The organism is Halomicrococcus pelagicus (genome assembly GCF_051917725.1).
Classification (GTDB): Archaea; Halobacteriota; Halobacteria; order Halobacteriales; family Haladaptataceae; genus Halomicrococcus.
Genome location: NZ_JBQBLX010000006.1, coordinates 286,302 through 343,972 on the forward strand (window position 1 = coordinate 286,302; position 57,671 = coordinate 343,972).

49 protein-coding genes and 7 pseudogenes (1 of these 56 only partly in view) are annotated in these 57,671 nt (G+C 56.5%); 32 read left to right on the forward strand and 24 right to left on the reverse strand.

Annotated elements, in window-relative coordinates; translation table 11 throughout:
* Nucleotides 1–193: 193 nt before the first annotated feature.
* The gene (locus ACTF4R_RS17365) at nucleotides 194–1,582 is read left to right on the forward strand and encodes a hemolysin family protein (protein ID WP_440009149.1); all 1,389 of its coding nucleotides are present in this window, start codon (nucleotides 194–196) and stop codon (nucleotides 1,580–1,582) included.
* 382 nt (nucleotides 1,583–1,964) lie between these two features.
* Nucleotides 1,965–2,834 carry a universal stress protein gene (locus tag ACTF4R_RS17370; RefSeq protein ID WP_440009150.1) on the forward strand — a complete coding sequence of 290 codons (870 nt, stop codon included), beginning with the start codon at nucleotides 1,965–1,967 and terminating at the stop codon, nucleotides 2,832–2,834.
* A gap of 73 nt (nucleotides 2,835–2,907) precedes the next feature.
* On the opposite strand, the gene ACTF4R_RS17375 is transcribed toward ACTF4R_RS17370, so the two are convergent.
* From ACTF4R_RS17375 to ACTF4R_RS17395, 5 genes are all read right to left on the reverse strand, one after another.
* Entirely contained in the window at nucleotides 2,908–3,399 is a 492-nt protein-coding gene (locus ACTF4R_RS17375; RefSeq protein WP_440009151.1) for a universal stress protein, read from the reverse strand.
* A 116-nt stretch (nucleotides 3,400–3,515) separates the two neighbouring features.
* Entirely contained in the window at nucleotides 3,516–3,803 is a 288-nt protein-coding gene (locus tag ACTF4R_RS17380) for an amphi-Trp domain-containing protein (protein ID WP_440009153.1), read from the reverse strand.
* A gap of 542 nt (nucleotides 3,804–4,345) precedes the next feature.
* Entirely contained in the window at nucleotides 4,346–5,884 is a 1,539-nt protein-coding gene (locus ACTF4R_RS17385; RefSeq protein ID WP_440009154.1) for a pyridoxal phosphate-dependent decarboxylase family protein, read from the reverse strand.
* Nucleotides 5,885–6,370: 486 nt separating this feature from the next.
* On the reverse strand, nucleotides 6,371–7,228 hold the full coding sequence (locus tag ACTF4R_RS17390; protein WP_440009156.1) for a hypothetical protein: 858 nt from the start codon (nucleotides 7,226–7,228) through the stop codon (nucleotides 6,371–6,373).
* Nucleotides 7,229–7,492: 264 nt separating this feature from the next.
* A complete protein-coding gene (locus ACTF4R_RS17395; RefSeq protein ID WP_440009157.1) occupies nucleotides 7,493–8,176 on the reverse strand; it encodes an MBL fold metallo-hydrolase in 684 nt (227 codons plus the stop codon).
* Nucleotides 8,177–8,399: 223 nt separating this feature from the next.
* Between ACTF4R_RS17395 and ACTF4R_RS17400 the strand changes: the two genes are divergently transcribed.
* Entirely contained in the window at nucleotides 8,400–8,540 is a 141-nt protein-coding gene (locus ACTF4R_RS17400; protein WP_440009158.1) for a hypothetical protein, read from the forward strand.
* Nucleotides 8,541–8,797: 257 nt separating this feature from the next.
* Here ACTF4R_RS17400 and ACTF4R_RS17405 read toward each other — a convergent pair whose 3' ends face one another.
* Nucleotides 8,798–9,664: a universal stress protein gene (locus ACTF4R_RS17405; RefSeq protein WP_440009160.1), complete on the reverse strand. Its 867-nt coding sequence runs from the start codon at nucleotides 9,662–9,664 to the stop codon at nucleotides 8,798–8,800.
* A gap of 303 nt (nucleotides 9,665–9,967) precedes the next feature.
* Nucleotides 9,968–12,415, reverse strand: coding sequence for an amino acid permease (locus ACTF4R_RS17410; RefSeq protein WP_440009162.1), 2,448 nt, complete (start codon nucleotides 12,413–12,415; stop codon nucleotides 9,968–9,970).
* Between the two features lie 1,719 nt (nucleotides 12,416–14,134).
* On the opposite strand from ACTF4R_RS17410, the gene ACTF4R_RS17415 reads away from it, so the two are divergent.
* Nucleotides 14,135–14,293, forward strand: coding sequence for a hypothetical protein (locus ACTF4R_RS17415; protein WP_440009163.1), 159 nt, complete (start codon nucleotides 14,135–14,137; stop codon nucleotides 14,291–14,293).
* A gap of 32 nt (nucleotides 14,294–14,325) precedes the next feature.
* Here ACTF4R_RS17415 and ACTF4R_RS17420 read toward each other — a convergent pair whose 3' ends face one another.
* Complete coding sequence (locus tag ACTF4R_RS17420; protein WP_440009164.1) at nucleotides 14,326–15,306, reverse strand: hypothetical protein; 981 nt, start codon at nucleotides 15,304–15,306, stop codon at nucleotides 14,326–14,328.
* Nucleotides 15,307–15,672: 366 nt separating this feature from the next.
* Nucleotides 15,673–16,938: a hypothetical protein gene (locus tag ACTF4R_RS17425; RefSeq protein ID WP_440009165.1), complete on the reverse strand. Its 1,266-nt coding sequence runs from the start codon at nucleotides 16,936–16,938 to the stop codon at nucleotides 15,673–15,675.
* A gap of 301 nt (nucleotides 16,939–17,239) precedes the next feature.
* Here ACTF4R_RS17425 and ACTF4R_RS17430 point away from each other — a divergent pair, with 301 nt between their 5' ends.
* Both ACTF4R_RS17430 and ACTF4R_RS17435 read left to right on the forward strand, forming a co-directional pair.
* Nucleotides 17,240–18,136, forward strand: a complete 897-nt coding sequence (locus ACTF4R_RS17430; RefSeq protein ID WP_440009166.1) for a hypothetical protein — start codon at nucleotides 17,240–17,242, stop codon at nucleotides 18,134–18,136.
* Complete coding sequence (locus tag ACTF4R_RS17435) at nucleotides 18,133–20,001, forward strand: MBL fold metallo-hydrolase (protein WP_440009167.1); 1,869 nt, start codon at nucleotides 18,133–18,135, stop codon at nucleotides 19,999–20,001. Before ACTF4R_RS17430 ends, ACTF4R_RS17435 begins: the two co-directional genes overlap by 4 nt.
* A gap of 15 nt (nucleotides 20,002–20,016) precedes the next feature.
* Here the strand turns inward: ACTF4R_RS17435 and ACTF4R_RS17440 are convergent, their stop codons facing one another.
* Nucleotides 20,017–21,183 carry a competence protein CoiA family protein gene (locus tag ACTF4R_RS17440; RefSeq protein ID WP_440009168.1) on the reverse strand — a complete coding sequence of 389 codons (1,167 nt, stop codon included), beginning with the start codon at nucleotides 21,181–21,183 and terminating at the stop codon, nucleotides 20,017–20,019.
* Between the two features lie 269 nt (nucleotides 21,184–21,452).
* Here ACTF4R_RS17440 and ACTF4R_RS17445 point away from each other — a divergent pair, with 269 nt between their 5' ends.
* From ACTF4R_RS17445 to ACTF4R_RS17465, 5 genes are all read left to right on the forward strand, one after another.
* Nucleotides 21,453–21,803 carry a DUF8216 family protein gene (locus ACTF4R_RS17445; RefSeq protein ID WP_440009169.1) on the forward strand — a complete coding sequence of 117 codons (351 nt, stop codon included), beginning with the start codon at nucleotides 21,453–21,455 and terminating at the stop codon, nucleotides 21,801–21,803.
* 210 nt (nucleotides 21,804–22,013) lie between these two features.
* Nucleotides 22,014–22,523, forward strand: a complete 510-nt coding sequence (locus tag ACTF4R_RS17450; protein ID WP_440009171.1) for a DUF4065 domain-containing protein — start codon at nucleotides 22,014–22,016, stop codon at nucleotides 22,521–22,523.
* Nucleotides 22,523–23,014 (forward strand): hypothetical protein, encoded by a 492-nt coding sequence (locus ACTF4R_RS17455; protein ID WP_440009173.1) that lies wholly within the window; start codon nucleotides 22,523–22,525, stop codon nucleotides 23,012–23,014. The genes ACTF4R_RS17450 and ACTF4R_RS17455 overlap by 1 nt, the downstream gene beginning before the upstream one ends.
* Nucleotides 22,977–24,269: a hypothetical protein gene (locus ACTF4R_RS17460; protein ID WP_440009175.1), complete on the forward strand. Its 1,293-nt coding sequence runs from the start codon at nucleotides 22,977–22,979 to the stop codon at nucleotides 24,267–24,269. Before ACTF4R_RS17455 ends, ACTF4R_RS17460 begins: the two co-directional genes overlap by 38 nt.
* 777 nt (nucleotides 24,270–25,046) lie before the next feature.
* Complete coding sequence (locus ACTF4R_RS17465; RefSeq protein ID WP_440009177.1) at nucleotides 25,047–26,090, forward strand: zinc metalloprotease; 1,044 nt, start codon at nucleotides 25,047–25,049, stop codon at nucleotides 26,088–26,090.
* A 1,167-nt stretch (nucleotides 26,091–27,257) separates the two neighbouring features.
* Here the strand turns inward: ACTF4R_RS17465 and ACTF4R_RS17470 are convergent.
* Nucleotides 27,258–29,021, reverse strand: a complete 1,764-nt coding sequence (locus tag ACTF4R_RS17470; RefSeq protein ID WP_440009179.1) for a thermonuclease family protein — start codon at nucleotides 29,019–29,021, stop codon at nucleotides 27,258–27,260.
* Nucleotides 29,022–29,213: 192 nt separating this feature from the next.
* Here ACTF4R_RS17470 and ACTF4R_RS17475 point away from each other — a divergent pair, with 192 nt between their 5' ends.
* Nucleotides 29,214–29,417: a hypothetical protein gene (locus ACTF4R_RS17475; RefSeq protein ID WP_440009180.1), complete on the forward strand. Its 204-nt coding sequence runs from the start codon at nucleotides 29,214–29,216 to the stop codon at nucleotides 29,415–29,417.
* Between the two features lie 399 nt (nucleotides 29,418–29,816).
* The gene (locus ACTF4R_RS17480) at nucleotides 29,817–30,131 is read left to right on the forward strand and encodes a hypothetical protein (RefSeq protein WP_440009181.1); all 315 of its coding nucleotides are present in this window, start codon (nucleotides 29,817–29,819) and stop codon (nucleotides 30,129–30,131) included.
* A 783-nt stretch (nucleotides 30,132–30,914) separates the two neighbouring features.
* Here the strand turns inward: ACTF4R_RS17480 and ACTF4R_RS21220 are convergent.
* Both ACTF4R_RS21220 and ACTF4R_RS17485 read right to left on the reverse strand, forming a co-directional pair.
* Nucleotides 30,915–31,142 (reverse strand): DUF8066 domain-containing protein, encoded by a 228-nt coding sequence (locus tag ACTF4R_RS21220; protein WP_473965270.1) that lies wholly within the window; start codon nucleotides 31,140–31,142, stop codon nucleotides 30,915–30,917.
* An 869-nt stretch (nucleotides 31,143–32,011) separates the two neighbouring features.
* The gene (locus ACTF4R_RS17485; RefSeq protein ID WP_440009183.1) at nucleotides 32,012–32,260 is read right to left on the reverse strand and encodes a hypothetical protein; all 249 of its coding nucleotides are present in this window, start codon (nucleotides 32,258–32,260) and stop codon (nucleotides 32,012–32,014) included.
* A gap of 65 nt (nucleotides 32,261–32,325) precedes the next feature.
* Here ACTF4R_RS17485 and ACTF4R_RS17490 point away from each other — a divergent pair, with 65 nt between their 5' ends.
* From ACTF4R_RS17490 to ACTF4R_RS17500, 3 genes and pseudogenes are all read left to right on the forward strand, one after another.
* Nucleotides 32,326–33,729: a selenium-binding protein SBP56-related protein gene (locus ACTF4R_RS17490; protein ID WP_440009184.1), complete on the forward strand. Its 1,404-nt coding sequence runs from the start codon at nucleotides 32,326–32,328 to the stop codon at nucleotides 33,727–33,729.
* Entirely contained in the window at nucleotides 33,730–34,050 is a 321-nt protein-coding gene (locus tag ACTF4R_RS17495) for a 2Fe-2S iron-sulfur cluster-binding protein (protein WP_440009186.1), read from the forward strand.
* Nucleotides 34,051–34,249: 199 nt separating this feature from the next.
* A pseudogene (locus tag ACTF4R_RS17500) lies at nucleotides 34,250–34,651 on the forward strand (DUF2267 domain-containing protein); the annotation flags it as partial.
* 226 nt (nucleotides 34,652–34,877) lie between these two features.
* Here ACTF4R_RS17500 and ACTF4R_RS17505 read toward each other — a convergent pair.
* From ACTF4R_RS17505 to ACTF4R_RS17530, 6 genes and pseudogenes are all read right to left on the reverse strand, one after another.
* Complete coding sequence (locus tag ACTF4R_RS17505; RefSeq protein ID WP_440009188.1) at nucleotides 34,878–35,066, reverse strand: hypothetical protein; 189 nt, start codon at nucleotides 35,064–35,066, stop codon at nucleotides 34,878–34,880.
* A gap of 176 nt (nucleotides 35,067–35,242) precedes the next feature.
* Nucleotides 35,243–36,265 (reverse strand): AI-2E family transporter, encoded by a 1,023-nt coding sequence (locus ACTF4R_RS17510; RefSeq protein ID WP_440009316.1) that lies wholly within the window; start codon nucleotides 36,263–36,265, stop codon nucleotides 35,243–35,245.
* A gap of 93 nt (nucleotides 36,266–36,358) precedes the next feature.
* A pseudogene (locus ACTF4R_RS17515) lies at nucleotides 36,359–36,457 on the reverse strand (helix-turn-helix domain-containing protein); the annotation flags it as partial.
* 69 nt (nucleotides 36,458–36,526) lie between these two features.
* Nucleotides 36,527–36,967 (reverse strand): annotated as a pseudogene (locus ACTF4R_RS17520) (RNA-guided endonuclease InsQ/TnpB family protein); the annotation flags it as partial.
* A gap of 177 nt (nucleotides 36,968–37,144) precedes the next feature.
* The gene (locus ACTF4R_RS17525; RefSeq protein ID WP_440009190.1) at nucleotides 37,145–39,865 is read right to left on the reverse strand and encodes a cation-translocating P-type ATPase; all 2,721 of its coding nucleotides are present in this window, start codon (nucleotides 39,863–39,865) and stop codon (nucleotides 37,145–37,147) included.
* A 173-nt stretch (nucleotides 39,866–40,038) separates the two neighbouring features.
* Nucleotides 40,039–40,914 (reverse strand): universal stress protein, encoded by an 876-nt coding sequence (locus ACTF4R_RS17530; RefSeq protein WP_440009192.1) that lies wholly within the window; start codon nucleotides 40,912–40,914, stop codon nucleotides 40,039–40,041.
* Nucleotides 40,915–41,256: 342 nt separating this feature from the next.
* Here ACTF4R_RS17530 and ACTF4R_RS17535 point away from each other — a divergent pair, with 342 nt between their 5' ends.
* Nucleotides 41,257–41,544, forward strand: coding sequence for a hypothetical protein (locus ACTF4R_RS17535; RefSeq protein ID WP_440009194.1), 288 nt, complete (start codon nucleotides 41,257–41,259; stop codon nucleotides 41,542–41,544).
* A gap of 172 nt (nucleotides 41,545–41,716) precedes the next feature.
* Here the strand turns inward: ACTF4R_RS17535 and ACTF4R_RS17540 are convergent, their stop codons facing one another.
* From ACTF4R_RS17540 to ACTF4R_RS17550, 3 genes are all read right to left on the reverse strand, one after another.
* Complete coding sequence (locus ACTF4R_RS17540; protein WP_440009195.1) at nucleotides 41,717–42,865, reverse strand: M50 family metallopeptidase; 1,149 nt, start codon at nucleotides 42,863–42,865, stop codon at nucleotides 41,717–41,719.
* 138 nt (nucleotides 42,866–43,003) lie between these two features.
* A complete protein-coding gene (locus tag ACTF4R_RS17545; protein ID WP_440009197.1) occupies nucleotides 43,004–43,201 on the reverse strand; it encodes a hypothetical protein in 198 nt (65 codons plus the stop codon).
* Nucleotides 43,202–43,209: 8 nt separating this feature from the next.
* Complete coding sequence (locus ACTF4R_RS17550; RefSeq protein WP_440009198.1) at nucleotides 43,210–43,557, reverse strand: amphi-Trp domain-containing protein; 348 nt, start codon at nucleotides 43,555–43,557, stop codon at nucleotides 43,210–43,212.
* A gap of 668 nt (nucleotides 43,558–44,225) precedes the next feature.
* Here ACTF4R_RS17550 and ACTF4R_RS17555 point away from each other — a divergent pair.
* The 12 genes and pseudogenes from ACTF4R_RS17555 to ACTF4R_RS17610 all read left to right on the forward strand — a co-directional run bounded on the left by ACTF4R_RS17555 (nucleotide 44,226) and on the right by ACTF4R_RS17610 (nucleotide 52,141).
* Nucleotides 44,226–44,513, forward strand: a complete 288-nt coding sequence (locus ACTF4R_RS17555; protein ID WP_440009200.1) for a DdfA family disk-determining factor — start codon at nucleotides 44,226–44,228, stop codon at nucleotides 44,511–44,513.
* A gap of 96 nt (nucleotides 44,514–44,609) precedes the next feature.
* Nucleotides 44,610–45,062 carry a universal stress protein gene (locus ACTF4R_RS17560; protein WP_440009201.1) on the forward strand — a complete coding sequence of 151 codons (453 nt, stop codon included), beginning with the start codon at nucleotides 44,610–44,612 and terminating at the stop codon, nucleotides 45,060–45,062.
* A 311-nt stretch (nucleotides 45,063–45,373) separates the two neighbouring features.
* On the forward strand, nucleotides 45,374–45,505 hold the full coding sequence (locus ACTF4R_RS17565; protein WP_440009203.1) for a hypothetical protein: 132 nt from the start codon (nucleotides 45,374–45,376) through the stop codon (nucleotides 45,503–45,505).
* Nucleotides 45,487–45,680, forward strand: a pseudogene (locus ACTF4R_RS17570) (hypothetical protein); the annotation flags it as partial. The gene ACTF4R_RS17565 and the pseudogene ACTF4R_RS17570, both read left to right, overlap by 19 nt.
* Nucleotides 45,601–46,064, forward strand: a pseudogene (locus tag ACTF4R_RS17575) (GNAT family N-acetyltransferase). The pseudogenes ACTF4R_RS17570 and ACTF4R_RS17575, both read left to right, overlap by 80 nt.
* 242 nt (nucleotides 46,065–46,306) lie before the next feature.
* Nucleotides 46,307–47,737 (forward strand): FAD-binding oxidoreductase, encoded by a 1,431-nt coding sequence (locus ACTF4R_RS17580; protein ID WP_440009204.1) that lies wholly within the window; start codon nucleotides 46,307–46,309, stop codon nucleotides 47,735–47,737.
* Between the two features lie 658 nt (nucleotides 47,738–48,395).
* Complete coding sequence (locus tag ACTF4R_RS17585; protein ID WP_440009205.1) at nucleotides 48,396–48,554, forward strand: hypothetical protein; 159 nt, start codon at nucleotides 48,396–48,398, stop codon at nucleotides 48,552–48,554.
* A gap of 120 nt (nucleotides 48,555–48,674) precedes the next feature.
* Complete coding sequence (locus ACTF4R_RS17590) at nucleotides 48,675–49,559, forward strand: aldo/keto reductase (RefSeq protein ID WP_440009206.1); 885 nt, start codon at nucleotides 48,675–48,677, stop codon at nucleotides 49,557–49,559.
* A gap of 14 nt (nucleotides 49,560–49,573) precedes the next feature.
* Nucleotides 49,574–49,672 (forward strand): annotated as a pseudogene (locus ACTF4R_RS17595) (class I SAM-dependent methyltransferase); the annotation flags it as partial.
* A 329-nt stretch (nucleotides 49,673–50,001) separates the two neighbouring features.
* A complete protein-coding gene (locus ACTF4R_RS17600; RefSeq protein ID WP_440009207.1) occupies nucleotides 50,002–50,523 on the forward strand; it encodes an AMP-binding protein in 522 nt (173 codons plus the stop codon).
* Entirely contained in the window at nucleotides 50,520–51,719 is a 1,200-nt protein-coding gene (locus ACTF4R_RS17605; protein WP_440009209.1) for a thiolase family protein, read from the forward strand. Before ACTF4R_RS17600 ends, ACTF4R_RS17605 begins: the two co-directional genes overlap by 4 nt.
* On the forward strand, nucleotides 51,716–52,141 hold the full coding sequence (locus ACTF4R_RS17610; RefSeq protein ID WP_440009210.1) for a Zn-ribbon domain-containing OB-fold protein: 426 nt from the start codon (nucleotides 51,716–51,718) through the stop codon (nucleotides 52,139–52,141). The genes ACTF4R_RS17605 and ACTF4R_RS17610 overlap by 4 nt, the downstream gene beginning before the upstream one ends.
* 161 nt (nucleotides 52,142–52,302) lie before the next feature.
* Here the strand turns inward: ACTF4R_RS17610 and ACTF4R_RS17615 are convergent, their stop codons facing one another.
* Nucleotides 52,303–52,509, reverse strand: coding sequence for a hypothetical protein (locus ACTF4R_RS17615; protein WP_440009211.1), 207 nt, complete (start codon nucleotides 52,507–52,509; stop codon nucleotides 52,303–52,305).
* 285 nt (nucleotides 52,510–52,794) lie between these two features.
* The gene (locus tag ACTF4R_RS17620; RefSeq protein WP_440009212.1) at nucleotides 52,795–53,856 is read right to left on the reverse strand and encodes a succinylglutamate desuccinylase/aspartoacylase family protein; all 1,062 of its coding nucleotides are present in this window, start codon (nucleotides 53,854–53,856) and stop codon (nucleotides 52,795–52,797) included.
* A gap of 249 nt (nucleotides 53,857–54,105) precedes the next feature.
* Between ACTF4R_RS17620 and ACTF4R_RS17625 the strand changes: the two genes are divergently transcribed.
* From ACTF4R_RS17625 to ACTF4R_RS17635, 3 genes and pseudogenes are all read left to right on the forward strand, one after another.
* Nucleotides 54,106–54,663, forward strand: coding sequence for an NAD(P)/FAD-dependent oxidoreductase (locus ACTF4R_RS17625; RefSeq protein WP_440009213.1), 558 nt, complete (start codon nucleotides 54,106–54,108; stop codon nucleotides 54,661–54,663).
* Between the two features lie 315 nt (nucleotides 54,664–54,978).
* Nucleotides 54,979–55,095 (forward strand): annotated as a pseudogene (locus ACTF4R_RS17630) (ZIP family metal transporter); the annotation flags it as partial.
* A gap of 498 nt (nucleotides 55,096–55,593) precedes the next feature.
* Nucleotides 55,594–57,671, forward strand: partial view of an APC family permease gene (locus ACTF4R_RS17635; RefSeq protein WP_440009215.1) — the 5' portion only. 40 nt of this gene lie beyond the right edge of the window; only the first 2,078 of its 2,118 coding nucleotides appear in the window; it begins with the start codon at nucleotides 55,594–55,596; its stop codon lies off the right edge, out of view.

Here is a 57,671-nt window from a genome sequence, read left to right on the forward strand (position 1 = left end):
CTGAAACAAGCGAATGAGCAAGAGTAGCAGTTAACATTCAGAGCATTTCTGCCCCAGAATTCCAAACTGGGGAATTCAAGGCACAATAGAAAGACAAATGCACACCAGCAATATGCTATGCATGAGTGTTCGTCGTAAAACCTTGCTCCGTTCCACAAGAGTTAATTTTCTGGTCACGTAATAGGCGGTATTGATGGGGTCATCTGTGCTCACAGCAGCAGCTGAGGCCAGTATCATACTGTACACTGTGCCGGTCGTCGGTGTTGAACTGGGGCAGACGGGAGTCACCGCGATCGGTATCCTCATGATTCTGATGCTTCTCATGGGGTCTGGATTCTTTTCATCGTCTGAAATTGCATTATTTTCCCTGCCGACCCACCAGATCGACGCGATGGTCGAAGAGGGCAAGCGTGGCGCGCGGGCGGTCAAGTCCCTCAAAGAGGACCCCCATCGCTTGCTTGTGACGATCCTCGTGGGAAACAACATGGTCAACATCACAATGTCCTCTATTTCGACGACCATCGTCGGCTTCTACTTCGACGCGGGCACGGCAGTACTCGTATCGTCGTTCGGTATCACGTCGATGGTCCTGCTGTTCGGCGAGAGCGCACCCAAGTCCTACGCCGTCGAGAACACCGACTCGTGGGCACGAACCGTCGCTCCCCCCTTAAAAATCGTCGGGAAAGTGCTCTGGCCGCTCATCACCCTGTTCTACTATTTGACAACCATCGTAAACAAGATCACCGGCGGCAGTTCGTCCATCGAGTCGTCGTACGTCACTCGCGACGAAATTAGGAACATAATCAAGACAGGCGAGCGCGAGGGCATCCTCGACGAGGAAGAACGCCAGATGCTCCAGCGCACCCTGCGATTCACCGACGCCACCGCCAAGGAGGTGATGACCCCCCGCCTCGACATGGCGGCCATCTCCAAAGACGCGACCGTCGAGGAAGCCATCAAGCAATGTATCCTGTCGGGACACGCCCGCCTACCGGCTTACCAGAACTCGCTGGACAACGTGATCGGCGTCTTCGACATCCGTGACCTGGACGATTCCAACTACGACGCCTTCGCCGACCTCGAAGTGGAGGATGTGGTCGCCCCGACGCTCCACATCCCCGAGTCAAAGAACGTCGACGAACTCCTCTCGGAGATGCGCGAGAACCGGCTGCACATGGTCATGGTCATCGACGAGTTCGGTACCACCGAGGGCCTCATCACGATGGAGGACGTGCTCGAGGAGATCGTCGGCGAGATACTAGTGGGTGGCGAGGAACACCCGATCGAGTTCGTCAACGACACGGAAGTACTGGTCCGCGGTGATGTCAATATCGACGAAATCAACGAGGCCCTCGACATCGACCTCCCCGAGGGCGAAGAGTTCGAAACAATCGCGGGCTTTATCTTCAACCGCGCGGGTCGCCTCGTCGAACAAGGCGAGGAGTTCGACTACGAGAACGTGACGCTGCGGGCCGAACAGGTGGAAAACACTCGCATTCAGAAGGTCCGAGTGACCGTCGACCGCGACGCCGTCGATTCGGTCGAAACGGAGTCGTCGGCTGGCGAGAGCGACTCCGATTGATCGGCAGTGTCTCAGCGGCTGAGACTCCGATCAGGCTACTCAACGCGTATGAAAATCCCGCGCTGATATATCATGGTTTTCAGATACTGCTCGTTCGGGTGAGTTGCCGGTTCACCCGAACGCAACTGAAGAATCACCAGGCAGTGGAGACATACTGAACGTGCATTCCTGGCAGTCGAGCGGCCTCCCCTGATGCCGCTTTCTAGGCACGCAGGCCGATCAGCGCCACGCGTTCTGAGACGCGGTTGCGGCTCACTTTCGATACATGGAGACGCAAAACCGTGCGATTGGTAGTGCGATCTTCTGCAATTGAAAGTCACTATCTCGAAATATAGGTGAAAAACCATTAGGTGTCGGCAAACGTATTCTGTCTTATCGAGTTATGTACGAGAACATTCTCATCCCGTACGACGGTAGCGAGGGAGCAGCCGAGGTGCTCCATCACGCCAGCGAATTCGCCCACTGGGCCGACGCGACCATCCACGTGCTCTACGTTGCCGACACGACGCGCGACAGCGTCACCGTCGTCGAGGGCCACACTGTCGATGCGCTCGTGCAACAGGGTGAGAACGTCGTTGACGAGGCCGCAAAAACACTGGACACACTCGGGGTTTCATATGACACTGACGTCGTCCAGGGCAATCCGGCCCCGACGATCGTTGAGTACGCCGAACAGTACAACCAGGATCTGGTCGTGATGCCAACTCACGGCCGCGAGGGGGCCTCACGATACCTCGTTGGAAGTGTATCCGAGAAGGTCGTCCGGCTCTCCTCGGTTCCCGTGCTCACAGTCCGCATGCAGCCCGATGAGACGCTGGTGTTCCCCTACGAGAACCTCCTCATCCCGACGGATGGGAGTACCGCTGCGACGCACGCTGCCAATCATCTCGTTGAGCTTGCGGCGTCGCTTGATGCAACTGTACACGTCTTGTCTGTCGTGGACGACACTACACTGGGGATGGATGTCCGGTCGACGATTTCCGGGAAAGAAAGTGAAGAGGCCGCGACCGACGCTGTCGAGACCGTCGTCTCGGAGGCCGAAACACGTGGGGTTACAAACACTGTCCGCCACATCGAACACGGAACACCCGCTGAGGTAATTCTTGACTGCATCGAATCGAACGACATACACGCCGTTGGGATGGGGACGACAGGGAGACGTGGCACGGATCGTATCCTCCTCGGTAGCGTCGCTGAAAAGACCGTACGCTCCGCACCAGTCCCCGTCCTGACTGTCGCGGAACCAGAGTAAATCCTGTCGGTAGGAATGGTTTTCGACGCCTATGTTGATGGAATCTCTGACGAGGTATCGTGTGTCATCTCGATCACGAACGTGCTATGAAGACAGACGTGTCGACTGACCTCGTCACACGGTCCGTTGTGCTCTCCAGCAGACACTCCGTGATTCCCGAGCGACCACTCAGACCCATAACGATGAGACCGGTTTCGTGTTCAGTACTATATTCTACAATCGCTTCGTATGGGACCCCTCGAGTATCGTTCGTACAGAGTCCCTGCGTTTTCGGCCCGCGTTGTCGCCGAATCGAGGGTGTCGGTGGCCATCGTCGCGAGAGTCTTCGAGAGTTCATCGGCGATGTTCCCGACACCGGACGCAGACATTTCGGTTCCGACATCCACGACGTACAGGAAGTGGACGCTCGCGTCAGCGTGAACTCGATGGCGACCAAAATCTGTTGGTCAAGATTAGGAAGATCCCAGCTATGAGGCGGATTCAGAGCTCGAGTGCGTTCATCAGCGGGCAGGTTGATATCCGAGAGACAAATGGTTGATGGGCCTAGCTGACTGTAAACTACCATTGAATTTCTCAAATGAAACTAGTAGAACGGATGAGGGTGTCACAGAACTCTTGCCACGGTCGCTATTTTTCACGGAGGTCAGGGGGATTGGCCGATACGTAGGCCCTGCGAATTGATCACTCGATTTCTAACTGGCCGCTCCCGCCGTCCCCCTCACTGCCGTTCTCGTTCCATTCGAGTTCGAACTCGATACTCAATTCACCCGGGCCATCCGTCGGCCCCTCGCGTTCGGCTTTGACCTCGAACGTCGGGCGGGCGGGCGGCTCCATCGTCACGGACTCGGCACCGGATTTGAGCGTGATCGGCTCCCCTTGTTCGAGCTTATCAACGACACTGCGAAGATACGCTGCGATTTCTTCTCGGCTCTGGTCGCTCTCTGATTTGAACAGGACTTCTTCGGGCATACAGAGATGATACACCGCCTGCGCCAATAAATGCTCCCACGGCCAGTCGAAGAAGCATCCAGACGGTGAGAATCCGTAGGGATGCTCGTGGTCTCGGGCGGATGGGACTGCTGGGAGTGCCAAGCCCCCGGTACTCCTCTCCTCGACCACGTTCGACCCTCGTGGTTGTTTGTGCCCGGCAAGGGTTGAGTGGGCGTCAACGGACTCGGAGCTACTTTCCTCGGGCGTACAGCAGTCAACTCCGCAACCGATTCTGTGAGAATCGGGCGGTCATCAACTGGTTCCGATTACTGTCTTATTGCTTGGGGTGGACAGGCCGCCATCGTAGGACTAGCGGGAATCACTCTGTTCCCAGCCTGATTCCTCGTCTTTTGTAGGATCGCCTGCCAGTTCAAAGTATGGATTAGAAATCTCGTCGGGCTGTTGAACGTGGATTGGGGAGGAGTTGTCGGATTCATTCTGCGGCTTTAGCCGCAGGTATTCTCCTCGAATTTCTATAACGGTGTAGGCGGGAAAGTAGAGAGCCACCTCGTGGATTGCGGTCAAACTGGAAGGCTTGCCTTCTCTCGCCACTCCTCATCTATCCGCGCACCTGTTTCCGCCAGGCTATCGAACACCGTTTCGATGTCCTCGATGGTCGTCCTATGACTGCAAATCGACATCCGGAGGGTGCGCCTGTCGTGGATGGACGTGGTTGTGAGAAATGCGAGTCCACTCTGCACGACTTCGTCTACGATGCGCTGGTTGAGTTCATCGAGGTACTGGTGGACCCGTGCGAGCGGGACCGCCGGTGGGTCGGCCAGCGCCGCCTGGAGGTCTCCGGGGACGTAGCGGAACGAGTAGATGAACAGATTTGGTTCTTGTACCGTCACAAAGTCGTCGTGGTTGCGGGCGAGAGTATCGAGATGCTCAGCACAGTCAACGCTCTTGCGCAGCAGCGCCCGATATCCCTCCAGCCCGTAGTGCTTCAGGGTCATCCAGAGCTTCAACGCACGGAATCCGCGGGACATTTGCGGTCCAAACTCGTAGTAGTCGAATTCCTCTGGTGTCTCACCGATCGACCCCCGAAGATACGACGCGTCCATCGCGAATGCCTTTGCGAGTAGGTCCTGATTGCGGATGAGGACCGCCCCACACTCGTAGGGGATGAATAGCCATTTGTGCGGGTCGAGTGTCACAGAGTTAGCACGCTCCATTCCGTCATAACGCGACTTGAACTCGGGAACCATCGCCCCTACCGCCCCGCAGGCGCCATCGACGTGGAACCAGAGGTCACGCTCCGCGCAGACGTCGGCGAGTGCGTCAAGGGGGTCGATCGCGCTCACATTAATCGAGCCGGCCTGCCCAATGACACAGAAGGGTTCATCTCCGTTTGCTTGGTCGGCATCAAGCATCTGTTCGAGAGCGGCCACGTCTATCGTAAAGTCGTCGTGACTCGGCACTCGTTGGACGGCGTTCCTGCCGAGATTCAGCATGTCCGCGACCCGGACGACGCTGGAGTGCCCCTCGTGATCGGCCACATACAGTGTATACCGCGGTCGGTCAGTCTCCTGCAACCCTGGACCAGTCGTTTCGAAATCAGTACGCTCGCGAAATGCGGTCAGAAGTGCGGTGAAGTTGGCCATTGTCCCGCCGCTGGTTAGCAGACCGCCAGTATCAGATGGGTACCCGACCGCCTCTGCCAGCCACTGGGTGCAACGGCGCTCAATCTCCGTTCCTGAGGGTGCCGGGTGCCAACCGCCGGTGTTCATGTTCACCGTTGCTGCGATGGCGTCGGCTAGCGGCGCAAGCGGGGTGCCTGACCCCATTACGAAGCCAAAGTACCGTGCCGAGGGGTTGTGGGTCGCATACGGGATAACGAACTCTTCAACAGCGTCGAGGATCAGTTCCGGATCTGTCCCCTCCTCGGGAAGAGACTCGTCGAACGCTGCGACGATGTCTTCGGGATTGGCTTGGACGTAGACCGAGCGGTCATCGATACCCTCGTAATAGTCTGCAATCAGGTCTATGGTCCGGTAGCCTAACTCCCGGAACTGGTCGGAATCAAAATCGTTGTCTGACGGCTTTCCATGGGTGGCCATGGAGACAGTACATTATGTGTGACGATAACAATTCCCATACATAGGTTGGTTGAGCAGTCGCGCTAGCCAGTCGGTTCCGCCTAGAAGGTAGTGTACACCGTCCACACGCGCTTCGTGACTGTTCCATGCTATCACCGCACCCCTCGACCACCAGGTCGGTGTCGAGCTGGACGGTGTTCACGATGGTGTCCACCAGCGGTGAGGTGGCTTCGACTTGTTCCCGGAAGTCGGCGAGTTCCACCCCGGAGGCTTAGCATCGATTTCCTCGGCTGTAGCCTCCTGGTTCCAGTGATATCACAACCCCGGGTGTTCTCGTCGTCCAACTCACGCCGGCACCACCCTGGGTGGGGGATGGAACGTCCCGCTGACCACGGTCATCTCTGGTAACACTGGTTGAAACTGTGAGGCCGTGCTGAATAGAGGGCGCGTATTCCTCATCGAATTTTTGCTTAAGTAGTAATTTATGGCAGATTTCAAGAACGGAAATTAGACCTGGTATTCTCTCGGAACCTTCTCGTCCGCGTCGTTGACGAAGAGACGTTCCATCCCGACCACGATGATCAATGCGACGAGAGCCGTTACCAGCAGTGGTGGTAGTGGTTGTTGATATAAGCCGATCTGACCCGCTTCGCTGAGCGACGAGACGATGCCGATCAGGGCCATGAAATTGTGGAAGGCCAGAGCCCCATAGAACGCGTGGCCAACAAAGTAAATGAGGCCCGTTCCCACACTCACGACCGACAGAAGACCGACCATTTCGACCGTGTTGAAGGGAGGGCTGTGAGCGAAGTGATATACGCCGAATAGAAGACTTGAGATTACTAAGGCACCCCCGTTAGCGATATACCGGTTCAAACCCCGATGGTGCAGGAGCGCCGCAACGCTCCCTCCGACGACGACCCAGCACACGACAACCTCTGCGATCGAAACGGGGAGTACTTGCGCAAACACGTTCATCACTACGACGGGATCGGTCGTAGGTGGCTGTTGGAGAGCGTAGAAAGTGAATCCGAGAGTTCCGCCTATCAGAGCAGCGACGACGGCGCGGGGGGTAGATCGAAATCCGAGATGTGAACGGGAGACGAAATCAGACGCGACGAATTCCCGAACGAGTAACAGGGCGACAATTGTACCCACGAGTATGTTCACGACGCCCGTGTACACCAATCTGTCAGTCACAGCTTCTGGGCGGGGCAACGTATGGATTCGACCTTCAAGCAGCCACGTAAGCGCCGTCCACGTGGCGTACGTGCCAACCGCTATGAGCGTCTTCCAGAGCGGCGAAAGGCCCCTGAGGATTGGAAATTCTAATGCCTCTCTTGTCGACTGAACGATCGATCCCATCCAAGTAGGTTCGTTCCCCAGAAGAATAACGATTTAGTACGCTTCACTCCGCTCCAGATAGACCTTCGAGATTCGTAAGGAGAACTCTCTATCGTCGAACTGCTGAACTCAGCCTCTCTATTCAGCACGCCGATTGTGACAGCAGCTCGGTAAGTCGGTGAACAGATGCAAGATACAGGGCGCGTCTCGGTCAAGGCCGTAGTGACAGTATTTGACCGCCTGCTCTACTCCGTGCTGAACGTATGAATACTGGGCATCTCACTATTACTCGACGAGATGAGTCAGGTGATAAGAGCCGTTCGTCAGTGATGGGCCATGCCCCGGACAGACGTACTCGAACTCCGGAATCTGCGCCAGAAGCCGACGAATGCTCTCGGGAATCTGCCTCCGGTCGTAACTGCTGAACCGGCCTGATGGCCGGAGGCTCTCGCCTATGGCGAATGCGAGATCACCAAGGAAGGTAGCGTCGGTCTCCTCGTGATAGAACACGGTGTGCCCAGGCGTGTGGCCTGGCGTGTGAACTGCGTCGAACCCACCGATCTGGTCACCATCCTGAAGCGGGCGAATCGGGAGGTTGGGGAGGGTCATCCGCCTGTAATATAGCCGGTGGAGGGTTTCGAGCCCGTTTCGAGCGGTCCACGGCGGCAGTCGCTCGCCGGTGAGATAGGGGGCTTCTGCGTGATGGATATACACCGGTGCATCCAGGGCCGGCGTGAGCCGAGCGAGCGTTCCGACGTGGTCGGCATCGTAGTGCGTTAACAGTACTCGGTCGATAGTCTCGGGCCTAATTCCCGCCTCGGTGAGGCCATCCCGGACAGTCCGTTCGTCACCCGGCCAACCCGCATCCACGAGCGTCCAGTCGCCGTCCTTGCCGACGAGGTAGACGTTGGGACGGTCCCGTGTCTGACAATCGATTTGCCAGAGCCCCTGGGTGAGCTGGGTTGCCATCAGTAGCGATTCAAGGCTCCCGAAAATAATACACTCGCTTGCTTGCTGAACGGAGCCTCTCTATTCAGCACGGTATTTGTGACAGCAGCACGGTAACTCGCCGAGTCGCTGCAAGATACAGGGCGCATCTGAGGCACGTCAGGAAGTCACAGACACGGAATAGTTGTGGCTGGTGTCGACAATATTATCCAATAGTAGAGTAGAGTAGAGTCTACGGTACGGCATGACGGTCCTCCAGATGTTCGGAATCAATCCACTAGGTGGTTTAGTACTGGCGCTCGTGGTCCCGCTCGTAATCGTTGTCTTCGGGACGTATCTGGGAGTTCTCGGGGCGCTTCAGACGTTCTTCGGTGAGTCGTCGTGACAGGACGTATCGACCGTCGAGGAGGAGTGAGATGTTCGCCCGCCAACCTTCCCCAATGCAGTGAGGAGGTCATAAGACTCCGGTAGTTGGTGGGAGAGATACGCTCTGTATCCAGCACGGCACTTCTGACAGCGACTGGGGAAGTCATCGCGCCCGTGCTGAATAGAGAGCGCGAATGTAGCACAAGGGGAGTCGTATTCGGTTCGCTCAAGTCCGTAGGGATCTCTGAATGAGTCGGCGCGTCAAGTGGCTGTTCCTCAGAGCCAGCGAGCGATTATCGATTCGGTCGTGTTCCGATGGACGGTCAGAACGGGCCCTGCCACACCATTCTCTTTGACCGTGTCGGGGGTAGATCCGAAGAGAAATCGCCGGAGGGTGCCTTTCTGCGGAGCGCCGAGGATGGTGAGGTCGTGGTAGTTGGCGTGTTCGATGATCGCATCTGCGGGGTCTGGTGCGCTGGTGATCAGGTGGTCAACGTCGACCGCGTCGTCCAGCCGGGATTCATAGGCTTCGAGGAGCTTTTCAGCGTCGTTCTTTGTCTCGTCGCTGGCGTCGTCAGGGATGACGTGGAAGAGTTCCAGCCAGCAATCGTATGCTTTTGCGATTGCCTCGGCAACCCGGATTGCGAGTCCCGAATGTGGGCCTGCGGCGACCGCAACGAGGATGCTCGCCGGTGCGTCGAACTGGTCCATCCTGGTTGCGACGACACTGTGGCACTCCGTAGTGACTGGATGGGGAGAATGTCCACTCGGAAGGAGGCTCGTTTCGGCACTGTCGATGACGGTCGTCGTAATCGAGTGGGTGTCAATGAATGACTCAAGAAGTTTCGGGGAACGGATTTCTTCTGTCTGACTCAGGGGCACGGAAAATTGATCTTTGATGGCCTTCTTCACCTCGGCATCGTGGCGGATTACGTCTGTCTTGTCGATTTCGTCATCTATGGCGTGCAAGGGATAGAGCTCACCGTCAGTCCCGAAGGCGATGCTCGCCCCAAGCAGGCTCGTTTCATGCAAATGCACAGCCTCATGGAATGGGACGAGAATGCGTTGGTCCGTCGTCGGCCAGTCGAGATCCTTATGAGCGAGTGTCTGAGGCCACGGTCTGTCCCCCGAATTGATGCTCATAAGTGAAAGGTTCTAGACGTAGGATAATAAAGCTCGTTTACTAACACAGTCACTATAGCGGGGGGACTCCTCAGCCCCTATCACCCCCAACCGGGTCAATGGCAGTTCTACAAGATAGCGCAGTTGGGCCGAGTGTGATTGGACCCATTGGATCCGCTATGATGGCTAGATCCTCTGAGTCGGTCACGCCCTTCCTGACAGAACCCGAGGAGGTCCGACGACCCGTGCTGCATATAGGGCGCATATTCATCAAATTGGTAGTGCGATTTGAGATGACGCTCTAGATAGAGGAGTTAGGCCGGATTACGAGCGGCGATTTTTAAACCACCGAGTCACACGTGACGTGACTCCGAGGTCCCGTTTCGCCATGATGACCGTACTTTGCGCTCGCCGGCCGACGTCTTCAGGGATGGCCCCGAACACGACTTGCTGGAGGAGTCCTTCCCGGGACGCCCCGATGATCGTGAGGTCATGGTCGGCTGATTCCTCGACGATAGCATCCGTGATATCTGTACCGTCGATGATCTCCGTGGTCGCCTCGATGTTCTCAAGTTCAGCTCCGGTCGAATCGAGAATCGATTGCGCATCGTTGTCACGGTCTGATTCGTTCGATCGGACGTATATCACCTTGATGTAGGCACCGTTGCGCCTGGCAATGGCACGGGCGATTTCGGTTGCGAATTCGGCGTGCGGACCGCCAGCAGTCGGCACGAGGATCGAGTCCACGCTCCCGATGGACTCGCTGTCGGCGGCAGGGCCGACACGCTCAACCAGGACGTCACAGCGGGACTTGGTTACCACCTCGTCAACGTTACTACCCAAGACGAAGTCACGACGGCGGGGACGGCTCCGCCAGCCCATCAGCACGAGGTCTATGTCGTCCTGTTCGATCGTATTTAGGATTGCCTGGGACACGTCGTGTCCAATACGGATTTTGCCACTCACCGGGACGTCCGGGCGCTCTTCGTCGGCAAATTCGATTGCTTGGTCGATGACAGCACGTTGCTCATCGACGAACTGGCGCCCCTCTGAAAGCGGCGTCTGTTGCGGAACTGTACCAACGCTTACCACTTCTATCTCGGCATCTCGCTCTTCGGCAAGGTCGAGTGCCGTACGCATCAACTGCTCGACGGTCGCCGGATTTGCCACTGGGACGAGAATCCGTTGCTCGCGTTCCCGCCGTTCTCCGGCGGGCGCTTGCTCGGTTGTGACAGTCGGCGTTTCCTCCTCGATCTTTTCCTCCTCCTTCCGCTGAGAGTATCCGTAGTAGAGGAGGAGCCCCAGGCCCATCCAGATAGCGGTCGTCACGAGGGCGATGAACCCGTGCGAGTCCGGCCCCAGTCCGATTTCCATGCCCAGCGCCGAGAGGAGGAACGGCGTCAACATGAACTGAAGGACGATCCCGATGAGCGGGGGCCACGGCATATACGGGACTTCGTACGTGCGTGGCAGGTCGGGGTGGGTCTTGCGCATCTTGATGACCGTCCAGTTGACCTGCACGAACAGGAGGATGAACATAATGTCCGCTGACGCCGCGACCGTCTCGATCGGCAGTACGACCGCCATCAGTGCGATGAGCACCGCTGAGAGAAAAATTGCCAAGTGGGGCGTTCGCTTCTCGGGGTGAACCTTACTGAAGAGTTCGGGGAGGGCTCTGTCGCGCCCCATTGCAAACGAAACGCGTGACGAGGAGTAGACGGTCGCATTCAAGGCACTCATCGTCGCCGTTAGTCCAGCGACCAAGAGTAACGGGACGCCGTAGGGAACGAACTGGCCGGCCGCCTCAATAATACCGAGTTCGCCCAGATTGCCAAGCAATTGCCACGTGGGCGCACTAGCGGGGACCCCCGCCCGTGCCGCTAGTTCGGGAATCGTCTCGATCCCACCAATCGCGGCGAACGCGACGAGAATATAGATCGGCACGACGATAGCCAGTGAGTAGAAGACAGCCTTCGGGACGTTCTTCCCCGGCTCAACGACTTCCTCGCCTGACTGGACGATGATCTCGTAGCCCTCGAAGGCGATGTACGTAAAGCCCATCGCACCAATAATCCCAACGATACCGTTGGGCGCAAACCGGGGACTATTGAGGAACTTCGCGGGCCAGTTCGGGGTCTGAATCGTCGCCAGAATGCCGAACGCGACGAAGATTCCGAGGATGACGACCTTGATGAACGTCACGATAACGCCCGCCTTGCCTGTTTCCTCAGCGCCGCGATAGTTGATGTACGCGAACAGAGAAACCATGAGGACTGCGAGGATTTTATCCAGCAGTCCACGGCCGATGACCCCCAAGAGCTGGAATCCGTCAGCGAGAACACCACCGTAGACCAGAAACTCGGTGAGGAACACGCCAAACGTCACCGCGTACAGGGAACAGGCGACCGCGTGCGCGAACCAGGACATCCAGCCCGCGTAGAAGCCATTCGGATCGACGAGCGCTTCTTTCACCCAGAGATAGCCCCCACCTGCCTCCGGGAACGCGGCCCCGAGTTCGGCATAGGAGACAGCTGTGAACAGCGCAACAAAGCCATTCAGCGCGAACGCAAGAATCAATGCGGGCCCAGCGAGACCCGCAGCGAACCCCGTGAGGGCGAAAACACCGGCGCCGATCATCGCACCAACGCCGATGAACGTGATGTCGAAGAGACTCATGTCCCGCGAGAGTTCCGTCTCAACATCGCCGGATCCCCCCTGAGTAGCATCACCCGCCGTCTCTTGGGTCACACGATCCGGAGACTCATCATCCATATCCAATCCAATCAGACGCAATATCAAAAAGGGGAGGGAGCGTTTGGGAGGTGATTCACTCCGACTCCTCAGCTGCGACTGACCCGAGGTACTCCCAGTGAATGTCGTCTGATCCATCAGATCTCGGTTCATGTTGAATCCGATAGAGACCCCCTCGAATCACCATGCTTCGTTGTTTCCGTGATCTCGACGAGAACGTATTCTGGAATGAACGGAGCCTCTGTATTCAGCACCCAATTTGTGTCAGCCAGGGACGTTTCAACAGGGACGGCTAAGCCTATTTCTCCGACTTTTTCCTCTCTACTATCGTGGTGGTGTGCTCTTGACCTGGCATCGCACGCGCTCTCGTTAGTATTCCCTACTAACCACGATCAACCTGGAATTCGCTCCGGGCGTCCCATTTCTCGGCGACAGCTCTCCAGTTCCAGTGATATCACATCCCCGGGTGTTCTCGTTGTCCAACTCACGCCGACACCATCCCTACCCCGCGGGTGTAACGCACCGCTGACCACGGTTGTTCGCGGTAACGTCGGTCAAAATCCCGTGCTGATTCCTGTGTATAGAAATTTAATACAATTGTCTATACGAGCAACCTTTATACTGCTCGTGACTCTAGACGTCCGTACGACAGCCATTGGAGTGACGGACGACCACGGGGAGTCCGGAACGGCACTCGATTTCTGCTCTACGTGGTGTTTCTCGTTCTGCGTGCAAGCAACGGCTAGCTGGCGTGAGCGTCCCGTGTTGTTTCCACCGGCCCCATGGATGGTCGCAGAGTGTGGACGAGAACAACAGCACCGATTGTGATATCACTCGCGACCGGGGGGTCTCGGGGAGGTGAGCGTGGGTTTCATTCGACAGCTGGTGTCCCGGCCGCTACTGACCCCCGGCGAGTGATATCATTCACGTCGGCCTGCCGTCACGTCCGAGCCAGTACTGAGCGTTCCATTACGAAGTGCGTCACTGACCGACAGCGACCGACACCGCCGAATCAAGACAAGACTCCGTCTCCGCGGTGAGACTACTGCTCACGCCATTGAGCCAGTCGACGGCTCTGCCTTGACGTTTCGTTTGCCACTGTTACTGGACGCAACGGTCTGGGTGACGTCGACGATCTCGATCGTGACGTGGTAACTGTGTGCTCTCTCGCGGAAGAAGATGGGCTGCTATCAGTCCGAGCCAAGAGTATCGCAACGGGGTCAGTACTCTCCGTATCGAAGCGCAGCACCGTGCTTCTCGGTTGTCGTGCGTCGCAGCAGGCGTCTCGCTACTCCGCTCCTATCGTCTGTTGCTCTTTGGATCGCTGACGCCGATACAGAAACACGAGCAGACCGAATCCGATGAGTACGGCAAGTACTCCCGGAACAAGATAGACGATGTTCGGCGCGCAGTGATCCGGACCGCCGGCAACCATAGTGCACATCTGTCGCTGGAACGCATACCAGACCCCGATACTACCGCCAACGATACCGAGAACGCCGAATCCCTGGCCCAGACGGCGCCACTCCATACTCTCTCGGTCACTGTGAGCCAGTATAGGTCTTCGTAAGGAACAAACAGTCGTTTGACCGAGCGACACATCGTCCGTCTCGGCTACTGGTCGTGAGACTACAGTACTCTGGCCGGCGCTGTCGCTACTGGCTCTGGGGCGACCATCGCTGGCGGTGGTCGGCGACTATTCGTTCGTGATGACGGCCACGTACTCGTCGTCGAGCCGGCGTGAAACAACTCATCGAGGCGCTGGAAGCCGACCGGCAGACCGTAGAGGAAACGAACATTGAGGACTTGGAAGCGGAGATTGACGAAGCCGTGTACGACTTGTTTGACCTCACTGAAGACGAAAGAGAAGTTATCGAAGACTACCTTGAGGTGTTCTAAGAGGCCCGTACTGCGCCAAGTGTGTTAACGTCTTATCTTCCATTACAAGGGTTTGACTCCTCTTGGGATTCCTTCTTCCCACCAAACACTCCCGAAACGACGTCTTCGGCTTGGTCTTTCGCTTCTTTCCCTGCCTTTTCGGGATCGTCGGAAACGTTTGAGAGACAATCTTGGGCCTTCTTACCGACATTGCCACTAATCTGTTTACCTTCATCGAACCACTTCTCGCCCACTTGAGTGATAGCCTTCGAATTGATGCCCTGCATCTCAGCAACTCGTCGATAGTCTTCTCTGGTTATGTTCAGATCAGATGTCGCGGCGTACTGAGCCAGCTCGTGGAGTCTCACTAGCATCTCACCACGCAATGCCCAATGGACCTCACTCCATGCTAAGGCCCAACAGCGGTTCCCACAGACGTATCGGAGTCGATAGAGCCCAAATTTACTGGCAGTATTCATGACGTACCTGGTTCCGGTGAAAGCTGGCTTATAGAATCCACCACTTGCAACCAACAGAGTATCAACACCGAACATGATCGCTGCAACTTGGAAACGTCGGAGGGATTGGTCTGTGCGTTTCTCCGAAGCGGCACATGAAGCGTTGGTCAGACGATTGTAGCTCCCGACGATAGGAACGTACTTTGTAGCGTCATCAACACCATTACGTAGCCGCCTGAACCTCGAGACTGGCACGTCGTTCGTGAATCGCTCATTTATAACCTGAGAGGCATAAGAGAGTCGTCTGGCGGCCATTTTCGAATCTTTTCTTCCTCTCTCAATCCGATTGGGTTGGAGTGATCGCTCGTACTGACTACTGTTTTTACAGATACTACCTGCTGTCTCTAAGAGATACACCCGCCTTTCTGTCTTGTTCTCGGGGACCTCCTCCGTGAAGTTTGCAACCAGCTTTTGCGCCTGACGTCTTTCTCCCTCAGTTAGTCCGGCTGAATTGACTCCTTTTTGCTCTGCAAATGCCGGAAGAGACTGTTTCCCTGAGGACATCTCGTCTGGCACGGGCGTATCTTTCTAGGGGATCACTTTGACCTCTCCTCTGGCCTCTTCATCGTGACCTGGGAAAGACGATGTACAACCTGAAAGCAGTATTAGAAGAGCAAGAATAATACCGTGAAGATTCACTTCATGAGAATCCGTACTGGACACACCCAAGATACACTATTCCTTACATATATCATTTGGTGTGATGCCTTCTTCAACTAATTTACATAAAGGGGGATGATATACATTAATCTACAGTCTCCGTCTGTGACAACCGCGCTGAGGTTCGACAATAGACTCGGACAAACCCCGACTTTGATCGCCTATCACAGCTATCTACGAAATCCTCTTTAAGACAGAAGACTACCTCAACCAGAGCTGGGCTTAGGTGAATGATCGGAGTGTGGTTTCGATCTCGGTTTCGACGTAGTCGACACTGTTGTCGTAGGCGGTTGTGATGTCACCGTACCAGCGGGCTGTTTCGCCGGCGATATCGAGGCTGCCGACGTCTGTGTAGGACTCGAGCAGGGAGCCCTCAACAGCCTGGTTGATGATGGTTCGGCGTTCGCCCTCGATAAGTCGCAGCAAGACTGTTTGCATGACTGGGTCCGGGACGTCGTAGGCACGTTCGTCGGGAAGAAGAGTCTCAAAGAGTCCGCCGTTGAGATGCGGCGGCTGTCCAAACGTCGCCTCTCCGTCGGTATCCCGTACTCCAACCGGCGTCCCGAGAATATCATAGAAGAGCGGACTGAGGTATTGGCTGTAGAAACTGCCTTGAAACCGGTTCAGGCCGGTTGTGTGTTCGTCCCAGTACGTTTGCAGGGAGCGAAGCGCCAGTACTTCACGGTCCAATAGCAACTGCACGAACGCCAGCCGGTCAATCAACAATCCGGCGAAAGCCAGTCGGTCTCCGCGGTCGGCATCCGATGGTGCGTCGATGGCTGCAACGAGATTCTCTTCGAAGTCGTTGTACTCGCCTTCTCCGTCAATGAGTTCGATATACTTGTCGTAGAATCGTGACAAGCCACCGATTTCGCGTCGAATCGTTTCGTGGGAGAATGTCCGATAGAAGTCGCCAAGCTGACCGTCGACTGACTGCTCGGACTGCAACTGATCCGTATAGTTGATGAGGTCGTTCTGGCGTGCAAGCTGCTGGAAGACTGGCTGGAGATCATGCTCGTCGACGACCGCCTGACACTCAACATGCTTCCCGTCAGTTGCAACAATCTCGTAGACACCCCACGTCAGGCCATCCGTGGCAATGCCATAGTCGTACCGCTGCGAATCGAGATACAGTTCGATATCGCTCGCCGCATCACCGTACGCGTGGAGTGCCTTGTTCTCGCCAATCACGTCGTCGCTTAGATTGTCAATGCGGAAGTCAGGACACTCACCGTCGTCGCCAGCCGGATAGTATGGTCGTGGCGTGTATTGATACCCAAGCGTCTCCAGCATCGGCCAAATCAGCGTATCTTCGACGAACCGCTCTCGCATCTGCCCGAGTACGTCACTCTGAAGCGACTCGTCCTCTTCCACGATTGCTTCGAGCGTCTGGTCGTCTACTTGCGCTGACAGTTGTTCTAAGAACGTGGTGAAATGGCCGCGCAGATCGTCGATAGCAGCATCAACCGTCGCTGATTCCATTAGCATACTCAGCATTCCAATAGTCGGAAATAAAACATTCGCTTACGGAAACGATTTAATCGGCGATGGAACAGAACTAGAAAGGGTAGTTCGGTTCTTCACTCCCTTCAGGCTTGCCTATCTCATCAAGATATCTATTGGTATTGATCTTCTGTAATTAGGGCCGTAAACCACTATTTACGCCCTAGATTTTTACTGTACTCTTACAAATAGCGCTACAGAAGCTCGAAGTAGAGAATCCGGCGCTTGCCTATAGCGAATTCGGGGCGTCGGAATCGATACTGTGAGCTGAAACTGGAGGGCCAACATGAGCGACTCAAGCAATATGACTTCCAACCGGAGTTCAGAACAAGAAGAAGTGGTCGTTTTTGATGAATCGGATCCAATAGCCGCAATTGAATCTCTCCCCCCGACCGTTCTTCCGGTCTCGATGAAGCTGGAGCTGGGGAAAACAACTGCTGGCGATAAGGTGCATGAAACGCTTTCAACGCCAGAGTATCCAGTTGACGTTCGTGTGCCGAAGGGAAGGTACATTCCTGCATCGACGATTCACTTCGATAACCCTGCTGAACGACCGCCGAGAAACACGAAGGCATGGCGTCCGGAGCGATTTTGTGAGAAACTCTCCGAACTCCTCGAAGAGCTTGAAGACTTCTCTCACATCGATACAAGCCGGATTTATCTGAATGGCATCAGCGTCGTCGAACTCCCGCCTCGATATACGACAACCGATAGAGAAACAGGACAAACGGTCTCCACGCCTCGCTTGTACAAAGACGAAGGGGAGATGACACTTGCGTATTTCAGGCGGGAAGGTGGGTTGACTGCCACACGGGTGAGGGATGACTTGGATACGGCAATGCCTGGCCAGAGTCTTTCGCCGCCCCAATTGGTGCAGATCAAGGAAGTTTCGGCAAAGCCAGCTCGTTCTAGTCGGGACACGCAACAGCCTGCTGGTCGTCACAAATACTATACAGAAGAAGAAGCAGCCCGTACGAACAAATCAGACTCCATTCCAGCAGTCTGGAAACTCCGTCGGGTCGCTTCCCCAGGCGAGTCCATTCGACCCTTGACACCAGTTCTTGACGAAATAGACGAATTCGTGCCCGCTTTGAGTGAGAGCGAACTCTTCCAGCCAACTGAATTCAAGGGCCAAACCAAGCAACGAGAGCAATTCTACGCTGAGGAGGTGCTCTCCCGATGAGCGAAGCTAGCATCGAAAAAGAAGACAGCCCGCTCGTGAAAACAGGAAATGCAGAGTTAGAGTACGAATTAGGCGAAGACACTCCGTTCGTCGTAATCCCCAGGGGTGGAGCACAGGAAGTTGGCCGGAGCTGCTACCAGATTGAAACGACCCATGGCACATATCTGGTCGACGCTGGACTGAACCAGGGTGATGGCGGTCTCTTCCCTGACTTCCGTGGAATTGAAGACGGAGATATCGACGCGGTCTTTCTCACTCACGCCCACATTGACCATATCGGTGCACTCCCGGTCTTAGAAAGCCACAATCTCTTGGCTAAACAGGCTCGTATCATCACTACTCGGCCAACGGAAGCATTGGCTGACACCCTCCTCCATGACTCTCTGAAAATCCACAAAGAAAAGGCTCAGGAGCCAGGCTACAACCAATTATACGACGCAAAAGACGTCCGAGCAGTTCTCGACCGATTCGTCCCTCGCGGCTACATCCAAGACGATATCCAGAACTACGTCCCTCACGTCGGTCAGCAGGAACCTCTCTCCTTCCAGTTCGGAAATGCATCCCACCTCTTGGGGAGTGCGTGGTTAGCACTCTCGCATAGCGGTACCCGAGTGGTGTTTTCCGGTGATCTCGGAGGCCGATCGAACCACTTACCGTCAATAGACCAGCCACCGACAGCAGAGAAACTCTTCCTGGAATCCACATACGGCGACACGCACAGTCACCGGTCTGCCTCCGACACCCGAACAGCAATCTATAACGCGGCCGTAGAAGCCGCCTTGGACGGCCGCCCTGTTCTCATACCTAGCTTTGGCGTCGGCCGCTCGCAAGAGCTACTCTACATGTTCAAACACCGTCTTCACCAACTGGCCGACGACAAGCTAGCCCAACTTCGTGTCTACTACGATGGCATGGCAGTTGGAGCGACGGACACGTACAACCAACATGCCGATGGCGAATTTGCTGCCGAGTCAATCCGCAGATACAGAGTAAATTCCGGTGATAACCAACCGTTCCTATTTGGCCAAGCATTCGCTGGTTACGATATCGACCGGGAAAATATCTTCACCAGGGACCAAACCCCAATCATCATTGCTCCGTCAGGGATGTTGTCGGGCGGCTTTGCTCCGTCATATCTCGTAGAGTTTGCAGAGCGGTATGATGAGGCGGAGGTGTTTTTGTGCGGTTATCAAGCAGAAGGAACACCTGGACACGTAATCGAAGAAGGGCTTACAAGCGATGCCGAGGAGGTAACCGTTACTCTTCCAGCTAACGGAATTGGCAAAGGTATTCCCGACGACGAAGGAACAACGGTAACTCTCCCAACCGAGTGGATAACCCGCTATCATGGCCTCTCAGCCCACGCTGCTCGAAACAAACTTCTCGAGTTCGCCCGGAACGTATCCCCGGACGAAATCACCCTGATCCATGGAGAATCCGAGCAGCAAAAGAAACTCGCAGAACACCTTGCCGAAAACGTCTCCTCGGTGAGCGGCGTCAGGCTTGCAGGTATGATGCATCCTACCCCGATTCGGCCAGCAGCCAACCTCGAGGACCTTCGTTTCCAAGATCGGCCAGCTACCAAGATTCTCGACGAGTCCGGCGTCGAGATCGACGTTTCCTCTGAGAATGAGGCTCGGGATGTCAACGACCTCCATGGAGATCTCTCCGATGTCGTTGAACGAATAGAAGAACTGGAGTCAGCTTTCCGGACGCTAGATGCTCAGGTCGCACTGTCACGCCAAGAAGATGAGTTTAGTGAGCAAGATATTCGCGGTATCGTCCGTGACGAAGTGGGAGAAATTCTCCAAGAGGAAGCCCGCTCGATAGTTGAAGAAGAGTTTGACAATCTCCCATCTTCTTAGCATTCCACTGGCTTACTAAGGGTTTGAGACACCGCAATCAGGGCAGCATTCGTACCAGTATCCTTCTTCGTGGCTTCGGTTCTGGCATTGTCTTGGGTCGGCTTCAAGGGAGAGTAGGTCCCACTCCGGGTCTGGCTGTTCGCTCAAGAAAAGGTTGGTTCGCTCATCCTCATATCCACGCAGATCGGAGAGTAAGTGTACTGAACAGTGCTGGCAGGCACACAGTTGCACCGTGGCGGCGCCATCCCAGAGAGATTCCGGTGATTCCCACTCATGGAACCCTTTGGGTCCAGGGCACTGGTCGATTTCCGGCCGATCTGCGAGTGCTTTCTCCAATACTGCTTGACGATAGCATTGCATCAGCGATTCTTCGATGCCACATGGAAACTGTCCCACCAATGTTTCTCGAAGGACTCGGAGCGGCAAGTCAGGAATCGTGATCGACTCAGGATTGTAGATATATTTGGAGGCCTCTTCGGCGTATTGGCGGCGAAGTGTACAGGAGCTGCTGGTACAGATCTCGTAGTCGTCCTCGCAAGTAAGAATGTATCCTGGTACAGTTCCCCAGTTGTGTTCACCGATGTGGCGGTAGCTTTCACAATCGATGAACTGCTGTGGAGAATCATTGCAGACGCTGTATCCATCTCCGTCCGCTGTGGCGAAGGCTTCGTCGACGACTGAATACGCTAGCTGTTCGTCGGCAAAGTCCTCAGTGGAAAGCCAGGCTACGGAATATCCTGCTGAGAGGTAGTCGTGCGTCGTCGTTCGGATGCTCTTCGCGTGATGTTTGTGCTGTACTTCGATGATAAGACCGTTACCGAACAATGGATTCTCATCCTGGAACTCGACGAGGGCGTCAGCCCGTCGGGTACGGTTTCCGCTGCCGCTTTCGGTGACGTTGATTTCGATTTCAGCAGCGCATCGAGCAGCTTGTGAGCGGAATATTTCTCGGAGTGCGGCGACGGCGAGCGCAACGCACCGAGCGTGGGTAGCCGACTCTCCGGTGGAGGGTCCGGGACAGGCGTCACCGGTGGCAGCGTCGACGTGATAGAAGTGTCGAGCTTGCTTCTCACCGTCGCGGGCATACATCCTGCCCTTGCATTCCGGGCAGGCAACCGGTTCCTGATTCGTGACCATCGCCGGCGTGACGATTTCTTCGCCACGAATCGCTCGGAAAGGCACTGCTAGACACCAAATGCTTCGCCTATATCATGAGTGTGTCGTTTTCCATAATCGGAACGTAGCAAACGCATGAAACTCATGGAAATGGTAGAGGGAAAAATGAATGAAAGAGGTGGTGTGAGTGCAGATTTCTCCCGCTACAAGGTATCGAACCCCGTCTGGTAGAACGTCCTCATATCTCCGAGAGTGGTGGTTCCATATGCCGACGAGGATCATGAGCGCAACCAATAAAGTGAATTACTTATTACATTCTATGTATATATCATCGTATGGCTGCGCCCTCTCTTACCGATGGAATATCGAGAGCGATTGAGGTTATTGCGGTTCCCTCCGCTATTGTTCTGGTGCTGGTTGGCGGGACGAGAGTCGCTTACGATGCACAGACTGCGGGCGTCGTCTATCTTGGAATGACGGGACTGGTTCTCCTTGGCATCTATACTTCTGCCAAGTACTGGAACACCCGATACACGATCGGGTTCGTAGGTAGCGGAGCACTAATCTGGTTTGAGGTTCCTGGGATTCTACCGGAGTTGATTCCGCCGCTGTTTGCTAATCTCGGCAGACTATTAGTTCTATTATTCCTCGTATTAGTGGGGATGATGATAGGTGATAAGTGGTGAGGGACGAGTGCCGTCAAAACAGACTGCCGTTATGAAGGGAAGCCAGCGAGCAAGATGAATCCCAGACGGGCAGTGAAGCCTCTCCTATTGATGTTCGGAGTATCGCACTCCATTAGACAATCACTGAGTTCTTAGCACAGTTCACCCTCAATTTCGATAGTCTTCTCTCAGACGCAAGAAACTAGTACTCCACTGAGGAAGCTAAATCAGATGCCCCGAATCGATGAGATTGACAGGCGGACCGACGTGGTGTTTATCCTGTTCTACTTCGGCGAGCAGATTCGGGGAGTAACGAAGGTCCAAAAGCTTCTCTTCCTTGTAGAACAGGAAACCGAGTTCTTCGAAGAGTACGAGTCAGATGTCGCCTTCAATTTCGCCCCGTACAAGATGGGCCCGTTTTCGGAGCACGTCTACGAAGAGCTTCACTTCCTCCTACAACTTGATGCTATCGAAGCCGAGAAGATATCCGCACACGGCTCTGAAGAAAACGAGGATACAGATCTATCAAATAAGAAGTTCGAGATCACCCCGAAGGGCCAGAAGATCGCTACAGAACTCGTAGACATCTTAGATGAAGAATATCAAGAAGAGATTCGGAAACTTGTCGCTCAATACAACGAGCAGCCGCTCCGCGAACTACTTCAATACGTCTATACGGAGTATCCAGAGTACGCCACAGAGTCGAAAATCAAGGAAGAGGTCTTCCAGGAGGTTAGCTGATGTCCAAGTCGAACCACGTCGCAGACGAATATACTCAGCGATGGGTAGAGACGCTTAAAGACCAGGATACTCAATACGTCCCAGAAAAGTACCAGCTCGGAATCCTCGCCGATTATCTGCGCAACGAAGGCTACGAGTATGCAACAGAGAAACGCGTCTTTAGCTATCCTATCGATATTCTGGCGATTAAGGATGAAGAGACGGTCGCTATCGAGATGAAGTCCAAGAACGTGGGCCGAGGTGTAGAACAGGCACACCGAGATGCGAGTCTTGTTGACCACGCTTACTTAGCCGTCTGGGACGAGCAGATTTCAGATTCACTTATCGAGTCCGTCGAAGAGCTCCCTATCGGACTTATATCCGTGGGAGAGCGGGCCGAGATCGTCGTTGAGTCCGGCGATAACCCCCAACAGTTATGTGAGAAAGAAAATATTATTGAATTAGTTATTAACGATGTTCGAGACGACACTGCGGTACAAGAATCTAAATGACCGAAACATCGTCGAGGGGCATCCTGAGTACTACGACTCGGTTCTGATTCAAGCACATCTTCTTGCCTACTCCAAGAAGGCCGTACCGCAGCTTATCCGTGATATGGCCGACGAGCGTAGTTTCAACTACTATATCGACCCGATGCTCTCAGATTTTCGAATTGGGACGAACTTTCGAAACGACGACGGTGACGTTCGGGGATGGCATAGCAGATTCGTAAACCAACTCGGCGAACCACTAAAATCCGTACTTGCAGAACGACCGAACGCCGCAGCCAACGAACTCCCCGATAACACACTCCAAGAAATCACAAAATCTGTCGTCAAGTATCAGGAGAACTTTGTCTACCAGCGACTGCAAGAAGCGACTGGGAAGTCCGAGGATGTCGAAATCAACCGGCGAGATGTCCAACCTAAAGCCGTGATTCCATGGGTGCACAAGATCGAACGTGTGGAGGACATCCAGACTGTTCGAGAATTAATCTCCTATGCCGACGAAATAGCCTCATTGCCACTGAAACCGTGCCTCTATACAACGACTGGATTCGTTCGGGATACCACGAACCGGTCACTTCTCACAGACCTGCTCGGAGAGTTTGATGTCTCGGAGTGTTTCCTCGTCTTCGAAGAGTTAGATAAGTACGAGACTACGCAGAGCGAGTACACGACGGTAATCGATTTCGTCTACGACCTCCAGCAGTCGAACATCAAACCTCACTTCTACTACGGTGACTTCTTCTCGAATCTGCTCGCTTACTTCGGTCTCGGTGGAACGGCTTATGCTACACTCTTCGACGAAGAGTTCAAAGAAAAAACAGAATACTCCGGAGGCGGAGGGCTACCGCCTCGATACTACGTAGATTCGGTCAAAGATCTATTAAAAATCGACACGACCGTTGACTTAATGAATCGAGTCGGTGCTCCGATGTGCGAGTGCCAATTCTGCTCCCGACAGTTCGATACTTGGCAAGATATCGCTGACCGTGAACAGAGTGAAGAGGCACTTAAGCCAACGCTCAAAAAGCATCGGGTAGCTATTCGGTGGGAACACGCTCGTCTCGTTGAAGAGGAGAGTTTGGAGGATGTTCTTGAAGGGTTAGACGAGAACTTCTCTAAGATGGTGATGGCGTACAGTGCCTCACCTCACGTTGCACAGGCGAAGAATGTCCAATATCTTCCTAAGTGGATAAACGCCGTCAAGGATCGGAAGGAACTTGCAGTTGATAGTCTGCAAGAGTTACCATATATAACCTGAGAATGGAGAATACAACCTTTTTCTCCCTACAGATTCAGTAGGAATAGTCTTCTTCCAACCAACCTACATCTTCAGTGCCAAATTTCAAAACACTCAATTCAAGGGCCGAATGAAAAGGTTTCCCGCGTGTTGATACAATGCCCTTCATAGGAACGTTAGACGGTAGCAAGGTCATTCCTGAAGGCATAAATCAAGAAACTAACGTACGTTGCCCCGATTGCGGTGACGAGATGCATCCGTGGAATCCGTCTGAAGACGGAATCGCTTGCCACTTCCAACATTATGAACTAGACCGAGACTGCGACGCCGTCGGTGGCGAAAGCGATCTGCACCGCAGGATGAAGAGTCTCGCTGTGTCGTAGCTACAGCACGTCTTCGAGGAGGACCCGAAGCGATGCGAACCCGAGGCCACGCTCAACGCGCCTGTATCCGAAGATAAGAACCACCGAGACGCCGACGCACTGATTGAGGTTGATATATTCCGTACGCTTGTTGGCGTCCGTGCCGAGGGCAGCTGCTGCTGGATACAATCGCTGTATTCAGCACATCAGAGGGCTCTGATTCTGTTCTGCAGCTGTTCGTCGTTGCCTACGCGTAATCAGTGGGTAGTGAACTAGACCGCATATAGGTACTTGATATGGTAGTTTTATATTGGTGTTGGCAATTCACTACGACTGAACGATGGATGGACGAATTCTACTCGTTGCTCTGCTCGTCCTTGTCGCCGGCTGTGGGAGCAGTCTTGACTCACGTACAACGCAGAACACGACACCAGCAGTGACAACGACAACCCACCACGAGGCGACTCCCGGTCTGGACGATGCGACGACGACAGATTCGCTGAGACAAACGACGACTGCCACGTCGCAGACGACCTCAGTTACGACAGCGATATCGACGACAGCAAACAACCCATGGCACGAGCAAACCATCGTCGTCGATATCAACAACACTGCAAGTCCAAGCCGTGATTTTCGCCCACTCGTCAATCAAACGCTCGCCTATTGGGAAGCCCATGACGACCAGTACGCCGATTATACCGTGAATTACACCCTCAGTGACGGACGTGCACGCGCCGACGTCATCGTCCAGTTCGTTGCCCCGTCGACGGCACCGAGCTGTGGCAGTGGAAACGAGACGGACTATCTCGGCTGTGCGCCTCTCATTGAGACGACCGATACTCCGACCCGTCCCGAGCGGGTGTATATCGTGACCGGCTACGATGATGCCACGACACGACAGACCTTGAAGCACGAATTTGGGCATCTGCTCGGCATCGAACACGGCGACCCACCTGACCACCTCATGCATCCCCGTGGTGACGCTGTCACGCTCCCGCAGCCAAACACCAGTGAACGGGACCTCCCGTGGCAAACCGCTAATTTGACTGTCTACGTCGACGACAGGAATCTCTCACGCTATGATCGCACCGACTACCGAGAGCAGGTCACCCATGCCCTCTCCTATTACGCCAGCGGCGCAGACGGGACTATCCCCGACGACGTCTCCTTTACCATGGTCGAAGACCGGGCGAACGCGAACATCACGATTGTCTTCACGGACGAGACGCTCCCCTGTGCCGAAACTGGGGATAAGGGGTCGTGCAGCCGACGCTGGGGTATCGACCCCGATGCCGACGGTGCGCTCGAATACTACACCGATACGACGATTTATCTCTCTGGAATCGACGCCGAGGCAGCAGGCTGGCACGTCGGCTACTGGCTCGGCTACGGGTTCGTGGAGAAACAGGCAGACCTTCCACCGCCGTTCCAGGACGCGGATTATGACGACCGACGTGATGACTGGTGGAACCACCAATAGAAGGCTGCCAAGGTTCGTAGGAGACGACCTGCTGGCAGAGGTTCTCCTGGAACACGTATCGCCGTTGCCGTCTTCGCGCTACCAATTTCATGGCAAAGGTCCTTCCGGAACGTGGTGAGAGCGTAGCCCAACCCAATGGAAATGGGAGAACGGGATGAGCTGACAGACCTACTCAAAACATATCTCTCGGAGGAAGCAAAACTGAGCCAGAGGGTCACACAAGAGGGGCCTCGGTCGGGTCGAGCGTCCTTCAATCCCTTCCGGGTTCGTCTGAGGCCCGATCCGGTCTTTCGGAGCACCAATGATACCGTCACTGCAATCCCTCACAGGTTCGTCTGAAGCGCTCTCTCTCCGACGGCATGGCCGAGCATTGTTCGTCTTCACCGGGGGGATGTTACGGTGCGGTTGCACTCCTCCTTCCGTTTGCGCCGGTTGACGCAGGCGGTCGGCCAGTCTCCGAGACGCCACGGGCGAGAACACCAAGAGCAAGGCACTCAACCGCGCCACCGAGTGCTACCTGAAGATGCGAGGGAACTCAACTGCGGTACCGATCGGCGCACTTGAGGAGTTGATGACGGTTGCTGAACAACGGGAATCGCTTACGTCCGAAGAGATCGCTACGATTGCCGACAGCGATGAGATTCTCGCCGAACCAACGACGGCGTGGTCCGTCGGAGGCGATCCTCATGCGGTTTGCGTCGCTTCAGATGCAGGGGCACGATATAGACGAAAGGCTTAGGTCTGGTTTCATAGGTGAACTAACGTATGGAACGCCGACGACCGCGGCAGCTCGTGGGTATGGGATGATCGCTCTCGGAGTAGTACAAGTGATCTGGGGTCTTCTTCGGAGCGATCTTATATACGCCTCGTTTGGCGCCCTCTATGCGTTTCTTGGTGGCGCATCCCTCTCTATGCAGCACGGCGACTGACGAGTTAACGGAGAGAAAACCGTGGGACATTCACACCACGTACTGAGCACGTTCCCTATTCACCTAATCTATCTTACCGGAGACTCATAGCGCCAGTTTGACCAGTAGGCCGAAGGATATAGTGAAGGAGAGGGACGGACCCAGCAGGCTGTTTGAACGGAAATGAAACGCACCGGGGCCGTGCGCATGATATACAGATATGCCGATAGAGGGAACTTCCAGACGTATTCGCCGTAGTTCACTCAACGACGAACTCAGCATCGACGGAATACGTATCATCACCATCGAGTGTTTCCGTCGCAACGTAATCACCTGCATCCGGGTTCGTCACTCCATCGATTTCAACGCGGACCTCACCTTCCACCGACGTGTTATAGCGCCCGTCAAGGTCGAACGTATCCGTGCTCCCGCTGTACTGGTCAGCGTTCACCTGGATTTCGTCGACTGTCCCGTCCCCATCACGGTCCATGTAGACAGTGACGTTGTCGTTGGTGAGCCCGTCGAGACTCGTGCCAGACGGATAGTCGACGGTAATCGTATCGACCTCTCCACTGAACTCGCTCGAGGGGTCTGACAGTGTCCAGGTATGGTACGATGACGAACCTGCCGTATTCGGGTCAGCAGTGAGGACGTCCGTTCGAGCACTAGGTTCGCCATCGTAGGCAGACCAAAGATCGAAATCGGCAGTGTTGCGGTTCGCCGTCTTCAGGAGTTTCCGGCTGTCACCGACGTTGTTTGTATCATCACGAACATCGTCTTCGTTGAGCCGCAGATCCGTGCCGAGATCGGCTGCGACCGCATCGAGATTCGCGCGCTCCTCAGCGGTCTCGCTGCCACTACCCATTAGGAGTACGACACCGCCATTATCGATGAAGTTCTGGACTTCTGTGACCTCGTTCGACGTCCAGCTCTCCGGACTGCACGAGGCGATAAGGGCTCGTGCTTCCGACAGACTGTATCCCGTTCCATTGCCGTAGGTGTTGATGCTGTGGAGTTCGAGGTCCACGCCTTCGAGGAATCGCTGATAGAAGGCTGTATCCTCAGCCGAGACGGCGTTGTCCTGATTGAAGGTGTGGTGACCACCGTCGACTAACACCGGGCCGGATGGGCTGGTGCTGTCGTGCAGGTAGTCGATGAGGTTGGTGATGAAGACGAAGTGGTCCAGGGTGGACGATTCCTCCTCCCAGGCTTCGTTGATTGAACAGCCACCGAAGTACGCGATGTTGTTTGCTTCATCAACGCCAACCATCGGGATATTCCCACTATCGTAGCTGATGGTACTGCTCGTCGTATTCTCTTGGGCGGCTTCGGCTTCAGCCCAGACCGGTACTCGGGAGCGAGCGATCTTCCCATTGGTCGTCCGAATACTCGACGTGTGCGGGTGGAACGACGCAGCAACATCGGTATTCCGCCATTCTGGGGCGTGACCGTCTGCAGCCCCCCAGAGCCCGCGGTTGTTCGCTCGCGCCGTCTCCTGAGCAGCAACGTACTCGTCGGTGTTGCTCATACTGCCGGCGTATACTCGAGCGTAGCCTTCCTCAAGCGTGAGCTTGTTATAGACGGTGTCGTACACCCCATCACCGTCTCGGTCGTATCTGATTTTGGCAAGCAGTCGGTCGTACTGGTCGATTTCTTCGGATTCGCAATCGAGTTTGATCTGGCACTGCGTCCCTACGGGGAGTTCGTCTTCGGCGAAGGTCGTCGCTTTGTTCCCCCAGTCTTCGAGGTGTGTTTCGTCTTCGATGAACTCCCATTCCTCGGTCTTCTCGTACCGTGTGTTCCCACTCTTCTCTGGCGTGTCGTGTCCGAGAGTTCTGACATTGTACTCCGTGCTGTTATCGTACACGTGGACGTCGAACGTGTCACCGTCGATGGTGTCGGTGATTTCGGCGTCGTACCAGACGCCACAGTCGAGTTCTGAGTCAGCGGCGAGTACGGTCTTCGGGGTCGATGCGACTCCAACGGCCGCGGCAACTGATTGCAGGAAAGTACGCCTTTTCATCCCAACTAGCAACAATAAATATCACAACTTAGTTTTTCCTGTAATAATCTAGAATTAACGGGGTCGCAGGTTGACGACTGCTTGTTAGACAGCAGACGCCCGACGGCGGACCGAATTCATAGCACGAATTCATTTCTCCTGCTGTGACTTGGTGCGCACAAAACTTATCTTAGCCTGCAAGACACTACGTTTATGACCACCGTGGTAAGCCGTGACGATTGGAGACTCTTCGTCGCGTGCCTCGCCCTTGCACTGGGATTCGTAGTCTTCGGCCCGCTCGCCATCCCGTTCATCGGACTACTCTTCATGGTCTACTTCTTCAAGGACGAGATACGTGCTGGCTACGAGAGTGCAATGGAATCTGACTCTGACGCCGACCTCGAATCCACCGACTAATGCGTTTCAGTCTGTTTCCTGTTCTGGAATCGGCTCCCGGCGAAATAGAGGCCGACGAGTACGACTCCGAGTACGAGTCCGGTCGTGAGACTAACCGTCAGCCACTCACGTGGATGAGCCGCTATTGACCGAGGCTTCAGCACCTGAAAATACAGGTATTGTAGCTCCTGCGAAAACACATATGGGACGAGAAAACTACCGAAACCGCCACCACCACAGGCGAGTGCCCGTACGAGGCGACTGGTGAATGGCAGTCCTCGCCACACACAATCCAGATACACGAGACCGGCTATACCTGCCCCGGCAACAAGTCCAGTTCCGAGCAGGATTTCAAGGAGGGGCATAATGTCGGCGTACGCGGACAGACTGTCTACATACATATAAGAATACGCTCTAACCGTGCCGTTCTCGCCGGATGCACTTTTGTCGGCTCACGTCGCCGGGCTGGCGCTGTGGCTCGTGTTTTTCCTGGGCATTGGGCTCGTCGGCGTCTCTCTCTTGCAGACCAGCCAGTATCGTCTCGCTGGCGGCGGATTTTTGACCTTCGTCTTGGCACGGAACGGGCCGTTCCTGCTTGCGAAGGCGACCAGCTACCCCCTGGATAAGCTGCTCTGGTTCTCCTCAGTTGGGACGGCTCTGGCGATGGTGGTGATTGGTTACTCGCTGTCGCTCGGGCAGGACTTCTCCGATAGGAAGCAAGCGCCAGGCCTGTAACGTAGAGACCATTCGTCTTTAGCTAACTCAACTTTGCACATTGGCCTCAGAAAAGTCCGTAATCGACATCATCCGTCCTTGCCACCGGCTGCATCACGCTCCTATTTCATCACCGGCGGTCACTGATTGAGGGCGTTTTCTTTGCGCTCAAGCAGCGGTATGGTGACACGCTCCGGGCTCGAATATGGTTCGGCCCGTTTCGAGAACTCGTTCTGAAAGCGACGGTGAGAATGTCGAGCTTGCTCTCTAACGTCGGTCTGTACAGGGGAGATGCCAATTTCTGCAATAAATATAAAAATACCTATAATTGTCGAAATAAGAGGGTATTTTGATATTTGCAATGTCTCGTGAGATATGGTCAATGGTGCCCTCCAGAATCGATTAGATGGAATCCTTCTATTGTTGGTAATGGCTGTAAGCCTGCTTAGTGGACTCGTTTTCGGGAGAGGGTACGACGATCGAGTGGGTGTCGCTGTCCTTAGTTTCATAACCCTTGGATTAGGTTTGGTCGCTCTTAATCAGATGCAATCATCCTCCTCAGAGTAGTTCAGTCACTTACCACCAAATTCGGTAAATACGCAGTTTAACTGAGTGGCTGACTCTCGACGTCAGTGACGAAAATAGGGTGTTGTTCCGCGCTAAAACAACGGTCAATACAACATTTTACTGAAATCATCGCTCCTCTTTGAGCGCTGCTGACTATGCGCTGTTTATTCAGCACGAGCTGAACGTACTGCCGAACGGCTGTCGAGAGCGCCGTGCAGAATACAGAGCGTGTATCTCTCAGTTTTGATTCCGTTGATGAGCAATCTGTTGTACTGCGTCAGCAATAGCCTCTACAGCGGCGACGAACCGCCAGGACAGGTACAATACCCCAAGCAGGACGGTGATCCAGACGACAAATAGTAGCTGCTGTATGATCATGACGGAGTAGCCGAGCAGGAATACGTACAGGACACCAATTCCGACAAGCCACATGCGAGGAATCGATGGCGGAGACCAACCAGACATAGTTCATCTTTAAACTTCTATATATTAAATATTCCTCCTTGCTTAGTTCACACCCTGTATTCAGCAGCTGTACCACGATTCGAACGTGCGTTCTTGCGTCAAAGTTATTCCAATATCGATACCGATGTTCCTATTATTTGGACTGTTGCATTGCACGTCAGTACCAGGAGCGTAATCCTACGTTGCGGACACTCCATCTGAGGTGAAGACTGTCACTGTTGCAGGACGGGTTTGGATGCTGGCAGATTCATCCGCGTGTCCCGGGTCAAGCTCATAGACCCGGCTGAAGAGGGCATCTCCATTCTCGTCTTCAATCCAGACAGCGATTTGGGAAAGCTTGTCTGTTTAGTTACTAACGATGATTTCGATTGTATCCCCTTCTCCTTCCGGTTCACTGTCCGGAAGAAAATTGCTACAACCGGCAGTTGAGACACTGGCTTCGACACCAACAGTACCGAGAAATGCTCGCCGGGACGTAACCCGACTGCAGGAGGACAGCGACAAGCGTTTTTGGACATCTATTCTTTGTCTCACATAAATATTCTTTACTGTATTGAATTCAATCACTTTGAGGGCTCTGAATCGTTCAATACGCCACAAATGCACCAGCCAGTGGGTGTGGAATGAAAGATACGCGCCCTCTATTCAGCACGGCTTCTGAAACCTATCACCGTTTGAGGGTCTCAACAAGGCCGCTCGCTCCTAATTTTACGGGAGCATCGATTACGAGACGGTTCCAGAAGGACCCTTGTTGGGTTGAAGCCCGGCGAAGGGCTGGTTCCGGTTGTGGCAGGACAACTAGTTCCAGCAAGACCCCTGATGTATTGAAGCACGGTCGAGAAGACGGCCGGCGCTGCGGTTCGCTAGTTCTAGAAGAATCTTGTTAAATTGGAATTCGTTAATGCAAGCTCTGTCAGCTTTTTGGCTCGAGGTTTCTTCGGGAGTTCGTCCTGTATCTCGACGAGGACAGCCACATTCTCGAATTTAACGGGTTGCCCGACGCCGACATCGTCCAATTGTCTGAACATCCGTGCAAGACCTCCAGCTGGCTGACCTACTTCGCCGAAATCAATCGCATCGGATTCCAGGTCGTTCACCACGTAGAGGAGGTTAATCATCAGATATGACGGGTTGAAACACATAATTATTATTTGTGATGAAGTCCTATATGACTCAGTCTGCTATGAGCAGTGACGAATCCAGCGCCACAGATGAGAAGCACGGACACGAACACCACGAAGTAGAGGGGCCGGGCTATCCGACGCCCGCGGCGATGCGCACCGAGTCGGAGCGCGAAAAGACGGCCTTCGTCATGGCGCTCCGAGTCGGGATGGACGTGGACGAACCCGACTTCGTCGGCGTCGTCGACGTGGACCCGGACTCGACAACCTACGGCGAACTGATCGACACCGTCGAGATGCCGAACAAGGGCGACGAGCTCCACCACTTCGGCTGGAATACCTGCTCCTCATCGTGTCACGCCGAAGGGTTGACGCGCGACCACCTGATCGTCCCCGGACAGCGATCCTCGCGTATCCACATCGTCGACGCGTCCGACCCACGCGATCCGGAAATCGAGACGATTATCGAACCCGAGGAAGTATTCGAATACGACCTCTCGGCGCCGCACACGGTCCACTGCGTGCCTGAGGGCAAAATCGTCATCAGCATGCTCGGAAACGCCGACGGCGAACTCCCCGGCGGCTTCCTCCAGCTCGATCAGGACGACTTCTCCATCGACGGTCACTGGGAGGTCGACCGCGGGGACGTGGAAATGCAGTACGACTACTGGTACCAGCCCCGCCACGACGTGATGATTTCGACGGAGTGGGCGGCGCCGAAGACCTACTACCCCGGCTTCGACCTCGACGAAGTCGAGGAAGGCAAATACGGTGACAGCATCCACATCTGGGACTGGCAAACCAAAGAACACAAGCAAACGCTGACCTTCGGCGAGGAAGGACAAATCCCCCTGGAGATTCGCATGCCTCACAACCCGGAGGAGACCCAGGGATACGTCGGCGCGGCGCTCTCCTCGAACATACTTCGCTTCTGGGAGGAGAGCGACGGCGTCTGGGACTGGGAGAAGGTTATCGACATCGAACCGCGCGAACACCCCGACTGGGATATGCCCGTCCCTGGTCTCGTAACAGACATCGTCCTCTCGCTCGACGACCAGTACCTCTTTTTCTCGAACTGGCTGCACGGCGACGTGCGGATGTACGACGTGAGCGACTTCGGGAACCCGCGGCTGGTCGACCAAATCTGGGCCGGCGGCAACTTCGGCGACCGACAGGAAGTACAAGGAACCGAGATCCGGGGGGCGCCCCAGATGCTCCAACTTGCGCGTGACGGTAAACGCGTCTATTGGACGACGTCCCTGTTCTCTTCGTGGGACAACCAGTTCTACCCTGAGATCGGCGAGAACGGGTCGGTGATGCTGAAGGCGGACGTTTACCCTGACGAGGGACGGATGGAACTCGAAGAAGACTTCCTCGTTGACTTCGGCGACGCGCCGGGTGGCCCGGCCCGCGCCCACGAAATCCGCTGGCCGGGCGGCGATTGCACCAGCGACGTCTGGCAGTAGATGGTCACTCACGAGGTACAACTGGAATGGCGAGACGGCCGCGAGGCGGTCATCTCGGTCGCCGAGGACGAAACCATCATCGACGCTACCGAGCGCGCGGACCTCGGCATCCCCTACGGCTGTCTGTACGGGGCCTGTGGGACCTGTACCGGGCGCCTGCTGGACGGCGATCTCGTCCACGACGAGTGCCCACGTGCGCTGAAACCGCACCACCGACGGGACGGTTACATCCTGCTCTGTATAGCCGAACCCCGCTCCGACTGCCGAATCGAGGTCGGTGCGAGAGTTCAGGCCGACCTCGTACCCAATCCGTGGAAATGACGACGCTCCGCCGCCTCACCGTCGTCGCTACGGGGTCGTGCTGTTCGTTCCTGCGGTTACCCATCCGATCGCAGCGGAGCGACAACTTGCCGAGACTCTGGGAGTACGTGATCGGCGAAGCATCGTGGCGGTCAGACAGATACTTCGCTGTTTGATGTCGAGTACAGTAATACTTCGTTGGCGAAAGCGGGCGGGAAATCCGGAGGGGGCAGCCGAGGATCTCGCTGCCTCACTCCCGATGGAGATCAAGTGGTATATGACCGGTGCCGTCCACGAACACGGCGAGCGATTCGACTGGCGCGAGTTCGTCTCGCGCGTCAGCGAAATCGAGAACGCTGACCGGCCGGAAGCAGCTTACCACGCCCAGGTCATCACGGATCTCGTACGCACCCAGGTCCCGCTGTCCGACTTCCAGCAGTTACGCGACCAGCTTCCGGAGAGCGAGGATGACGAGAGCTGGGGGAAGCTGTTCAAGGTCGTTGATGCCGGGGGGTGGGGTGAGGCCGAAGAGGCACAAACCGGTGGCGGCCCGCAATCCGAGGCTGAAAGTGAGACCGACCCCGATACCACTTCGGGTGAGTCCGCCGACCGAGACGCGTAATTCGGACCTGTTCGATTAGCCGTGGAAGATGCCAGGGAAGTAATCGGGCTGGTGAGCTATCGCATGAATCGTAAAATCCTGTACTAGAATGGTGGCAAGACGGGGCCGCCTACTAGACGAAAATGAGGAGACCAGGGACGGCTACCAGTAGCACGAAGAAAGCGAAGAAGACGACGCGGTTCTCGACGGTATGTGTCAACAAGGTCTCGACGAACGTGAAGTACGGTCAGTAGAACGCGAGAGCGAGGCCGGTGACGAGCGCGAGAACTACTATGAACCACGCGACTACGATCAGGGCGTCGGCGGAGCCCTGATCGTGGCCGCGGCTATTTTCTCGCTCCACGAACGACCATACGAGGTGCCGGCCGGTATCCTCGCTACTGTCTTTCTTCTCGTGTATCTTGCTCGCCGGCACCGGTAGTACGAGGCCACCTCTACCGTGGACTCGACGCCAGATGTCGCGAAGACATATATTGAACGCGTCTAATCTTAGCTGTCAAGTATGGTAGAACGGGCGACAGCTGTGTGTATACTCGGAGCTTGGGAATCTGGCTTGAAAATTCGTTGTTCGACTGACACACAATCAAGCGGTCAGCCGGTGTCTACCTCGTCGAGCTGCACCCAGTTATCCAAGGTGACGCGAAGAGTGGCTTTGAGCGCACCGAGAACGACGGGACCGAAGAACAGTCCCATAATCCCGAATGCGTACGCGCCTCCGAGGATTCCGAGGAGGATGACGGCGGGATTGAGTTCGGCGTATCTATCGACGGCGAATGGACGGAGATAGTCGTCGGTGAGCCCAACCACAATGACGCTGTAGACGAATAACCCGACAGCGAGCACCGGCTCGCCTGTGAGGTACAGGTAGACGACAGCCCCACCCCAGACAGGTATAGCACCGACGAGCGGAACCATCGCGAGTACAATCATGATGGTCGTCCAGAACACCGCATTGGGAACGCCGGTGGCGACGAACCCGGCTCCGGCGACGATCCCTTGGACGATGGCGACGAAAACGTGGCCGAAGAGAACGCCCCACATCACGTCGTCAATTTCGGCGTAGAGGTCACGCTGAACGTCTGCCGGGAGGGGAACCGTTCGGTAAAGCCAGTCGAGCAAATCGTCGGCGTCTTTGAGGAGATAGTAGACGAGAAAGAGCGCCAACGCAATTCCGATGAGGTGGAAGGTGATCGTACTGAACGCTTCAATCGACCGTCCGAACACGACCGTTCCAATTTCTCGTCCTGAGCTGACAAGTTCTCCGGCGATGTCGACCTCTTGTCCGGTGAGATACTCGATTTGGGATTCGATCACCTCGATCTGCACCGAGTCTGTGTCGAAATCCTGGAGGATTCGGTCGGCACTATCTACGACGGTCGCGAGGACCACGATGAACGGTGCCACGAATCCGGCAACTGCCAGAATCACGAGAGAGAGTGCAGCGACTATCGGCGACGTGTACTCTTCAAGGCGGACTTGCAGTGGATAGAGCGCGTAGGCGAGGAGTACGGCACCGAGGACGTACTGGAGAAACGGCTGGATCAGTATAACCGATAGCACGAGGAGGGCGACGACGAGGGCGAGGAGAAACCCCTTGCTGAGGTTCACGACCATGAATTCGTCTCCCGATGACAAAAAGGCTCGATACCCATCTTGACATCCTCCTCCGTCTGAAGGCGGAGGTATCCCGAGCGTTGGGATAGTAAACGAAAGAACAAGCCGGCCAGAGTCCGCCCGAAGACCACGAATCGGACAGCCGTGGCTGGGAACACACATACACGGGCACACATCAGTATCGAATATCATCTACCTACGACTTAAGTCGTAGGTAGATGACAAAGCGAGCCGAGCTGACGATTCAGCAAGTGAACTACCCTACTCGCTCACGGCTGACGCCGTTCGCTCTTGAGGGTAGGGCTTGCTGCTTCCACGACGCGCTTTGCAGATACGGGCGTATCCACAGGGAGCGCAGTCTCCACAGGCGTTGATTCGGAGTGTCTCACTCCTACATCTTCGAGGCCGCGAGAAAGGATGTTCCACCCCGCGTTCGCGTCCCTGTCCGCCTCAAACCCGCAGGCGGGACAGGAGTGTTCAACGGACCCGCAACGGTTTCGCCGTCGAGACGCCGCACGACGCGCACTCCTTGGTCGTCCCTCTCGGGTTGACCGCGACGAAGTGCGTTCCCTCTTGCTCGCACTTATATTCGAGCAACGGGAGGAACGTCCGCCACGCGGCAGACGTGGTGGTGCGGCTGTTCGACGGCGACTCCATCATCCCATTCACGTTCGGGTCTTCGACCGCAACGAGGTCGTACTCCATTGAGCCCGTTTAATACGATGATAAACTACTGCAATGAATGTTGGGGTTGCGTGGGCCTGTAGGTCTGGTACCGAATCGTGTATGAGAACTGTGCGGCGCTGTATCCCCTCCCTGCTCGCGCCTCCCCTTCGGTCGGCACTCGCTGAGAAGGGGGGGTTTAGCGCCTCGATTCAGCTAAAAGCCGAGTTGGGTTATCTCGAACCGTCGCCGAAGTTCACGCTCTACCTGTCCGACACCGAGAGGAATCAGGCTCATCCCGAACACCACTAGCCATCCCTCGAGGCTGAGCGGAGTAGTACTTAGCGCTAACGAGATACCGGGTAAGTAGACTGCACCGAACAGAATCAGCGTTGACAGGCCAAGCGCACCCCAGACGTACAGGTTCTCCGTGACTTCATTCCGAAGGATGCCAGACGTGACTTCCCGCACGTTGAACACGTGCCAGAGTTGGGCGAACGCTAGCGTGAGGAACGAGATAGTGACGGCTTCCTCGGTCTCCATACCGCCGGCGTACATACTCCCGCCGATCACGAACGCGCCGATTGTTGCCACCGAAATCAGTATCCCGTAGAACCCGAGTTCGGTCCAGTGGGTTCGCGTCATGATTGGTTCGTCAGGATTTCTCGGCGACCTATCCATGATGTCCCTGCTGCCCCCGCAAGCACCGAGTGCGAACGCCGGAAAGATGTCTGTCACGACGTTGAGGAAGAGAATCTGTAGGGGGAGTAAGGGCAGCGGGAAGCCAAGCAGCGTGGCGATCAGGATAGCCAGTAACTCACTGAGATTGCAGGACATGAGATACAGCACGAACTTCCGGATGTTGCTGAAGATGATTCGACCTTCTCTAACGGCGTGATAGATGCTCTCGAAGTTGTCGTCTCTGAGGATCATGTCCGACGCTTCTTGGGCGACTTGGGTCCCACGCTGGCCCATGGCAACGCCGATGTCAGCCTTCTTCAGCGCCGGAGCGTCGTTGACTCCGTCGCCGGTCATAGCCACAATAGAGCCGACGGCCTGGTGAAGGTCGATCAAATCGAGCTTGTTCGCGGGGTTAACCCGCGCGAACACGGACGCATTCACGAACTGATCTTTCTCCTCCTGGGAGAGGTTCTCGGGGTCATCGAGTTGGCGTCCCTCGACGACCTCGACGTTGTCGGTGTCCACCAGTCCGACGCTGTGAGCAATGTTTCTGGCTGTCCCCGCGTGATCGCCGGTCACCATGATAACACGCATCCCGGCGTCCTGGCACCCCTGAATAGTCGACCTGACCTCCTCGCGCGGCGGGTCGATAAAGCCGACCAGCCCGAGCAACGACAGGTCCTCGTAGGGTGGATCTTCCGTACTGGCGACCTCTTTCCGAGCGAGCGCCAGGACGCGCAACCCGTCCTCGGCCATTCGGTCGCTCTTCTGGAGCCACTCCTTCCGGTCACTTCCTGACAACTCCTCAGTATCGTCGCCCGTCACAATGCGGGTGGATGATTCGATGACTGCCTCCGGCGCACCTTTCACGGCGACCTTGTAGTCCCCGTTCACATCGTGATAGGTTGCCATCATTTTGACAGACGGGTCGAAGGAAACCTCACGGGCTTCCGACATCAAGTCGAGAAGCTCGTCCCGGTCGAGACCTCCCTTCAGTCCTGCTATCAGAAGAGCGACCTCCATCGGGTCACCCGTCGCATCCATCTCACCCTCTTGCTCTGTCACGGACGCGTTGTTACAGAGCACGCCCACTTCGAGCGCTTCCTGCATGACAGGGTCCCGTGGCTCGTCCAGTTCCTGATCGCCGTGCTGGAACGTTCCGTCTGTGTCGAGCCCGGTTCCGGAGACCTCGACCGTCCCATTCGCCAGCTCGTACTCAGCCACGGTCATCTCGTTCTCGGTCAGCGTCCCCGTCTTGTCGGTGCAGATGATAGTGGTTGAACCGAGCGTCTCGACGGACGCGAGGTTGGTGATGAGTGCGTTGCGGTCCGCCATCCGCCACATCCCTCTCGCCAGCACCAGCGTGGCGACGACGGGGAGCCCCTCTGGCACGGTTGCGATGGCCAGTGCAATAGCGGTCTCGACCATCAAGAACAGGTCCTGCCCTCTGAGCCATCCGGACACGAGAACGATCGTTGCTACCACCAGCAGGAATGGAACGAGTTTCTGCCCCAAATCGTCGAGCTTCTGTTGTAGCGGCGTCTGTTCCTCGGCAGCCTCCTGGAGTGACGCTGATATATGACCCAGTTCCGTGTCCGGCCCCGTGGCCGCGACGACCGCTTCTGCAGACCCCCGCGTTACGTACGTCCCCTTGTAGAGCATGTTCTCTCGCTCGGCCAGCGGTATGTCTTCGTCGAGAGGTTCGCTCGTCTTCCCGACCGGGACGGATTCACCAGTAAGGGCCGACTCGTCGACCTGGAGCTTGGACGGTTCGAGTATTCGCAGGTCGGCCGGGACGAGGTCACCAGCTTCGAGGACGACGATGTCACCTGGAACCAGATCTTCCGCCGGGATTCCGTGCTCCTCGCCGGCTCGACGGACCCGGGCTTCGATTTCCGTTATCTCTTGGAGACTCTCCATCGAGCTGACGGCTCGCATCTCGGTGACGAAGCCGATGGCACCGTTAATGACGAGGACAGCGAAGATCGCGACTCCCTCGATAACGTCTCCCAATACGAACGCCGCTATTCCCGCAGCTGCAAGCAACAGGACGATGAAGCTTTTGAATTGGTCTGCCAGAATCTCCACCCAGCGTCTTCGTTCGGCCTCGCGTAACTCGTTGGGACCGAACCGCGCTCGTCTGCGTTCGACTTCTTCTTCGGTCAACCCCTCGGATTGCGATACGTCAGTTCGCTCTAGGACATCGCTAACCGATTGTGACCACGGTGTCTGACTCTCGTGTCTGTCTCGTGCCATCGCTCAGTGAAGGCCTCGATTTACCCCGTCGGACTAGCGGAAATTCGATGCCGTCTGGCTCTGTATTGTTCGGCGTTCAATCCGCTTCGCAGCGGGCTCGAACGTGATCAGTTCGGTCGGAGCGAACGTCACCTATCGTCCTCCCAGATTAGCACACATAGTATCATACATGACTACTGTGCTGGTTCTCGAACCGTCAACACTGGTATCGGAGACGTTCGAATGAGGTATTCGGTGACACTGCCCAGTACATACCGATCAAAGCCTGTCCGACCATGTGTTCCGACGACGACGAGGTCGATGTCGTGCTCGTCGATATACGACAGAATCGCTCGATGGATTGACGGTCCGTGTTCGACTGACCCGGAAATTGATTCGACGCTAGCGTTCTCCGCAAATGCTCGTGCGTCCTCGATCAGTTCGTCTGCCTGCTCCTCCAAGGCTGACATCTGAAGGTCACTCCGTACGTCGACACCAAGACTTGCGATAGCGATCACAGATAAGAGGTGAAGCGCTGCCCCATCCGCCTTCGCCACGTCCACCCCCATCGCGAGCGCTTGATTCGCACAGTCGCTACCGTCGGTCGGGACCAGAGCGTTCTGGTACGGATACTCGATCGTGCTGTCGTCGTCTGGCCGAATCGTGAGCACTGGAACGTTTGCTCTCCTGACTACGCGCTCGGTGGTGCTGCCAAGGAGGAACCGTTCGAGCCCCTGGCGTCCGTGAGTCGGCATGACGATGAGGTCGACATCGTGTGAGTCAGCGTAACCGATGATCGTTCTATACGGTTCGCCCTGAACGACCTCGGTGACAGTTGTGACCCCTCGTTGTTTTGCACGGTCAGCAGTCTCGTGAACAATCTGCTCGCCTTCTTGTTCGAGGGTATCGACAACCTCACCCTGTATCCGAGTAGTACTCATTTGAGTCGTATCAGCAACGTTAACGATGTGGACCGTCGCATCATGAGCGGTTGCAATATCGAGAACGTGGTCGAACACAACTGTTGCGCCGTCACCTCCATCGGTCGGGAAGAGAATCTGATCGAACATACTACTACTATAGACTGGATACACAAGTAGACAGGTGCAGCTGGTGTGTCCGTGGAGACTCAGTGGATATGAAGAACGAATCCTCACTCATACACATCGCTGACTCAATTGAAGGACTGTATCAATTCACGGAGGTCGGTCAAGTATCTGATAAGCGTGCGCTCTATCCCAGACTGATATCGGGATAAAGCATCACGACCAGTTCCAGAAGGACCCTTGATGGGTTGAAGCAGGCGTGCGTCGGCTCTCCACTGCTGCCTTCGGTGTTCCAGAAGGACCCTTGATTGACGCAGGGGGTCGACCAGTCTCCGAGACGCTACGGGAAAGAACATTAAGAGCAAGGTGCTCAACTACGCCACCGAGATCTACCTGAAGATGCGTAGGAACTCAACTGCGGCACCGACGGGCGTGTTCGCGGAGCTGTGGATGGCTGCTGAAGAGCGTAGCTCGCTCACGCCTGAGGAGATCGCTACGATTGTCGACACCGATGAGATGCTCGTCGAACCAGCGACGCCCTCGTCCGTCGGAAGTGAGGATAATGGCTCTTCGTCGAATGGCGCGCGGAGAAACGGGGGAGGGACACTTGCGAGCGGTCTTCTGCTGGTCATCAGTGGCTCCACAACCATTTAGATCTCGCCCACGGGCCATTCCGCCAGATAGGTAAAGGACTGTGTCTATCGGTCCACAGTTTCCCGTATCGTCGTCTTGTGGGGCCGACCGTGAGTAGTTACCAACAGCGGTTCTTGACCAATGTCATAGGAATTACCCACACAGAGCGTTCTTGAATCACAGCTGATCCCACTCAAAACGGCTGTATGTCTCGCTTCAGCTCAAGTCCGCTTTCTCGGAGGGCCAGTATCTGGGCGAGGCTCTCGTCGGTTATCACCCCAACGATTTCATCCTCTCGTTCGACGAGTACGAACGACGCACCCTGCTGGCCGAGCAGAGTGACGGCATCGAACGCCGGAGTCATTGCCTCGGTCGTGGGGAAGTCCCGCGATGTTATGTCGCCGATGGTGATCGATTCCCGGTCGCGCTGACGTGCGCTTGAGACGTCAGAAAGTGTAACGACACCCACCACGAGTCCGTCCTCTGTTACGAGGTAGGAGGTCTTGCGATCCATGAGCATCCGATTGGCGAACTCCCCGATCGGGGTGTCGGCCTCAATCCGTGGGAGGTCGGTGACGGCTAGGTCGCTGGCGGTGAACCCCTCAAGCAAGTCGGCGAGCGTAGAGATTCGCGACTCGCCCTTGGCAGCCATGTAGATGAACAGCGCCAACAGGATCAGCATGAAGTTCGAGAACACGCCGACAATCGCGAACACGACGGCGAACCAGACACCAACCCGGGCCGCCGTGCGTGTCGCTTTAGCATGGGGTTGCGAGCGCGCGAGGAGCGCCCGGAGAACTCGACCACCGTCCATTGGGAACGCCGGGATGAGATTGAAAACCACAAGCGTCATGTTGACGACCGCCAGCCAGCCCAGGACGAACAGAACCACCGAGTTGGAGATGGGAACGACAGCCACTACCGCATATCCTCCCAATCCCACGAGGAGGCTCACGAATGGGCCGGCGATGGCGATCCAGAACTCGCGGTTCCATTCCTTGGGAAAGCTGGAGAGCGCAGCCATGCCCCCAAGGATCCACAACGTGATCGATTCGATCTCGATGCCGTAGCGCATCGCGACCCAAGCGTGTCCGAGTTCGTGAAGGAGGACGCTCACGAACAGGCCGATCGCCGCTGCAAAGCCAACGATCCAGGGTGTATAGCCCTGCCGGAGGACGGGAACGTCCACCGGCTGTAAGGCGATACTGTCGATGATACCCGCATAGATATCGATCTGTGTCCCGCTCCCGATCAGGTATGCCAGTAACGGGATGAAAACGAGCAGTGAGATGTTGATACGAATAGGAATCCCCCAGATGGTCGCAACGCGGTAGTTCCACATAGTTCTATTCTGTCAGGCCATCAGTTTAGACTTTTGCCTATAATGGAATTCTCGCCGAACAGGATGGCGTCGACGAAGCCGAAGTTGAGGCGTGGGTCGATAATCACCACGAGCGGGGTGAGGCGAGCAAGTATTTCTTCAACTTTGGCATACCGGAGTGCGTGTGTGAATCTGACCAAGCAACTGGCGGCCCTGCTGGGATGACGGCACACCCTCGAACGCCGCCGGATTCGCGTTCTTCGCCGACTGTGGTGTTTCAATCTCTACCAAGTCAACGACGACCGTCTTGCCACCCTTGCGTTTGATGGTGAGCGTTTCCGGGCCCAGCACCGCCACACCGCGGGCTATTCTTCGTCGTCAGCCTCCTTTTCACTCGTTTCAGCCACCTCACTCTCGTCTTCATCGGACTCTTCCTCAGCCGAGACTGGCGCAGCATCGCCCATCGACCACTCTAATTCGACCTCTAGTTCGGCTTCGTCCTCTTCCTCCTCATATTCGATTTCTACTTCGAACTGCTCGGAGATGGTCACGGCCCCTTCGTCGCCGCCGAGTTCTACCGATCCATTTTCGACGCCGTCAGCGAGCCGACGGAGAACAGTCGCTCCCTCCTCGCGGGACATGAACCCTTCCAACTCAAACTCCTCTTCCTCACTTTCCTCTTCATCGTTTCCAGTCTGCTCTTGATCTGTCACGCGTCAATAGACGGCTACGGTGTACAAAACTCCTCTTGCCACGCCTACCTCGTTAATATCAGCGCCGACGGTAGGCGAATGTCTCGATTCCACCGACCACAGCTTGAACATCGCCTGCTCGCGCTCAGAGGTCGTTCGACCACTGTGGTACTCAGTTTGATATTTGTTTAGACAATCTGATGTGGCGTTTCCAATTCTGCATGGGTGGAGGGGGTTGGCCAGAAATTCCATAACAACGACTCGGGCGACTTGGAATGGCGATATTCAGGGTTCGGGGCCTTGTTTAGACGCAGTACAACAGTCTATTACTTTCGCCAATAACGCCGCGAATCAGCCCATCAATTAAAGTGCTTACCGAAAGGTAGGCAGGTTACCTCAGTGCTTTGGTCCTACCGGGACGGGAACCAATCCAGCCAGTACGGCCAACGCGACAATCACGGTTAGTCCCCCAACGAGTTGGAGCACAAGGACGAAGCTTGACGTGTATCCCATCGCACCTTTGGCTACCTCGCCGAGCCTGCTGAGTATCGTTTCTTGATGATTGTCTCTACGATTAGCCCGTTACAGAGCTTTTAAACTGGACGCAATCGTTGTGCGACCACCGAAACGCAAAATCAGTCCGAGAGTGTTGCCGAGCAGCCACGATTTTGCGTTACTGAGACCGAATCATGACCGATACCATGCATTCACAGCCACAACCAGCGCAGCTCCAATACACAGACGACTCCCTTGCAGCAGCAATTATCACCCATATCACCGCCCAGAAAGACGTCGAACCCACGACGCTTGATCCGCTCTATGAAGTGATCGATCCAGAGGCGCTTGAGAATTTGTTCGCCCCACAGCTCGATGGAACGTCGCGGACAGACGGCCAAGTGGAGTTTGCATACAGTGGCTACCGAGTGACGGTAACGAGTGACGGTGACATCCAGTCCACACCACTTGACTCCCGGTAAGCAGCCCGTTGGTCGCTGTCCAGTGTACATTGCGACCGTGTTCTTCTATGCGTCGCCCAGTAGATATTTTCTGCGTGGGTGCGAAAACAGGTCACAATGTATGACCGAATTCTCGTTCCGACCGACGGCAGTGAGGGGACAAAAACTGCAGTTGAGCAGGCGGTTACACATGCGACAACGTACGATGCAGAACTGCATGTGCTCCATGTTGTCGACCAGTCAGCAGTCGATCTTACTGCCGCACCAGCCGCAGACGGTATGACTACGGAGGTAATTCAAGAACAACTTGATGAACAGGGACAAGCGCTTGTCGAGGAGGTTGCATCACAGGCGGCAGACGCCGGCGTGCCAACCACGACCGAACTCGTCGAATTTGGGCAACCCCACGAAGAGATTCAGTCATATGCGACCGAGCACGAGATTGACCTCATCGTCATTGGCACCCATGGCCGGTCCGGTCTTGACCGGCAACTCCTTGGAAGCGTTGCTGAAAAGGTCATCCGAACAGCGGAAACGCCCGTGCTGGCTGTCCAGCTCGATGAAGAATAATTGACTTGTTAATTATAAAAATAGCATTCAAAATGATGGAGCCACAGTTCGTGCTATAACCCTGTTATAGCAGATGTGTGAATTGACGAACGCTCGTGAGATGTATCTAACCACGTACCAAGTCAGCGTCGCAGCACCAAGCATCCTCGATTAGCGTCGATGGTGCCGCAATTGGCAGCAGTATTACGATAAACCAACAGCCTTGGAAGACGACAATCTACGACAGGTCCGGACCACCATCACAGAGTATCGCGGAGGTGATGCCAAGCATACCGCCGTCACGATCAGTCTGCCCGGTCGGTCTCGATGTAATGGAGTCCTACGGTCACGGTTTCGCCGGTCTCGCACTCAATATTCTGATGGATTCGCTCGGCGAGACGCGGATAACGCTGGTCTGGTGGTACTCCGACCGTGACGACTACTTGATGTGGTTGGAACAGTGATCTGGCGGTTTGTCCGTCATGGGCTATATGACTCGCAGCGGACGGCCGACAGTCACCTCGCCCTGAAGTCGGGACTGTGACGCCGAATCGAGGATTTGTCTCGTACTCTACTACGGAGGCAGAGGCAGAGTCCACCGACAAGCCCCACCCTCAGCGAGCGAACTCGTCAGGGTGAGCGAAAGGTAGATTCGTGGTACGACCCCGAGCGACTGATTGCTGACGATATCACGCAGAACGACCGGCTGTTTTTCGTTACAGTTGTCGATGAGAGAGTTACCGGCTTTGTCGAGACAGTTCCTAACGAGTCCGACGACAAACTCAGTCACCTCTACCGCATCCACGTCGATCCAGAATACTGGGGCGCGGAATCGGCAGTATGCTTCTTGATTACATCGAGACAGTCCTTGAAGAACAGGGATTCGACCGGCTCCAGCTTTCGGTGATGGCTGAGAATGACGTCGGCGTTAGTTTCTATGAGTCCAGCAGGTTTCGCCGAACTGCGACGACACACAATGACCAGCTTGACTTCCGGGAATGCGAGTATCTTAAGCACCTGTAAAGAAGCCAAATCCGGTGTTCTCTAAACATAATAGAATAGAGGGCGCTTATCGTTCACCGACTCTTGGTTAGTTGCGCTCCTATACGGACAGCGGGGGTATTTCTGGCAATGACGCTATGGGGATGTGGCGCCTAGAGGATAGGGATGAACCATCCAATAATAGATGCAACACCACTAGATAGCGGGAGAGAAATAGAAACAGTCACCTCCGCCGATGGGACTTCAAGTATGCCCTTAGCACCATGACGCAAGCCACCATCGCCACCCGAGACGGGACTACGACCACGCTGATCGAAGAAACCCTTGACGAGTTTCGGCAGCACCTGCGCGGTCCGCTCCTTTCTCCCGAGGACGAGGGATTCGCGGAGGCGGCGCGCATCTGGAACGGCATGGTCGAGAAAACGCCCGCGCTTGTCGTCCAGCCAACGGGGACAGCCGATGTCGTGGCTACGGTGAATTTCGCCCGCGATAACGACCTCCTGTTTTCGGTGAAGGGCGGCGGCCACAACATCGCTGGGACAGCCCTAGCCGACGATGGCCTGACCATCGACATGTCTCGCCTCCGTGGAGTCATCGTCGATTCTGGCGAGCAGATTGTGACGGCTCAAGCCGGCTGTCTCCTCGGTGATCTTGACCGGGAAACCCAGGTTCACGGCCTAGCGACACCGGGAGGCTTCGTCTCCGAGACCGGCCTGGCCGGCCTGACGCTCGGCGGTGGCTTCGGCTACCTGACTCGTCGATTCGGCTGGACAGTCGACAACTTACGCGAAGTCGAGATCGTTACCGCCGACGGGCAGGTCCGCCGCGCCAGCCGCGAGGAAAACGTGGACCTCTTCTGGGCGATCCGCGGCGCCGGCCACAACTTCGGCGTTGTCACGTCATTTACCTTCCAACTGCACGAGGTCGGCCCGACCGTCTTCGGCGGGCTCATCGCCTGGCCGTTCGAGCGTGCTGACGAGATTCTTGAGACCTACCAAGCGCTCACTGATGACGCGTCCCGCGAACTGACTGTCTTCCTGAACATGCGGCGAGCGCCGCCAGCACCGTTCGTCCCTAAAGAGTGGCACGGTGAGCGCATCTGCGCCATGATCGTCTGTTATAGCGGTGACTTGGACGGCGCCGACGAGGCGCTCACCCCGATTCAAGCGCTGGAGAATCCCATTGTGGATCTCCTTCAGGAGCGGCCCTATACAGGGATGCAGTCGCTTTTCGACGCGATCCTCCCTAAGGGCAAGCACTACTACATGAAGTCCGAATTCGCCCCCGAGCTGAGCGACGACCTGCTATCGACGATGCGGGACCGATTCACAGAGAGCCCTGCCCCGGGCGAGATGGTTATCATGCACATCGCCGGGGCCCTCAATGAACACGACTTAGATGATGGAGCTATCAATAATCGCGACGCCCGGTTCGCGTTATTCCCGTTGGCCATGTGGGAGCCCGACGACTCCAAGGGAGACCAGTATCGTGAGTGGGTCCGCGATGTGTGGGAACAGCTCCAGTCCTACTCGACTGGCGGCAACTACATCAACTTTCAAACCGCCGACGAGGGGTACGAGCGCATTGAAACGACCTACGGCGACAACTACGACCGTCTCACCGAGATCAAAGAGAAGTACGATCCAGAGAACGTGTTCCGCGTAAATCGGAACATACAGCCACAGCTGGAGTAAGCCAGCGTTGCAGGGACCTGGCCAATGACTGGCGACCGCTGTCCGCACTGTAAAACGGCTGTCACGGTGACGATTGCCCGGGGTCCCTCGACGATGGTCGTGCATCCGTGCGGGCATGCAATCGCGGCAGAATCGCAGCTGATTGAACCCGGCGACCTCTCACCCCAACGGCCCGACGAGTGGCTTACGGAGTTGCTGGCTGAGACTGCCGACGACTGACGGCTGCTGACGCGTTCGGCCCTCTTCTTCGTATTGGTTAGCGTAAGTCAATAGTCGGCTCCGCCTCTACTGGTATGCGTGCTTCGCGTCTGTGATGCCCATGGGTTTGTTGCGGGTGAGTCGTGTCCCGTCTGTGGCAATCAGGGATAGCACCTCTTAGCAGTGAATGGCGAATATTCGCCTACTGCCTTGAGCAGTTAGAACGGGAGTCCATGCTGAATGCCATGCCCTTCAGGGCGTGGTGGCTTACACGTTTTGGTGCGAATTTTCGTTGACGCCCTCGATTGTGAGCTACTCTATCGTAAGAGCGCGTTCGGTGATCCCGAGGGTCGAACAATGGAACGACGTCTCGACGTGCATCCGGATGCGACTGCCTCCTCAAACGCCGAATCACTTATCTGCCAAAATCCATATGTTCATTGCCGAATTAACGGTAACTATGGCACGTGACAGTAAGTTAGCTGGCCTCGGGCTTGTAGGGTTGCTATTTGTCGCTGGTGCCATTCTCTTTTTCTTCCCAGAACCAGCGACGTCAGGAATCGGTGTCATGCTCATCATCGCCGCTGTTATCATTTGGGTGATCCAACGATTCCTCTGAGGAAGTAACCCACCACGTACGAGCCGACGGCAGCAAGTGATTCGGTTCATCGACCGGTAGAATACCCTGATGGGTGGGTCGTCCACCAACTGTTATGTGTACCGCTCCTAATCCACAGGTATGGAAACGCGTCCACTGGGGGATGTCGGGCACGACAGCACAGTGATGACGTTCGGCGCGATCGCGCTGAACTGGCTCGAACAGGAGGGGGCTAACCAAATGGTGGAACTCGTCTTGGATCACGGAGTCAATCACTTCGACGTGGCCCCGGCCTACGGCGACGCCGAACTGAAGCTGGGACCGAAGCTCCGCCAGCACCGCGAGGATATCTTTCTCGGATGCAAGACTCAGGAACGGGGCTACGAGGGTGCGAAGCAGAAGCTCGAACAGTCGCTCGACCGCCTCGGCGTGGGCACCATCGACCTGTACCAGGTCCACGGCCTGGAGTACGAGGACGAACTCAACAGGATCACCGACGACGACGGTGCCCTCGAGGCGATGCGGGAGGCTAAGGCCGACGGCGTCATCGATCACGTCGGGCTGACCAGCCACGGGAGCCCCCAGCTCATCCTCGACGCGATCGACCGCATCGACGACCTCGAGACGGTGATGTTCCCGCTAAACCCGGTCGTCGTCGGGAAGGACGACGAGGACCACGACTATCAGGCGGTGCTCGAGCGAGCGAACGAAGAGAACATCGGCACGCTCGGCATCAAGGCCTTCGCGAAGGGGTCCTGGCCGCCGACCGAGGAACTTCCCGAGCGGGACCGCCCGTACGCGAACTGGTACGAGCCCGTCGACACGCCCGAGGAGATCCGCGACCGGTTCGATTTCGCCGCCTCGCAGGGCCTGACCAGCGTCGTCAGTCCCGGTGACCCGAAGCTCGTCGCGATAGTACTCGACGCCGCGAGCCGGTATGACGGCATGGACGAGGCGGCCCAGCGATCACTTGTCGAGGCGGCTCGCCACGACGAGAGCCCCGTCCCGGAACAGCTCCACCACTGAACCCGGAGTTCTCGATGGACGTTCCCCAGACGGTGACGGCAGCGCTCGAAGACCGCCCCGTCGACGGGAACGCGACCGCCGGGCTACTCGCGAACGGCGCCCGCCGGATCTACAGGCGGAGCAGGCCGAGTGCCTCGGGGTCGTTCGAGAGAGCTTCGCTCTCTCGTGATGACGAGACGCCGTCGGCGTCTCGAACCACGTGACCCCGGGGCGGTTCACGTCTGGCACCTCACAGTCGAGCGTTATCCGACGTGCAGTCAAGGCATCTTCCAGAAGGCTGCCAAGATCGTGATGTCATTCCTGCTCGGAGAGGACAGATCAGACCTGCTCGAATCGAGGACGGGTTCGCAATTGGGCTACTGGTTGTCGGTGCGCCAGTCACCGATACAGGGGTGGGATGTACGCCCGTGGTTATTAGTCTCGATGAGCGAATACTGCAGACATGAACGTCGGCGATATCGTGACGCAGTCCGCCGCTCGGTTCGGCAACGCCACCGCCTGCAGGTACCTATCTGGTAATGATGAGGCCGCGGTGACGTTCGAGGAGCTTCACCGGCGGAGCAACCGCGTCGCCAACGGCTTAGTGGACCAGGACATCGGTATCGAAGATCCCGTTGCCTTGCTCTCGCATAACTCTCCTGCGTTCCTCGAGTTGTTCTTTGCGACCCAAAAGATCGGGGCCATCTTCACCCCGATAAACGCCCGGTCGTCCCAGGGAGACATCGAGTACATCCTCTCTGACGCCGGTCCGGACTATCTCATGGTCGAGTCCGAATTGCTTGCGTCTATCTCGGGGCTCGCGGAAGAACTTCGCGTCGGCGACGATGAGGTCTTCGTGGTCGGCCAGCACGAGGAGTTCGGTGACTTCGGCGAACGTCGAATGGCAAACGAGACGATGGCCGATCGGGAGATCGACGGAGAAACCGTCGACGGACAGGATTCGAACGAGAGGCCGGCACCATGACGGGAACTGAAGCAGTGATTACGGGAGTAGGTGAGACGCAGAAGCACCGGCCGAGCGCTGAGAGCGACGATTTCCATAGCCTAGAGGAATATTACGAACGTGCCGCTAGGCTGACGCTCGACGATGCCAATGTAGAGAAGGGTGAGGTCGACGGGCTGGGCGTCATCCGCACTATCACGGATACACCGTTCACCTATCCTGGAATGTTGGCCGAGACGCTCGGCTTCGAAGTCGACTACTTGTTCTCCGAGGATCAAGGAGGGGCAAACGCGCTCGCGGTCCTGTCGCAGGCGGTGATGGCTATTGAGGCAGGGAAAGTTGAAACCGTCCTCTGTCTGGGGGCGGATGCTCCTCTCGACCCACATGTCGACTCTGACGCTCTCTTCCCGCGAGACCCGCGTGGATACATTCGAAATTACAAGGATCCATTCGGCGTCCAAGGGCCGAATTCGAACTTCGGTCTCGTTCAGACCGCTCACATGACAGAGTACGATACATCTCGCGAGCAACTGGCCGAGGTTGCAGTCGTCCAGCGCGAGCACGCATCACACAACCCAAACGCATACTTGACAGAGGGAATCGACGTCCAGACATATCTGGATGCGGAGATGATTTCGGATCCAGTCTGTCTCCTCGATTGCGTCGTACCGGTGAACGGGGGATACGGGTTCCTCGTGACCTCGCGTGATCAAGCTGCGACGTCGGATCAGACGCCGGTAGAACCCCTTGGCTTTGGCCAGCAACACAATCCAGACGTTTCGCAACAGCCGGACGTGACGACTACTGGGGTTCGAACGGCAGCAACTCGAGCATTTAATCGAGCCGGCGTTGAAGTTGAGCAAGTAGACTTCGTGCAGGCGTATGACGACTACCCGATTATCGTCCTGATGCAGCTCGAAGACATGGGATTCTGTGAAAAAGGGGACGGTGGGCAGTTCCTGGAGACGACGGACCTCCGATACGACGGGGAGCTACCGTTAAACACGTCCGGAGGCCAACTCTCCGCAGGTCAGGCGGGGTTAGCGGGCGGATTCGAAAACCTCGTCGAAGCAATCCGCCAGCTCCGTCACGACGGCGGGGAACGACAGGTCCCGGACGCGGAGTACGGTCTGGTGACCGGTGTGGGAGGCGTCACGTACGACAAGAACCTCCGTAGTTCGGCTGTCGGCGTTCTGAAACGCGGGGTTCAGGGATGAACGACGGATGGCCGCTTCCGAGTGAGCACGCAGAACCGTACGCCGAACCGTTCTGGGAAGGTGCGAATCGAGGCGTCCTCCGCCTCCAATACTGTACCGACTGTGGGAAGCACCAGTTCTTCCCCCGACCGTGGTGTCAGTACTGTAGCGCCGAGGCTCTAGAGTGGGTCGACGCAGAAGGGAAGGGACGTGTGTACAGCTATACAGTTGTTCGGAGGGCCGTGACGCTGCCGGCATTCCAGGAAGCACTCCCGTACGTGGTCGGATACGTGGACCTCAAAGAAGGTCCTCGAATCTGTACGTTGTTCGCCGATTGCGATCCGTCTGAGATCGAATCCGACATCCATGTGGAAGTCACTTTCAAACGGGTCAACGACGATCTATCACTGCCGGTGTTCCGACCAGCGATGTCGAAACCATAGATAAATTGGAGTATCTTCAGCCGTGTCCGCCGTCATTGAGTACCGCTCGCGACCTTCGACGGGTAGTGACCGCAGCAGCAAGAGGAAACCCTCCGCATTACCTGTTGTAACGATCCCTATCGTGGTTAGTTTCCTCCCGTGTTCGCGTTGTGTGCTCGCATCTAGCCGGCGAGATCGGGATCAGCGACCGAGATCTCGATATGCCGGCCACTGACACCCAGTGCGTCGTCCACCGACAACGTCCGACTCTCCGTGTCGTTCACGCCGGGGACGCGGTCGGCCAGTTCCTCCGTGACGCGATCGCCGTCGTTCGTGGATGCACATCCGTCGTGGGTGGCGACCGTCCGATAGTCCATCCGCGCAATCATTACATCGTTCTCCTCCGCGATTTTCTGCCCGGCTTGAGCACGTCGAGATACTTCTTCTCGACCTGCTAGGACTCTGCGCGCTGCTCGCAGACGGTCACCAGTTCCGTATTCTGCTCGGACTGCTCGACCGTCTCGAAGAGTTAGCGGCCTGCCTTCGCTGCTTCAGCCACGAGAGGGAGGTTTCCGAGCGGGCCTAGCGACAGGCTGACGTCACCGAATACGATCCAGAATACCTATGCCTGTTTTCAGACATCTCCGCTGAAAACCGACGGGCATCCCGGAAGCCTACTCGAGCGAGTGAGCGGTGCCGTAGCCGTCGAACTCTCCGCGCCGAATTTCGGCCTCAATCTCACGTCGGGTACTGCGATCTGTTTGCACTATATGACAGAGGGGGTGACCGGGAAAGGCGATGGGGTTTTCAAGGAACCCGACGATCAGCCCCGTCACCGGCGAAGTCACTGTTCGCGTCTCCCGTTTGAAGTGGTCTGAAATCGTGCAGATCGGATCGCCTTCGTAGACGAATGGAAAGGGCCCCCACTCCATGTCGACCAACCCTCCGACGTCGGCTCGAATCCATCGCTTCTCGTCGTTCGCGTCGATGACGCGATACCAGCCTGGCCAGTCGACCGGCGTGTCTGGGAGCAGACCATATTCGGCGAGGACACTCTCGACGCCGTTGAGAGCCTTCGCAATGAGCAGTGGCTGGAATCGATGGGCTTTGCCCAGCTCAACCGTGATCGTGGGAATGCCGTCGTTCGTCGCGACCGTGCGAAGCATGCCGTCGCTTCCCGTCGAAGAGATGATGACGTTCGTCCCAAAGGCGAACGCGAGTCGTTCAATCTCCTGGTTGTTCATCGCACCGCGAACGTGAAACAGGGTTGTTCGGTGCCGCGTTGACGTGTGAAAGTCAATTCCGACATCGCACTGGCTGACGAACTGTCGATAGATTTCGTCAGCCATTCGCGACGCGGTAGTCCCTTGCCGTCGTCCGGGGAATGCACGGTTGAGATCCTGATCGTAGACGGGAATGTATCGCTGTTGGGCGACGAACCCTGGCACGTTCAGCACATGGAGACAGACGATTGTGCCATGTATCTCCGTCGGATCGTACTCCGCCGCGACTTCCTGGAGCACTTTTACACCATTCAATTCGTCACCGTGGACAGCGGCACTAAGGAAGATTCGGGGGCCTGGGTGGGATCCGTTGATGATCGTTATCGGGAATTCAATCGGGTTACCAAGATACGTCTCGCCAATCGAATGCTGCAGATGCTGTTTTTCGCCCGGCGGTACCTCGTCCCCGTCAGCGTAGCAAAACGGCTCAGCACAGTGCTCGTCATCGGTCACGTCAATTCACCCCTCCATACGATGACGCCGTCCAGCGTAGTGTAGATTGTCCTGAAATACTCTGGGTTCAGTCGTAGATTTCACTCCTTGCATCTAGCGAGTACGTCGTGCAAGAGTTAATTGATGCGCACGTTTCCGTTCGAATTTCGATTGGGAGGGATGATTCACAACGAGAGGTGCGAATTTCGAGTCTACGTCTGGACTGACTAACGCCGGAGCTTATCGTGTCGACGCGCGTCACGTCTACATATGGCAGATGTGGCAGTTATTGGTGGGGGGCCGGCCGGACTCAGTGCAGCGTTATTCACCTCGAAGAACGGGCTTGAGACGATCCTCTTCGACACCGACGAGACGTGGGTGCACAGTGCCTATCTCCTCAACTATCCCGGCGTCAAGCAAATGAGCGGTGATGCGTTTGTAGACGTAGCCCGCGAGCAGGTCGATGATCATGGAGCCGACCGTCATCAGGGAGAGGAAGTCACCGATATCGATCACGCCAACGGCAAGTTTGCCGTGGAAACTGCTCAGGAGACGTACGAGGCCCGCTATGTCGTCCTCGCGACGGGGCAATCCCGCGACTTAGCGGAGGAAATCGGCTGTGAATTCGCCGACGATGGCACAGTAGCGGTGAATAACGACGGACGGACCTCTGTTGACCGAGCGTACGCTGTTGGCTGGATAGCGCGGAAAGACATGATTCAGGTCGCTATCTCGGTCGGGATGGGCGCGGCAGCGGCGCTTGATATCCTGAGCACCGAACGGGGGAAGCCGTTCCACGATTTCGATACGCCGGCCGCTATCGAGTAACCTCCTCCACTGCACTCGGATTCCGAAACTGGAGGATAGAGAAGTAATCGCACGCCACCCGATAGCCGTCATTCGTGTCCGCACACCTGTAGTGGGGCGACCGTCTGATAGTCCAGCCGCGCACTCATCGCGTCATTCTCCTCCGCAATCTTCGTCCCGGCGTCCAGCACGTCGAGAGGCGTCTCCTCAACCTGCTGGGACTCGGCGCGCTGTTCATGGATATTCACTCGTTCCGCGTTCTGCTCGGACCGCTCAACCGTCTCGAAGAGCTGGCGGCCTGCGTTCGCTGCTGTTGCCACAAGAGTCGGCGACTCATATCTCGTGACCGAGGAGCTGCTCGTGAAAGCACAGACAGTTCCGGAGACGCCGACGTCAACGACGCTGTTTTTCGCCGGCTTTCTCCTCATCTTCCTCCTCGATATGTTCCACTGAGATCGTAGCTCGCCATCTAGATCGCCAATGGAACTCATCGCTGGATTGCAGCCATCCGAATGGGAGAGACTCACTTTTCGGACACGGTGGGACCTACCTATTGTCTAATTCCTAACCGAATTTTGCAACTCTGGGAAGATTCATCGTTGAAAATTTGAAGAGGTAATATTTTTTAGAAAGTTTTATATCATGCGGCAGATTATCGAAGGGCAGCCACCGGTCGTCGCCCTCAGAGGGGTGGCTCGGGGCCATACCACATGACCCAGGAAACACTCGTACTCGGGGGCGGACCGATCGGTCGCACGCTCGCGAGCCAACTAACGGCACAGAACCAGCCCGTCGCCATCGTCAACGAAGAGACAATGGCAAGCCGCGCACGTGAAGCTGGCCTGATCATCTACGAACCGACACTCGAGACTGCAACGTCATCCGTCGACCGTCCAGCGTCGACCGTCGTCGTTGCGCCAAGACTGGCGAACGAGTGAGGCTCAGAGAATAATGGCGAAGGAACTCGAACGCGACCTCGGGCTCGCGAGCGTCGTCGCGATCAGTATCGGCGCTATGGTCGGCAGCGGTATCTTCATCCTGCCAGCGCTGGCCGTCGGCATCGCCGGTCCGGCGGTCGTTTTCGCCTACCTCCTCGCCGGCATTCTCGTCCTCCCCGCGGCGCTCTCCAAGGCGGAGATGGCGACAGCCATGCCGGAATCCGGGGGATCGTACGTCTACATCGAGCGCGGGATGGGCCCGCTGCTCGGCACGATTGCCGGACTCGGAACGTGGTTCTCGCTGTCGTTCAAAGGTGCACTCGCGCTCGTCGGCGGCGTGCCGTACCTCCTCTTGCTCGTCTCGGTTCCGGATGCGTGGATACTGCCGTTGACGCTCGGTCTGGCCGCCGCCCTGGTCCTCGTCAACCTGGTCGGCGCCAAACTCACCGGACAGCTCCAGGTGGCCATCGTCGCCGTCATGCTGGCGGCGATGGTCTGGTTCGCCGCGGGGGGTGTCACCGACGCGAGTAGCGCCAACTTCGCCGGGGTCTTCCGCGAGGGACCGGGCGGTCTCCTCGCCGCGACGGGGCTCGTGTTCGTCTCCTATGCGGGCGTCACGAAGGTCGCCAGCGTCGCCGAGGAGATCGAGAACCCCGACCGGAACATCCCGCTGGGCATTCTCGGGTCGCTTGCATTCACGACCCTGCTGTACGTCCTGATCGTCGCCGTGATGGTCGGTGTCGCCGACCTCTCGACGATTGGCGACACGCTCACACCGATGGCGAATGTCGCTGCAGTCACCCTCGGCCCGCTAGGTGTCGCAGCGATCGTCGCCGCGGCCGTGCTCGCACTGGTCTCGACGGCCAACGCGGGCATTCTCTCGTCCTCACGTTATCCTTTCGCGATGGCGCGAGACCGACTTGTGCCCACGAAGCTCGGGACCGTCCACGACGGACTTGGGACGCCCGCGACTGCCATCACGCTCACTGGTGTCGTCCTGCTCGTGCTCATCGCGTTCGTCCCGATCATGGAGATCGCAAAGCTCGCGAGCGCGTTTCAGATTCTCGTGTTCGTGCTCATCAACGCCGCTGTCATCGCATTCCGCGAGGGTCACGCCGAGTACGAGCCGAACTTCCGGTCACCGCTCTACCCGTGGATGCAGGTATTCGGCGCCGTGACGGGACTGGTCCTGCTGACGCAGATGGGACTCGTCCCGCTGGTTGGCGCGGTGGCTATCACCGCCGCTGGGCTAGCGTGGTACCTCGCGTACGCCCGTCAGCGGGTCGAGCACGAAGGAGCGGCCATCGAGGAAGTCCGCCGCCGCGTCGGCGAGGACCTCGTCGGGGACACCCGCGAGGCGCTCTCTCAGCCCGGCTACGAGGTGCTCGTCGGTGTCGGCGAAGAGACGAGCCCGGAGCGAGAACGGGCGCTGGTACGCGTCGCCGCCGATGCCGCGCGGGCACACGACGGCGGCGTCTCAGTCGTCCGCTTCGACGTCGAACCCGACCAGGTGCCACTCGATCACGCCGCCGGCGTTCAGTCCCCGGGCGACCAAGCCTTCGAGGCGTTCACCGAACGACTGGCAGCCGAGGTCGACGTTCCGGTGAGTTTCGGGGAAGTCGTCAGCCACGACGTCGCCCACGCGGTCGTCAACGTCGCCGACGAACACGACGCAGATTTCGTCTTGCTACCCGAAGACGACCCCAGCTTCGAAGGGGGACTACTGCGAGGTGGGGTCCAGTGGATCCGCGAACACGCCCCGTGTGACGTTGGGACGCTCTCCGACGGTGACGTCGGCGACGTGACGGACATCCGCGTCGTCACCGGCCGCGGGCCGTACGACCCGGTCAAACTGGCACTGGGTGACGCGCTCGCCACGGTCAACGACGCACGGATGCATCTCGAGTACCGCGTCGGCCGTCACACGACCGATCATCGGGCAGATGCTATCGACGCCTACCACGGCGATCTTCGCGAGGTCGTCGGAAGCCCTGGGAAGACCGTGGTCGCACGTCCTGACGGTGGGCGCGTCTCCGCTCCCGATCTCACCCTCGTTAGCGCCGACGATCCTCTCGACGTCGATCAGGCTGA

Bases quoted from the DNA above. Each gene is read 5' to 3' on its own strand.
- ACTF4R_RS17365 (WP_440009149.1), top strand. From the start codon at position 194: ATGGGGTCATCTGTGCTCACAGCAGCAGCTGAGGCCAGTATCATACTG.
- ACTF4R_RS17370 (WP_440009150.1), top strand. From the start codon at position 1,965: ATGTACGAGAACATTCTCATCCCGTACGACGGTAGCGAGGGAGCAGCC.
- ACTF4R_RS17375 (WP_440009151.1), bottom strand. From the start codon at position 3,399: ATGGTAGTTTACAGTCAGCTAGGCCCATCAACCATTTGTCTCTCGGAT.
- ACTF4R_RS17380 (WP_440009153.1), bottom strand. From the start codon at position 3,803: ATGCCCGAAGAAGTCCTGTTCAAATCAGAGAGCGACCAGAGCCGAGAA.
- ACTF4R_RS17385 (WP_440009154.1), bottom strand. From the start codon at position 5,884: ATGGCCACCCATGGAAAGCCGTCAGACAACGATTTTGATTCCGACCAG.
- ACTF4R_RS17390 (WP_440009156.1), bottom strand. From the start codon at position 7,228: ATGGGATCGATCGTTCAGTCGACAAGAGAGGCATTAGAATTTCCAATC.
- ACTF4R_RS17395 (WP_440009157.1), bottom strand. From the start codon at position 8,176: ATGGCAACCCAGCTCACCCAGGGGCTCTGGCAAATCGATTGTCAGACA.
- ACTF4R_RS17400 (WP_440009158.1), top strand. From the start codon at position 8,400: ATGACGGTCCTCCAGATGTTCGGAATCAATCCACTAGGTGGTTTAGTA.
- ACTF4R_RS17405 (WP_440009160.1), bottom strand. From the start codon at position 9,664: ATGAGCATCAATTCGGGGGACAGACCGTGGCCTCAGACACTCGCTCAT.
- ACTF4R_RS17410 (WP_440009162.1), bottom strand. From the start codon at position 12,415: ATGGATGATGAGTCTCCGGATCGTGTGACCCAAGAGACGGCGGGTGAT.
- ACTF4R_RS17425 (WP_440009165.1), bottom strand. From the start codon at position 16,938: ATGCTAATGGAATCAGCGACGGTTGATGCTGCTATCGACGATCTGCGC.
- ACTF4R_RS17430 (WP_440009166.1), top strand. From the start codon at position 17,240: ATGAGCGACTCAAGCAATATGACTTCCAACCGGAGTTCAGAACAAGAA.
- ACTF4R_RS17435 (WP_440009167.1), top strand. From the start codon at position 18,133: ATGAGCGAAGCTAGCATCGAAAAAGAAGACAGCCCGCTCGTGAAAACA.
- ACTF4R_RS17445 (WP_440009169.1), top strand. From the start codon at position 21,453: ATGGCTGCGCCCTCTCTTACCGATGGAATATCGAGAGCGATTGAGGTT.
- ACTF4R_RS17450 (WP_440009171.1), top strand. From the start codon at position 22,014: ATGCCCCGAATCGATGAGATTGACAGGCGGACCGACGTGGTGTTTATC.
- ACTF4R_RS17455 (WP_440009173.1), top strand. From the start codon at position 22,523: ATGTCCAAGTCGAACCACGTCGCAGACGAATATACTCAGCGATGGGTA.
- ACTF4R_RS17460 (WP_440009175.1), top strand. From the start codon at position 22,977: ATGTTCGAGACGACACTGCGGTACAAGAATCTAAATGACCGAAACATC.
- ACTF4R_RS17470 (WP_440009179.1), bottom strand. From the start codon at position 29,021: ATGAAAAGGCGTACTTTCCTGCAATCAGTTGCCGCGGCCGTTGGAGTC.
- ACTF4R_RS17475 (WP_440009180.1), top strand. From the start codon at position 29,214: ATGACCACCGTGGTAAGCCGTGACGATTGGAGACTCTTCGTCGCGTGC.
- ACTF4R_RS21220 (WP_473965270.1), bottom strand. From the start codon at position 31,142: ATGTCTGGTTGGTCTCCGCCATCGATTCCTCGCATGTGGCTTGTCGGA.
- ACTF4R_RS17485 (WP_440009183.1), bottom strand. From the start codon at position 32,260: ATGATTAACCTCCTCTACGTGGTGAACGACCTGGAATCCGATGCGATT.
- ACTF4R_RS17490 (WP_440009184.1), top strand. From the start codon at position 32,326: ATGAGCAGTGACGAATCCAGCGCCACAGATGAGAAGCACGGACACGAA.
- ACTF4R_RS17495 (WP_440009186.1), top strand. From the start codon at position 33,730: ATGGTCACTCACGAGGTACAACTGGAATGGCGAGACGGCCGCGAGGCG.
- ACTF4R_RS17510 (WP_440009316.1), bottom strand. From the start codon at position 36,265: ATGGTCGTGAACCTCAGCAAGGGGTTTCTCCTCGCCCTCGTCGTCGCC.
- ACTF4R_RS17525 (WP_440009190.1), bottom strand. From the start codon at position 39,865: ATGGCACGAGACAGACACGAGAGTCAGACACCGTGGTCACAATCGGTT.
- ACTF4R_RS17530 (WP_440009192.1), bottom strand. From the start codon at position 40,914: ATGTTCGATCAGATTCTCTTCCCGACCGATGGAGGTGACGGCGCAACA.
- ACTF4R_RS17540 (WP_440009195.1), bottom strand. From the start codon at position 42,865: ATGTGGAACTACCGCGTTGCGACCATCTGGGGGATTCCTATTCGTATC.
- ACTF4R_RS17555 (WP_440009200.1), top strand. From the start codon at position 44,226: ATGACCGATACCATGCATTCACAGCCACAACCAGCGCAGCTCCAATAC.
- ACTF4R_RS17560 (WP_440009201.1), top strand. From the start codon at position 44,610: ATGTATGACCGAATTCTCGTTCCGACCGACGGCAGTGAGGGGACAAAA.
- ACTF4R_RS17565 (WP_440009203.1), top strand. From the start codon at position 45,374: ATGGAGTCCTACGGTCACGGTTTCGCCGGTCTCGCACTCAATATTCTG.
- ACTF4R_RS17580 (WP_440009204.1), top strand. From the start codon at position 46,307: ATGACGCAAGCCACCATCGCCACCCGAGACGGGACTACGACCACGCTG.
- ACTF4R_RS17585 (WP_440009205.1), top strand. From the start codon at position 48,396: ATGGCACGTGACAGTAAGTTAGCTGGCCTCGGGCTTGTAGGGTTGCTA.
- ACTF4R_RS17590 (WP_440009206.1), top strand. From the start codon at position 48,675: ATGGAAACGCGTCCACTGGGGGATGTCGGGCACGACAGCACAGTGATG.
- ACTF4R_RS17600 (WP_440009207.1), top strand. From the start codon at position 50,002: ATGAACGTCGGCGATATCGTGACGCAGTCCGCCGCTCGGTTCGGCAAC.
- ACTF4R_RS17605 (WP_440009209.1), top strand. From the start codon at position 50,520: ATGACGGGAACTGAAGCAGTGATTACGGGAGTAGGTGAGACGCAGAAG.
- ACTF4R_RS17610 (WP_440009210.1), top strand. From the start codon at position 51,716: ATGAACGACGGATGGCCGCTTCCGAGTGAGCACGCAGAACCGTACGCC.
- ACTF4R_RS17615 (WP_440009211.1), bottom strand. From the start codon at position 52,509: ATGATTGCGCGGATGGACTATCGGACGGTCGCCACCCACGACGGATGT.
- ACTF4R_RS17625 (WP_440009213.1), top strand. From the start codon at position 54,106: ATGGCAGATGTGGCAGTTATTGGTGGGGGGCCGGCCGGACTCAGTGCA.